Below are 57,671 nucleotides of genomic sequence, written 5' to 3'. Positions count from 1 at the left end.
CTGCTGCCGTGGCTTTTTCCAGCCTGATTGCCCTGACCCTGGCCCCGGTGCTCTGCTCCCAATGGCTCAGGCCTCACTCCCGCCAGGAAAACAAACGCCTGGTTCACCGCGGCCTGAGTCGGCTTGAAGGAGGCTATCAGCAGCTATTGCTCTGGGGACTCAAACACCGTTATCTGGCGGCTGTTCTACTCCTGATCGCTTTAGGAATAACCGGCTGGGGCTTTACCCAACTACCACGTAGTTTTGCTCCCCAGGAGGATACCGGCTCGGTCTTTGTCTTTGTCAAAGGTCAGGAAGGGGCCAGCGCCGAACGCATGCAGACCGCCATGACTGAAGTGGAGGCCGCTCTTCTACCCCTGCTGGAAGGCCCCAACCTGAACAACATCACCCTGCGCTCCCCTGGCTGGTCCACCCAGGGGGATAACTCGGGTTTTCTGATCCTTAATCTCCACCCCTGGGAGGAACGCCCGGATTCGGTCTTTACCGTCCTCCAGGAAATTCGCGAGCGAGTGGCCGGTATTCCCGATGTCGTCATCTTCCCAAGGGTTCGCTCTGCCCTCGGGGGCGGCGGTTCGGGAACCCCGGTGGAATTTGTGGTGGGGGGCAGTGATTACCAGGAGGTACTCGGCTGGGCTGAACAACTTCAAGCCGAAGCCGATGCCAATCCGGGATTGGTTGGCACCGAAATCGATTTTTCCCAAACCCAGCCCCAGCTGATCGCCCAACTGGATCGTGAGCGAGCGGCTAACCTGGGCGTTTCTGCCGCTGCGCTGGGCGAAATGATGGAGGTGATGCTGGGCGGCATCAATCTGACGCGCTTTGAAGAAAGAGGGCGGGAATATGATGTCTGGCTGGTCGGCCAGCCTTCGCAGCTGGAATCACCCGAAGATCTGGGCAGATTAAAGATCATGTCCGATCGCAACCAGCTGATTCGCCTGGACAACCTGGTGACCTTTAGTGAACAAGGCGAGGCGGCACGACTGCCCCACTATAATCGCCATCGTGCGATTACGCTGTCGGCTTCTTTGAGTGAAGACTATTCCCTGGGCGAAGCCCTGGCCTTTCTGGATCAGAAAGCAGCCGAGTTGTTACCGGAATATGCCGTGATTGATTACAAGGGGGAATCCCGTGAATATCGGGAAAGCGGCACAGCCATCGAGATTATTTTTCTACTCGCCCTGCTGGTGGTTTATCTGGTGCTGGCTGCCCAGTTTGAAAGTTTTATCCACCCCCTGGTGATTCTGCTGACCGTCCCCCTGGGACTGGCCGGTGCCATCCTGGGTTTGGCCGTCACTGGAGTGACCCTGAATCTCTATACCCAATTAGCCATGATTATGCTGATCGGGCTGGTGGCCAAAAATGGGATTTTGATCGTGGAGTTTGCCAATCAGTTACGCGATCAGGGACTGGGCTTTGCAGAAGCCCTGGTAGAGGCCGCTCTCAGGCGTTTGCGCCCTATCCTGATGACCTCACTCACTACCCTGATCGGTAGTCTACCGCTACTACTGGCATCGGGAGCAGGCTCTGAAAGCCGCCAGGCTATCGGTCTGGTGATTTTTTCCGGGGTGGCGCTGGCGACGTTACTAACGCTGATCGTTGTTCCTCTGACCTATAATCTGCTGGCCAGAAATACCGGCTCTCCCGAGCGGGTCAGCCGACTTTTGGAAGAACAACTGAAACAAGAGCCCCACCCTGCCGGGAAGCCTATCAACAACGCTGATAACTAAACGGCTGGACTTCATCCAGGCTGGCGGCTCCGGCAGCCAGCATCAGCAGCCGGTCAAACCCAAGTGCAATACCGCTGGTGGGGGGCAAACCGGCTTGCAAAGCAGCCAACAGCTGCCGGTCTTCGGTCACCTGGGGCTTGCCCAGTTGCCTGCGCTGTTCGTTATCCGCGGTAAAGCGCCGCGCTTGTTCCTCGTGGGCAGTCAGTTCCTGGTAAGCATTGGCCAGCTCGATGCCCTCTACGTAGAGTTCAAAACGCCGGGCTATCGGATAGCCTTCATCATCCTGGGTAACTTCAGCCAGGGCGGCCTGACTGGCAGGAAAATCGCGAACCAGGACCCGCCCCCGGGCCTTGAGTGCCGGTTCCACTTGATGACTGATAAGTAGATCCAGACAACCATCACGATCCAGGCTTTGCGCCTCTATTCCGGAACAGGCATGACTGGCCTGACGCAGTTCGTCCAAACTGGCCGCAAAGGGATGCAGATCAAGAACATCCAAAAAAGCTTGTTTATAACTGAGGGTGTGATAGGGCTCAGGGCCCAGGAGTTGATCAACCAGAGCGCAGGTTTCCTGGCAGAGTTCGTCCAGAGTCCAACCTGGCCGGTACCACTCCAGCATCCAGAATTCCGGATTATGTCGCCAACTGACCTCACCTTTTCGAAAACAGGGGCCCAGTTGATAAATAGGGCCACTTCCCGCAGCTAGCAGGCGTTTCATATAGAATTCAGGGGAGGTCTGTAGATAGAAGGGGATTCCGGTTTCCGGGCCCACACCCTCCAACTGCAGGGAATCCAGCCAGGGGTCGGTGGCTCCGGCTCGCCCGACCAAGGGGGTGGTGACTTCCATCACCCCTCGGCTGGCGAAAAAGTCGCGGGTTGCGGCAAGATAGCGGGCACGTAACTCCAGCCTGGCCAGATCCGTGCCCGGTTGCCAATCCATCGCGGGGCTCAACTCAGGCTCGACTGACGTATTCGCCTGTACGCGTATCGATCTTCAGCTTTTCGCCTTCATTGATAAACAGAGGAACCCTGACCACAGCACCCGTTGAAAGAGTTGCCGGCTTGGAGCCACCCTGAGCTGTATCACCCTTGAGACCCGGATCGGTTTCGGTCACTTCCAGTTCGATAAAGTTAGGTGGGGTCACACTGATGGGAGCGCCGTTGTAGAGGGTCACCGTGTAGACTTCCTGCTCTTTCAGCCACTTGTGAGTGTCGCCCAGAGCTTTTTCATCGGCACCCAGCTGCTCGAAGGAGCCGTCAGTCTTCATGAAGTGCCAGAATTCGCCATCGGAGTAGAGGAATTCCATGTCGATTTCCAGAACATCAGCCACTTCCACATTTTCACCGGACTTGAAGGTCTTTTCACCCACGCGGCCCGTCATCAGGTTGCGATATTTAACCCGAGTAAATGCCTGGCCCTTGCCAGGTTTGATATGCTCTACATCAATCATGGAGCAGGGGTCGCTATCCAGCATGACCTTCAGGCCACCCTTGAATTCGTTGGTTGCAACGTTCGCCATAGTTATCTTTCTCTGAAATTGTCGAAAAACTAAAAAAACCGGTCGCCAATGATACCCAAAACCCAGGCCAGTAACCACTTAGCTCTAGCGGAAAATCCGCCTTCTCCCCCTTTGTGGGTGACTGAATTGCGCCAGGCCATTCGCGATCCTCTGGAATTATGCCGGGAAGTTGGCCTGGACCCTCAGACACTGGACACCCCTGCCGAGGGCTTGCAGGCAGGCCATCAGCTTTTTCAGACACTGGTACCTCGCCCCTTTATCCAGCGTATGCAAAAGGGAGACCCGAAGGATCCTCTCCTGCTCCAGGTCCTACCCCAGTCCCGGGAAACCCAACATTGGCCGGGATTCACCCAGGACCCTCTGGAAGAGGCCTCGGCCAACCCCTTGCCGGGTCTGATCCATAAGTATTCTTCGCGAGTGCTGCTGACTCTAGCGGGTAGCTGTGCAGTGAATTGCCGCTATTGTTTTCGCCGCCATTTTCCTTATGCCGAGAATAGCCTCGGCCAGGAAGCCCTGGACAGGATTCTTGACTACCTGAACCGGGACTCTCGAATTAATGAAGTCATCCTCTCCGGTGGTGACCCTCTGGCGACTTCAGACAAGCGACTGGCCAGTGTTGTCAAAAAGCTGGAAAGCATCCCCCACCTGAAGCGCCTGAGAATCCATACTCGCCTGCCCGTTGTGCTGCCTTCACGGGTAGATACCCGCCTGCTGGACTGGCTGAGTAGCGGGCGTCTGGACAAGGTGATGGTGATTCACATCAATCATCCCAATGAAATAGATACATCTTTAGAGGCAGCTCTGGCAGACTTGCGGGGGATAGGTGTTACCCTGTTTAATCAAAGTGTCTTATTGCGGGGGGTCAATGATGATCCGGAAATTCTGGCCGAGCTTTCTGAAAAGCTGTTTAGTCTGAAGGTTTTACCCTATTATTTACATGCGTTTGATCCGGTTGAAGGGGCTGCACATTTTGCCCTGGAAGACACTGCGGCCCAACAGCTTTACCAGCAACTACTGGCACGTTTACCGGGCTATCTGGTTCCCCGCCTGGTCAGGGAGTTTCCAGATCGACCCAGTAAAACTCCCCTGGGATGGTCATTTTAAGAAGAGAAGAATATGAGTCTGCTGCCCCTGGATTTTCCTGAGCTAAGCCGCGATCAGCTCAGCTGCTGCGAACTCCGTCTGGAAGCATTAAAGACTTGGCTGGATCAACTCCCCCTGGCTCATCCGCAAGCCAGCTATCAATCGCTGTCTACTTTTCTGGATGAATTCAATCGCCTGAAGATGTCTGCTCCCAGACGCCTGGAATGGCTAACAAGTCTGGCCCCCTGGGTCGACAAAGTCTGTCAGCAACTGGAAATCACCCATCAGAACCAGGCTGCAGAAGCCGCCCAGGCGCTGCAAATACTGCTGGGGCAAGGCTATAAACGCAGTGTTAATGACCTTCTCCAAAGTCGCGAACAGCTTCCCTCCAGCATTCTCGGGCCGAGTCTGCTGGAAGCTCTCTATCAGGCGCTGCAACAGACCAGCGAACTGATTCTAAGAGCCTGCCGCCTGGGCACTTCAACACCGGATAAAACCTGGAAAGAACTCTACTTTCTATATCGCCTGGCCTGCCAAAGCCGCCTTCAGGAGCGGCCGGTCCGAGACAAGGCGCCCAGAAACTGTGAACAAGCTTACTTTCGCGCCCTTCTTCTGGGCCTGATTCAGGCGGAAGGTCTGCGCAGTGACGAACTGGCCCAACTCTACCCTCTCCTGGCTATTTGGGCTCCCCTGCTTAAAATCACTGCAGCCACCTCCCCTGAAGCCCAGTTCCAGGTTTTGGCCAGCCAACACTACCGCCCCCGTCCAGCCTGGTCTGATGCTCAGATTAACAGCGATCAGGACTTCGGTCTCAACGCCCAGCCCATCAGTGATCTGCTCAACCGGCAAATACAAAGCCAGTCGGCAGCACTGGGGAATCGTCTTCTGCAGCATCTGCAAACCCTGTTTAATACCGGTTCAGATCGCAATGCCCCACGCCTGGAGGCTTCGGGGAACATCTCCCTGGTTCTGGGCATGCGCAGCGTGCATTTTCATCTTAGTGGACGTAAGCCCTTTGAAGAATGGACAGCCGGCGGGAATAAAACTCGTAAACAAGAGGACAACCCGCCCAGCGATGATCCCTGGTCAGTTGCTCCCGATGCAGCAGAAAATGAAAGCTATGGCTACCTAAAGGTGGTAGAACTGGAAACCAGTAATCTCAGCACCTCGGTGGAAGACGAATTTAACAAGCGCTATCCCGTTTATACGCTGGAACTGGTCAACACCAGTGCTACCGGGTACTGCCTGTACTGGCCGGGAAAAGCCCCGGCACAACTGGCTACCGGTGAAATGATTGCTTTACAGGACAAGGCTGGAAGCCCCTGGCAACCCGCTGTTATCCGCTGGGTACGCCAAGCTGATGAAGGTCACCAGCTGGGGGTCGAGCTGCTTCCCAGCAGGATGCAGCCCTGTGCGATCAAACCCTTGATCAAGGTAGGAGAACCTTTGAGCTACCTGCCTGGATTTTTAATCCCCGAGCTCAGAATTCTCGGTACACCAGCCAGTGTCATCACGCCTCTCTTACCCTTTCGTGAAGGGCAAAAAGTGGAAATCTATTCTTCACAAACCACCCAGCGCGCCAGATTGGTGCAACTTCTAAGCACCCCGGGCGAATTCAATCAGTTTCAGTTGCAAAAACTGGGCGGTGAACTGGGATTGCACACCACTTGAACACTATCAATTAGTCAGCCTCAACCCAAATCAGCCCTTCTTCCACCTTGACCGGATAGGTTTCTATATCTGTATAGGCTGGTGGTGTCAGGGCTTTACCATTACGCAGGCAAAAACGTGCACCATGACGGGGACAAATCAGCAAGTCTGCTTCAATACAGCCCCCGTCAAAGCCACGGTGATCATGAGAGCACTCATTAATCACGGCATGCAGTTCACCCTCTGCTCGGGCAACCAGGATCTCCTCACCATCTTCAGTTTCTGCAATCCGGAATTGGCCCTCATCCAGCTCATCATCTCTACACACTTGAATCCACGGCATTTTTTTATCTCCTCAACAGAAAAAAAAGCGACAACAGCAGGGCTTGAAAAAGCTGTAAGCGTCACCATTGTGACATACTGCTGGCATGAAAGTGAAAACTTGGCATGACCCCTGCAGGTAGATTGGATGAGCTTTGACAGGAAGATATTATAGCCATATCAAGAAAGAATGATTACATTTATCATTTGCACTTGATAAGTAAACGGGTAAAATCTGCCAATCGCTGCGACTTGAAGTTTTTCTATAAGGCTAAGCTATAGCCAAATAAAAAAGCCACTTGCAGTAGCCAGTAAAAAAGCCCAATATATTTTCGAGTCAGCAAAAGAACTTATTGAATTTTTGCCACTAGGCAAGATAATCAACCCACTGAGCAAAATGAAACAGGAAGGAAAATCCATGAAAAAAACTCTCATTGCCGCTTCAATTGCAGCCCTGTCTGTAGGCACCGCTCAAGCTGCAGTTACTCTGAACGAAACAGAAACTGGTAGCTTCTCTACCTACGGTAAAGTAGTTCTGCAACTGCATAATGCAGACGGTGTTAACCAGATTCAGGACAACGGCTCCCGTTTCGGTTTCAGTGGTGAAAGCCAGATCAACGAAGACATTAACGCCTTTGCTAACGCAGAGTTCCGTTTTAACGCTGGCTACACTAACACCACTGCCCCTACTGTTCGTTACAGCTACGTAGGTGTTGAAGGTGGTTTCGGTAAAGTAACCGCTGGTAACTTTGATTCTGTTTACTACACCACTGTAGCCGGCACTGCCGACATCATGGAAATGAATGGCTACCGTTCTTTTGATGGTGAAATTACTACTTCTGCCGGTAGCGTAGAGTTCGGCAAAGGCGGCGGCTTCTCTCTGGCTTACGAAACCGTCGATATGAGTGGCTTCAAAGCTTTTGTTGGCCTGCGTCACTATGCTGAAGATACTAATGCAACTACTGGAACCAAATCTTACCCTTCTGCAGTTGATAATGGCGATGAGCTCTGGAACGTCCAACTAGGTGCTACCTATGCACTTTCCGATGCCCTATCTCTGGGTGTCGCTTTCGACCAAAACAATGAAGACATTTACGGCTTTGCTGTAGATCCAATCATGGCTGCAAGCGTGAACTACTCTGCTGATGCCGTTGGCGCCTTCGCGGTGGTCGAAACTGTTGAAGATGCAATGATCGTTAACCTGGGCGGTAGTTTCAACTATGGTGCCGGTGACGTCTACGGTCTGGTATCCTACGCTGACGACAGCAGCGAGACTGGCCTGGATCTGGCTGCTGGTGCCAACTACGGCCTGAGCGACAACTTCTACCTGTTTGGTGAGTATGCTCAAGGCAACGACACAGTATCCAATATTGGTGACTATTCTACTGTAACAGTAGGCGCCAACTACAACTGGTAAGCCTGAACTTTCAAGTTCAAGGTGATCTTAAACCCCGGCCCTTGGCCGGGGTTTTTTATTGCCTGCCCATTCCTTGATTACCTTGATCGCAATTTCATACGAACGTCATTTTTCTGCAGCCTGACTGTCATCTGGCCTTGCTAATTTGCTTCCTGAGTTGAGTGCAACACTTGGTCGTTCACTCTTTTTCACGATCTCCCCTAAGCAAGTAAAAAGGAAAATGATGATGAAAAAAACACTGATCGCCGCTGCAGTTATCACTACTCTGGGCGCAACCTCTGCCCAAGCAGCTACTATCGCTGAAACCGACAGCACCAAGGTTGATATGTATGGCCGTATCAACCTGATGCTGCAAAGCGATGATGGCACCAACGGCATTGAAGACAACGGCTCTCGTATCGGCTTCAAGGCCAGCGATCAGATCAGTGAAGATCTGGAAGCCTTTGCACGCGCTGAATTCCGCTTTAATGGTGATGAGCGTCAACGCCCCAGCAAGGGTAACGATGTATTTGATGACCTGCGCAATACCTATGCCGGCTTTGAAGGCAGCTTTGGTAAAGTAACTGTGGGTAACTTTGACTCCATCTACTACCAGGCCACTTCCAGCGTTCTGGATGTAATGGAGAACGCTGGTTACCGTGCGTTCAACTCCGGCTCCACCAACGCCCGTGGTGACACCCTTGCGTTTGAAACAGCGGACCTGGGTGGCATGCAGTTTGGTCTTTCTGCCAAGCATGCACCTGAAACAGCTACAGCGGACGAAGCCTGGGGTCTGCAAGCCTATGGCCAATTTTCTGCTGGTGAAAACCTGAGCCTGGCTCTAGCATTCGACCAGAATATTGAAGAACTGGATGGTGGTGCCGACAGCGATCCCATCATTGGCGCTCAAGCCACCTATTCCATGGATGCCCTGACTGCTTCTGCTCTGGTTGAAAGCTCTGGTGATTACCTGCACTTGGGTGCTTCTGCGGCCTATGGCTACGGCATGGGTGACATCTACGGCCTTGTCTCCATGGTCGATGACAGCAATGAGTCCGGTATGGATCTGGCTTTGGGTGCCAACTACAAGTTCTCCAGTTCTCTACGTACCTATGCTGAATTCGCCATGGGTAATGATAAGGAAGCCATGTCTCTCGGTGACAAGAGCATCACCACAGTAGGTCTGCGTTACGACTGGTAAGACCCCCAACCTGTTTCAAGGATCAAGGGTAAAACCTCAGCACCCTTGGCTGCTTAGCCAACACCCTGCAAGTTGAGGTTTTAAGCCTTTTGCCCCGATTCAATATCGGGGCTTTTTTTATACTCGCGGGAAACACGCAACAATTGCTCTGCCAGAGCCTGGGTTGCTGGACCGGCAGCACGTGGATCTGCGAGGATTAACTGCAAAGGAACCACCCGCCGCCCCTCAGACGGCAAGGGCAAGCATTTCAGCTCTCCAGTTTTCAATTCATCAGCAATCAAATGCCGGGGCAGCCAGGCAAAACCCAAGCCCTGCTTGAGCATTCGCAAAGATGTTTCCACATGACTAACCGTCCAACGCTGCTCAGCCTGCAACCAACCGGCATCCAAACGATGAGCCCTTGCTGAATCGCGGATAACCAATTGCCGATAGGGCTGTAGATCATCAGCCAATAGCCGTCTGTATTGATGCAGGGGATGCTGATAATGGGCGACACAAACAAAATCGGCTTCTAACAGGGGCTCTCCCAAAAACCCCTGAACCGGTAGACCGGAAATAAGCAGATCGATCTCACCGGCATAAAGCAATTCCACGCCGCCAGACAGAACCGTTTCCCGCAGTTCGATTCGCGTTTTTGGCCAGTTGAATGAAAAGTCGGCCAAAGCCAAGGCTAACAAGTGCGCAGGAAAAGCCTGATCAACAGCCAGGCGCACCTCCGGTTCAACACCTTGAGCCAGAAGTTCAGCCATTTCCTCCAGATTAACAGCCTCTTCCAGAAGCAGGCCTGCTCGCCGTAAAAGCGCCTGGGCTGCCTCAGTCGGCTGAATGCGCCGCCCTTCGGTCTTCAAGAGGGTTAAGCCCAGCTGATCTTCCAGTTTATGGACGGCATGGTGAATGCTTGAAGGGCTTTTATGCACCCGCTCGCTGGCCTGATGAAAACCGCCCGCTGCAACCACTGCTTCCAGCATGCGCCACTGCTCCAGAGTCACTTTCATGTTCGAATTCCTAAAATAAAAAGTCAGTATTTTTTAAATTTTATTTGTATTTATTAAATACTAAGCTGCTTCCATACCGTTGCAAGGACTACTTGCAAAACTTTTAATCACTCGGTGGATGCAAAAGCATCCGGGAGAAACAGGATGAGTCCTCTAAAACTACTCAAGAAAGCCTTGCCCGCACAAGATGGTGACGGCGTTAAAATCAAGCGTATCCACGATTTTCAGGGCGGGCTTGATCCCTTTTTGATGCTGGATGAACTGAAAGCTTCAGCCAAGGAGGATTACATTGGCGGCTTCCCCCCGCACCCTCACCGAGGCTTTGAGACCCTGACCTATATTCTGCATGGCGGTTTGACCCATGAAGACTCCATGGGTAATCGTGGCGAAGTCCATGCGGGTGATGCCCAGTGGATGAGTGCTGCCCATGGGGTTATTCATTCGGAAATGCCACTGACCGATAGTGATGGCCTGCATGGTTTCCAGATCTGGGTCAATCTACCCGCCAGGCGCAAGATGGATCAGCCGCAATACCGGGATTTACGCCACGAGGAAATGGGTCAAATTCACTGGGATGAAGGCCAGATGAAGGCCATCGCAGGCAACTGGAAAACTTCACAAGGCCAGGTGAAAGGCGGTCTGGAGCAAATCGGTGAAGAGGCAGCCCTGGCAGACGTTCATCTCAGTGCCGGTGCATCCCTGGAAATTCATTTACCGGAAAAACAGCAACTGGCTATCTATGTCTATTCAGGTAGTCTGGAAGAAAAGGTCAGCGAAGGCTATTTGGCGGCTCTGACACCTGACAGCCAAGGCAAGGTAACAGTAAGCGCGGTTGAAGACAGCCAGTTCTTACTGCTGACTGGGCCTGCCTTGAAGGAACCGATCGCCCACTACGGCCCTTTTGTCATGAATAGCGAAGCTGAAATCCATCAAGCTGTTCGCGACTATCAAACCGGCCAACTGGTTCAAGCACCGCTTCAACAAGGAGAGTAACCATGCAAACCCTTCAAGCTTTGGAAAACCGCTTTTCGGCGAATTACTATGATGCCAACAAGCCTCTAACTGAGCAGCAGATAGAGCAACTGGTGTACTACGCATCCCAGGCACCCAGTGCTTTTAACCTGCAGCATACCCGCTTTCTGGCTGTCACCGATACAGCAGCCAAGGAGCAGCTGCAGAAGTTGGCGTTCGGCCAGAAGAAAGTCTCCCAGGCTGCAGTAACTTTTATTCTGGTGGCTGATACCCTGGCCCATGAAAACTACGACGAGGTGACTCAACAGGCAGTAGAAGCCGGTCTTTACGATGAACAAACTGCAGCCGCCACCCTGGAAAAGGTACAAGGCAACTATGCTGGAAAAACTCAAGCCTGCCACGATGAAGCGCTACGCTCCGGCAGCCTGGCAGCCATGAACCTGATGACCGCAGCCACAGCCATGGGCCTGGTCAGTGGCCCCATGATTGGATTTGACCAACAAGCAGTCAAAAAAGCTTTTCAGCTGGAAGATCGTTACCTACCGGTGATGCTGATTACCGTAGGCTATGAAGGAGCTGGCAATCACCCCAAAAAGCCTCGCCTGCCCGTCCAACAACTACTGAGCCTGGATGCTCGACCAAAACAACCGGAAGCCTCTTGATACTCAACCTGGCGGCCTCTTTAAGAGGCCGTCCAGGATTTGCGAAGCCTTAACGGCTTGACTAGACTCCAGCGATGAAAAGGACATTTCATAATAAGACAAGGAGTCTTCCGCATGAAAATTCTGGTAACAGGCGGCAGTGGTTTTATCGGTTCGGCTTTCGTGCATTTCCTGATGCAAAAAACGAAACATCAGGTATTGAACCTGGATAAACTGACTTCAACCGCCAACCCTTTATCTCTGCAAGCCTTCCAGTACACTCAGCGCTACCGCCTGATAAAAACCGATTTGAGTGATCAGGATCCCATCCAGCAGGCTCTATCGCAATTCCAGCCAGACAGGGTCATCCATCTAGCCGCTCACCAGCCATCACGACCCACATCACGGCAAAGCTATGAAGATCAACAGCGCATCACCCTTAATCTGCTGGATAGTTGCCACCAGTATTGGCAGGAACTCCCCTTACAACAGCAACAGGATTTTCGCTGCCTGCAGATGTCCTACGATCAGGTCTTTGGTAACAACTTTCTCACCACCCAGGCACTGAATGAGAACAGTGAGATAGCTCCGGAATCTCTCTACTCGGCCAGTAAAGCAGCCATGGATGAACTGGCCAGAACCTACCATCGCCAAACAGGTTTCCCCTGCCTTCTGGCCAATGCCTCCAATATTTACGGCCCTCGACAACTGCTGGATGCACCCCTGCCGCAGCTTTTAATTCGCTGCCTGACTAATCAACCCATCCAGCTCAAACCTGGAAGCGAGCACAAAAAAAGCTGGCTCTTTGTCGAGGATCTTGCCGCAGCCCTCTTCCTGCTTGCAACCCAGGGAAGACCGGGAGAGAGCTACCATCTGAGCAGCCAGTGCCACCACAGCACCAGGGAGGCTGTAACCCTGCTGTGTCGATTGCTGGATGAAATCCAGCCTGCGGAAACCAGCTATCTGAATCAGATCGAATTTGATGAAGCAACTCTGGATGCACAGGAAGCCATCTATCTTTTTGATCCTCAAAAATTTGCTCAGGAGTTTCAATGGCTCCCTGACACCTCCTTAGAAACAGGAATGCGGACAACACTAAACTGGTATCTGGATCACCCCCAATGGGTCGAATACCTGCTTAGCAAAGAACATTTTAGCTCCAGAAAAAAGAAGAAAGAAATCAAGGGGGTATAGAGAAATCGGCCGTGATACAATAGGGTTGACCCTGGTGGCTATAATCAAAACCATCTAGTAATGCCCTATTCAGTCTGGTTGACTCCAGTAAGGACGTGATAAGTTAACCTAATCAATCACTTTTTATCCGGATTCCCAGATGTCACACGATGCTCTAGCACCCAAATATGTCAGAAAATTTCAATGCACTGGCAGCAAGTGCCCTGACAATTGCTGCCACAGCTGGAACGTAGGTGTCGATCCAGAAACGCTCCGAGGCTACCGCACGAACCCTGCCTTAATTGCAGTGATGCAGGATAAGCTAATCGATAATTATGATTTGAAGACCAAAGAGTCTAGCCCTGCTTATATTAAATTAAACCCTCAAACTGGCAAATGCTCGCTACAAGAAGAAAATGGACTTTGCTCCCTACAAAAGAGATTTGGTGAAGACGCCCTCTGTGCCACCTGCGATAACTATCCGCGGCACTACAAAATGCTTGGCAATGATATTACGGTCACCCTCACTGAATCCTGTCCTGAGGTTGCCAAATTACTAATTGATGATCCTGAGGCCATGGAACTCAGCTTTGCCCCGTTAGAGCTATCAAAAAAGCCCCATGCATCAATTATTGAAGAACAAGAAAACTATGCAGACCGCTATCAACTGCTTCAAGCACTGCTAACCTTATTACGACACCGCAATATAAGCCTTGAGATGCGGTTATTCATTGCAGGACTACTAGTACAAAGAGCTCAAACTCTGCTAGAAGGAGATGACAATGAAACCAGTATGCAAGACCTCTGTAACCTCTATTTTGAACTAACCAATCAGGGCTATTTTCAGCAACAAGCCAGGGAACTTCAAAAAACTAACGATGGAGCCTTAGGGCTTGTTATCCTGAATGTTCTTGTCCAAGAAAAGCCTAATCAGCATGCCTTCAAGGAAGAGCTTAAGAAAGCTCTGGATGGACTACAAATAACTGGAAAGCGTCCTGCTGGAGAAGAGCAACTGAACAAGCTCAAAGAGGCGTGGAAAAAGCACCTCAAGCCCTTTTATAAAAAGCAAAGTTATGCCCTGGAAAACCTTGTAGTGAATTGGCTCATTCGAGACATGTTTCCTATCCAGCGTCAAAATATCCAAGATGGCTGGGCCAGCATTTTTGTGCGCTATTTACTGTTACGCACTTTATCTTCCGGCATTGCTCTGCAACAAAAGTCATTTGAAAAACAGGATCTGATTCGCCTAACTTATCGCTTTGGTCGTGGAGTGACACACAGTTCGCTTATGGATAAGCTAATGCTGGAATTAGCTGGGAAAGACCTAAAATCCAACGTGGCTTTTGCGCGAGCCTTGCACCTTAACTAAAGAAAAGTGACCACTTGTCGATAACTTTTCTTGAAAACAATCAATCTCTTGAGGCCTCAGGAATAAACTCAGATCCTGGGGCGGTAGCGTGCCTAAATGATACCTTACGGTAAACAAGACATTCGACCAGCAGATCTAGATGCAGTGCTGGGGGTGCTGAAATCAGACTTTTTAACACAGGGTCCGCAAGTACCCTTATTTGAACAACGGGTAGCCAGCATCTGCAAAGTACCCCACGCTGTGGCAGTCAATAGCGCCACATCTGCCTTGCACTTGGCATGCCTAGCCCTTGATCTTAAAGCTGGCGACTGGCTTTGGACTAGCCCGATAACCTTTGTAGCTTCAGCCAATTGTGGTTTGTATTGTGGGGCTAAAGTTGACTTTGTCGATATTGACCCCAAAAGCTACAACCTTTGCCCCAAAAAACTGGAAGAAAAACTGATCCAGGCGGAAAGAAAAGGCACGTTACCCAAGATTGTTGTTGCAGTGCACTTGGCTGGCCAGCCCTGTGACATGCAAAAAATACATGCTCTATCTGAGCGTTACGGCTTCAAAATCATTGAAGATGCTTCCCATGCAATTGGCGCCACCTATCTTGGTCAACCGGTAGGCAATTGCCAATATAGTAATATCACCGTCTTCAGCTTCCATCCGGTTAAAATTATTACCACTGCTGAAGGTGGGCTGGCCACTACACGAAATACGGCCTTGGCAAAAAAAATGCAGCTACTTCGTAGCCATGGTATTACCCGCGAAAGTGAGCAAATGTCTCACCCACCTGATGGCCCTTGGTACTATCAGCAAATAGCTCTAGGGTTCAACTATAGAATGACCGAACTGCAAGCTGCTTTAGGTGTTTCGCAGCTAGATCGCCTTAACCACTATATTACTAAGCGCCGACAACTGGCTGAAACCTATAACCAAAGGCTGGAAGACTTTCCCGTAAAGCTACCCTTTCCAAGCAAAGAATCAGCCTGGCACCTTTACATCATTCGGCTTGAAACCGAAAGGCACCATATTAGTCACCGGCAAGTTTTTGAAAATCTTCGAGCTGCAAACATAGGCGTGAATCTACACTATATTCCCGTGCATACTCAGCCTTGGTATCAGCAACTAGGCTTCAAATATGGTGACTTTCCTGAAGCTGAACACTACTACCAGCAAGCAATCAGTCTTCCACTTCATCCTGGTTTACAGGAGGATGAAGTGGAACAAGTTATCCAAGTACTTGAAGAGTCACTGAGTGCAGTTTGAGTATTTGACCCCAAGGTAAAATGGAATGTTTGACAATAAAGCGATATTGATTACTGGTGGTACTGGCTCTTTTGGTCATCGTTACGTAAAGACTTTACTTGAAAGATACCAGCCCAGCCGTTTGATCATTTATTCTCGTGATGAGCTAAAACAGTATGAGATGCAACAAGTCTTCAACCAAAAATGCATGCGCTATTTTATTGGAGATGTCCGCGACCAAAATCGCTTGGTACAAGCCATGCGAGAGGTTGATTATGTCATTCACGCAGCTGCTCTCAAGCAGGTTCCTGCAGCTGAATACAACCCCATGGAATGTATTAAAACCAATATCCATGGGGCTGAAAACGTAATCCATGCTGCTTTGGAAAACAACATTGATAAGGTGATTGCTCTTTCAACGGACAAAGCCGCTAATCCAGTTAACCTCTATGGAGCCACTAAACTAGCATCTGATAAACTCTTTGTTGCTGCCAACAATATGGCTGGAAGGCGACGGACGCAATTCTCAGTTGTTCGCTACGGCAATGTAGTTGGCTCCAGGGGGTCAGTGGTTCCTTTCTTCAAAAAACTGATCGATGATGGAGCTTCCGAGTTACCCATTACTGATCCGCGCATGACGCGCTTCTGGATTACACTTCAACAAGGTGTGGATTTCGTGCTGAAAAACTTTCAGCGTATGCACGGTGGTGAGATTTTTGTCCCCAAGATCCCTTCAGTCTGCATTACTGATCTAGCCAAGGCTATGGCTCCACATCTCGCTCATAAGATTATTGGTATCCGCCCAGGGGAAAAGCTACATGAAGTTATGTGTCCAGCTGATGACTCTCACCTGACACTGGAATTTAAAGATCACTATGTGATACGTCCAACTATTCGCTACAACAGCCGAAGCAACAATTATTCACCCAATGAACTCAATGAAAAAAGCACACCAGTTGAACAGGGCTTTGAATACAATTCGGGCACTAACCCTGACTTTCTGAGCATTGAAGCGATTAAATCTTTCAACCAGTTGGCAGAAACACCTTGAGAATCGCCATTATTCCTGCCCGAGGGGGTAGCCAGCGTATTCCACGAAAGAATATTAAACCTTTTTGCGGCCAGCCTATGCTCGCATGGTCAATACAGGCTGCTAAGAATAGTAACTGCTTCGATCAAATATTTGTGAGCACGGATGACGAAGAAATTGCTAGTGTTGCGCAACAAAAGGGAGCAACTCTTCCGTTTATTCGTCCAGCAGAATTGTCTGACAATCACACTGGAACTGGCCCAGTTGTAAAACATGCTATAAGGCATCTTGAAGAATCAGGTCTGTCAATCGACCAAATCTGCTGTATTTATGCAACAGCCCCTTTTGTACAAGCAGAAGATCTTCAAAATGCATTAGACATTTTGGAAAAAACTAATGCGTCCTATGTTTTTTCAGCCACCAGTTTTCCCTTTCCGATACAGCGAGCCATTAGAAAAACAAATGACGGTGGATGTGCTCCAATATTTCCCGAACACATCAGTAAACGTTCTCAGGATCTTGAAGAAGCTTTCCACGATGCAGGGCAATTTTACTGGGGAAAAAAAGATGCTTGGCTGAGTAGTGAAAGTGTTTTCAGTCCAGAATCACGAATGTATTTACTACCCCGTTGGCGTGTTCAGGATATTGATACGCTGGAAGACTGGGAAAGAGCCGAGCGCTTATTCACTGCATTCCACTCAAACTGAATGAAAGTATATATTCGCACCGATGCCTCAGCCCTGATTGGCTCTGGCCATGTCATGCGCTGTCTGACTCTGGCAAGAGCCCTACATCAACAAGGCGCTAGCATAAGCTTTATCTGTCGGCTACACCTCGGCAATCTGATTGAAGTGATTCAGCAACAAGGATTCAAAGTTCTACCACTTCCAGAGTTAAAAGACACTTCTGAAATGAAAGGATACGCTGAGTGGCTAGGTTGCACTGAAGAGCAGGATGCATCGGATACGATAAGCCTTCTTAATCAGCATGAAATTCCAGCCGACCTGCTGGTAGTTGACCACTACGGACTAGGCCGAACTTTCACACAAAAGCTGAAGCCTTTTTTCCGGCATCGCATGGTGATTGATGACCTGGCAAATCGCAGCCATGATTGTGAAACGCTTCTGGATCAAAACTTACTACCAAATTTTCTAAGACGATACCAAGGCCTCGTCAACCCGGGATGCAAATGCTTGCTTGGCCCTGAATATGCTCTATTACGCGAAGAGTTCTACCAAACACAAAGAGAACTTAGCCCAGAACGCCTGCTAGTTTTTTTTGGTGGCAGCGATCCCTGGCATCTCACTTTAAAAACCGTAAAAGCCTTACAAGATCTACACCACAATAGTCAGATTTCTCCCAGCGCAGATATCGTTATCGGACAGAACAATCCAGATAAACCAGCACTGGTAGGGGCAATATCCAAACTCCCCAATGCAAAATTACATATTCAGACTCAACGTATGGCGGAATTAATGAGTAAAGCCAAACTTATGCTGGGAGGTGGCGGTACTACTCATTGGGAGCGCTGTATTCTGGGTTTACCTGGGTTAATCGTAACTGTTGCAGAAAACCAGCGCCCAACAACTGAATATCTCGCTGAACAAGGTGCTTGTATCTGGCTTGGTGATGCTGATCAAATAACCACTTCACAACTTGCCCTGGCTTTGAGTAGAACCTTGAACAACCCTCTTTTGTTAGGGCAGATAAGCCATAATGCAAGCCAGGTTGTTCCTCGAAGTGGAGGAGTCCACGCAGTTGTCCAACACCTAAAGACTCAATTAGAGAAATATCTCGCATGAACCAAAGTCCTGATAAACCTAATACGATTCAACTGGGCAATACAGTCATTGGCTCAGACAACATGCCTTTTATTATTGCCGAGCTTTCCGGCAATCATGACCAGTCTCTGGATAAAGCTTTACAAATGGTTGATGCAGCGGCCCACGCAGGGGCGGATGCTATTAAGTTGCAGACCTACACAGCTAATACCATGACCCTTGATGTTCATGAGGGTGATTTTTTTATAGACGATCCAAACAACTTGTGGAAAGGCTATTCTCTGCATCAGCTCTATCAAAAAGCGATGACTCCGTGGGAATGGCATCAGCCTCTTTTTGAGCGTGCGCAGCAGCTTGGTATGCTGGCATTCAGTACTCCATTTGACTCCACCGCTCTAGACTATTTGGAAGAGCTAAATTCCCCCTGTTATAAAATAGCTTCCTTTGAAAATACGGACCATGCTTTGCTAGCTGCGGTTGCTAAAACGGGTAAGCCAGTCATCATGTCTACGGGGATGGCAACACTGAGTGAACTAGCTGAGTCTGTTGAGGTACTGCGCGAAAATGGCTGTGAAGAACTGATTCTTCTTAAGTGCACTAGTAACTATCCTGCCCGCCCAGTTGATGCGAATTTAAATACATTACCTCATCTTGCGCAATTATTTGGTTGCCAAGTCGGCTTATCTGATCACACCACAGGAATAGGTGTTGCTGTCGCAGGTGCTGCTTTGGGAGCAACGGTTATCGAAAAGCATTTTGTTTTAGACCGTAGTGAAGGGGGCGTTGATGCTGATTTCTCGATGGAACCAAATGAGCTTCGCCAACTGGTGGAAGAGTGCCGTCGTGCCAAGGATGCATTAGGGAAAGTTTACTACGGACCCACTGAACGGGAAATTGCTTCCCGAAAACATCGTCGCTCTCTTTATATTGCAGAAGACCTAGAACCAGGTGACCAACTTACAGAAAATAATCTTCGTTCTGTGCGGCCCGGGTCAGGGCTCCCACCCAAATATCTAAAGCAGTTTCTAGGCAAATATATTAAGAAAAAGATCAATAAAGGCACGCCTTTAAGCTGGGAGCACTTTGAATAAAATGAATAGCATGTGGCACCAGAAATCAAAATCTCTAGGGAACGTTCGTATTTCACCACTCAGCATTGAGGACTTAGAGATGGTAAGGCGCTGGCGTAATAGCCCGCAGATTTCACAGTTCATGCTAAATCAACATGAAATCAGCCCAGAAGAACAAATTAGCTGGTTCAATAAAATAAAGAATGATGAAAAGCAGGCACAGTTTGTTCTATATTACAAAGAACAGCCAATCGGGGCAGGAAACCTAAAAAATTCAGGCAATAAACTCTATAACGCAAAAACTGCTGAAAGTGGATATTACATAGCATCAGAAAAGTACCGAGGAACTTTTGTCGCTTTTCTGCCTGCTCTTTTAATGCATGAATATGCTTTCACTGAATTAAAAATAAAAAAACTAATTGCCAATGTAAAGATTGATAATAGTGCTGCTATCCGGTTCAATGAAACTTTGGGATATATAAAATCTGACTTTGAAAACAGCAACTCAAATAATCTGGTTTCCATGCAGCTCAGTCCAGAAAGTCATCAAAAATCTTTTGAAAAACTTCATAATTTTTCTTTGCGTTAACATAGATAACAGGAATCAATGTGACAAATACTGAGAAACTACAGCAAACCTTTGCTACTGCCCTCGCCATTGATATTAATAGAATAACTGATGAGTTAGCATACAATAGCATCAAAGAATGGGATTCTACTGCACATATGATTCTGGTTGCAGAGCTGGAAGCAACATTTGATATTCTTTTAGATACTGACGACATTATTGATATGAGTTCCGTTGCTGAAAGTAAACGAATTCTAGCTAAATATGACCTCCGATTTGACTAATATGTCCACTGCCACTAAGCCGCTAGCTCTGATTACAGGTGCGAGTCGTGGAATTGGCGCCGCAACTGCAAAACAACTTGCAAAACAGGGATACGATCTTTGGTTGGTTGCCAGAAATCCTGATTTACTTGCGGATCAAGCTGAAGAATGTCGCCAACACGGTTCATCTGTCACGACAAAAACTTTGGATCTAACTGACAGTCAGTCGCTGAAAGTGCTATTCCAAGAATTGCAAAAAGAAAAGCGCTTACACCACTTGGTTCATTGTGCTGGATTTATGCTGGACAAGCCATTAATGATGACAAGCCTGTCAGAATTACAGCACCTTTACACTATTCACTTGCAGGCCACTTTCCAACTATGTCAACTTGCCAGCCGCCTGATGACTCGACAGAGATTTGGTAATCTTGTACTACTTTCATCAAAAGTGGCATCAGCTGGTTCAGCAGGTCAGAGCGCTTATTCAAGTGTAAAAGCTTCTCTGACTGGACTCACTCTGTCACTTGCGAAAGAACTTGGACCAGTCGGTATTCGCGTCAATGCAGTTGCTCCAGGTTTAATCGAAACCAACTTGACTGAGCATTATTCAGAAGAGAAAAAAGCTGAATTAATCGAAAAAATTGCTTTGAAACGAATTGGTCAACCCGAAGATGTCGCACAAATTATCGGTTTCTTGTGTTCACCAGCAGCAAGCTATATGACTGGTCAAATTTTAGGAGTTGATGGAGGCTTTTCATTGTGAGACCAAGTCCCCAGCCAAATTATACAGCAGGGTTTGCCGATAAGATTTTTCAGCATGGTGAAAAGATTGCTTTGATTTTTGGGGACGAAAAAATCAGCTATGCACAACTTGATGATAGAATACAAAATCGAAAAAGTACCTGGGAGCAACTAGGGCTAGTTTCAAATCACCTTGCGGCTATACATATAACACCCCACCCGGATGCCATTATCAGCTATTTGGCAGCTCTGCAAGCAGGAATTCCCCTGTTGGTATTGGATCCGGGTATACCTGATGAGACCCAGCTATCATTGATAGAGCAGCTCGGAGCTGGCTGGCTGCTGAGAGCAGATCAATCACCCAAAAAAATGAAAGTAGCGTCAACAAGCTGTCGTGATGATCTGGCGTTACTTCTCAGTACTTCTGGTAGCAGTGGCTCTCCAAAATCCGTCATGTTGAGTTATCAGAATATCTACAGCAACGCAGAATCAATAGCAGAATATTTACAAATTCAATCAACTGATGTGGCCATTACTAGCTTACCATTGCACTACTGTTATGGTCTCTCAGTTGTAAACAGTCAACTACAGACTGGGGCAGCCATCGTACTCACTGAAGAGCCCCTAATGAGTAAAAACTTCTGGAATGAAGTTAAGGCTCATGAGGTAACCAGCCTCTCAGGGGTTCCTTTCCATTATCAGATGCTCAAACGCCTTCGCCTCGAATCAATGGACTTGCCTTCAATACGCTATCTGACGCAGGCTGGAGGCCGGCTTCCCGATGACGATATCCTTAGATTTGAGGAACTGTGCCAGGATAAAGGCTGGAGCTTTTATGTTATGTACGGCCAGACCGAAGCCAGCCCTCGTATTGCCTACCTTCCCCCAGAAGCCTTACCGCAAGCAGTTGGCTGCATTGGTAAAGCCATACCGGGGGGACGCTTGATAATTCGTGATTTAGAAACAAGATCCGTGATTAATACGGTCGAAGAAACAGGTGAGCTCTGCTATCTAGGACCCAATGTCATGCTGGGTTATGCTCAGAAGCCGGCAGACCTTCAAAGCAATACATTTCTGAATGAGTTGGCAACGGGTGATTTGGCAGAATGGACAGTAGAAGGCTGGGTACGAATAACAGGTCGTAGTAGCAGGCTGCTAAAAATACAGGGCAAACGCTGGCAACTCGATCAGTTGGAATTCCGACTCAAAAAAATATTCTCTGATTTGTTAGCTGTAACGGGTAGGGATGATCAGCTAGTGGTTGTACTAGCAGCTGATGAGCAACAGGAAGCAATGCATACTTACCTTCACCGGGAGCTCAGTATTCATCCAACACTCTTTAGAATCTTGATTCATCAAGAGTTACCCTGTTTATCCACTGGCAAGCCTAACTACCAGTTGTTAATTGAAGAGGCAGAAAAAAGATGATTTTAACTCAGCTTCTTCAAGGTGAACCTTACAACCTTCAGAAACAAGAAAAACAACCCATTCTCCTTGAAGGGTTGAATGAGCTGAATGCATGGCACCACCAAAATTGCACGGAATACAGTAACTTGCTTGATGCCATAGGCATGGAACCGCCTTGGTACACAAAAAGTGTAACTGAAACACCTTACCTCACAGTGCCACTTTTTAAGCAGTTAGAGCTGAAAAGTATTTCTGAAGAGGATGTATTCAAAGTCCTGCATTCATCTGGCACAACAGGTCAAACTCCTTCACGCATTTTTCTTGATCGGGATACTGCTGCTCTTCAAAGCAAAACCCTGGTGCGCATCATGCAGCATTGGCTAGGAAAACCAAGAAGGCCGATGCTAATACTGGATCACCCAGGAGTTATAAAAGACCGCCAAGCCTTCACAGCCAGAGGAGCAGGAATTCAGGGCATATCCTTCATGGGCCGCAACCATTGTTATGCCCTCCATGAAGACATGTCTTTGAATCTAGAGGCCATTATTAAGTTTGAGCAAGCACACAGTCATGAGCCCGTTCTAATGTTTGGGTTTACTTTTATGGTTTGGGTCTATTTTCTCCAAGCCTTACAGAAAGAAGGTATTAAGCTCAATTTTCCTAAGGGTTTTTTACTTCACAGTGGAGGCTGGAAGAAATTACAAGATCAATCTGTGGATAATTCTACCTTTAAACAAGAAGCACAGCAGTTACTGGGATTAAATGCAGTTCATAACTTCTACGGTATGGTCGAACAGATTGGCAGTATTTTTGTTGAGTGTGAGGAGGGTCATTTGCATACACCTGCTTATGCAGATGTTCTAGTACGTGAACCCGGAAGCTGGAAAGTTTTGAATACAGGACAAACAGGTCTCTTACAACTGGTATCTCTCATTCCCAAAAGTTATCCAGGACACTCACTTCTTACTGAGGATCTCGGAAAGATACTAGGAGAAGATAGCTGCCCATGTGGTCGTGCTGGCAAATACTTTCTTGTTGAAGGACGAATGAAACGTACTGAGGTTCGTGGTTGTTCAGATACCTACAATGTACCAACATAAGTTAAGAGAATTAATGTGAACTGGGAACTCCTTAACCCTCCTTCGACTGCCCCCCAACTACAGCACTGTTTCCACCCCGATGTGCTGGAGTACTGTCAGTCTCTGTCAACGCATATACTTCGTGATCCAGAAAGCCGTAATTTTCCAGACTTAATAGGCTTGGGTGCATGGCTAAGAAAAGGGAATATCGAAAAAATTCAAAAAAGGTATTCTCATTGTCGACTTAAGCCCCTGGGTCATGTGTTTCATTCCGCTCCTGCTAACGTAGATAGTTTATTTGTCTATTCTGCAGTAATCAGTCTGATTTGTGGCAATATAAACCTGATTCGCTTATCCAACCGTGCTGGTGGCAGTAGTAGAGTATTTATAAAACACCTGCAAAAAATAGGAAAGGAATACCCTGAAATCAACGCAAGATTTCAGCTTGTAAGGTGTGAACATAATAATGAAAAGTTGAATGAATGGATTTCCAAAGCTGATGGACGTGTATTATGGGGTTCTAACGAAGGCATACAAGCTATGCGAGCTAAAGAGTTCCCTGCACATGGAAGAGAAATTACATTTGCACACAAATTCTCAATGGCCATGATAAATGCTGAGACTTTGATTAAAACTGATCAGGAAGAAATTAAAGTTTTAGCCAAAAACTTTATTAAAGATAACCTTAGCTTTTCTCAGCAAGCCTGTTCTTCGGCTAAACTCATTTTTTGGATTGGACAAAAAAGTAAAATAGCTAAAGCAAAGAATGTGTTTTGGAATGAAGTAAACAGTAACCTAAAAAAAGGAATTTTAGAGAATGAAGAACATTACAAGGCGCTCAACTTCAGTCAAAAAATAACATTATCAGAAAATGAAATAAAGAAAAATCTAAAGCTATATGATTCTCTTATTACCCTCGATCTTTCGACCCTTAGTAGTAAACAAGAACTAGACCATCCAGGTTGTGGTGTATTTTTTCAAATTGATGCCAACAGCCTACACGAACTTACTTTCCCTTTCAAATCACAACATCAAACCCTATCGTATTGGGGCTTTGACTCTCAAGAGATTAAGGATTGGAATAAAAATGTTTTGCAAGGGATAGACAGAGCTGTCGAGATTGGAAAAGCATTGGATTTTACCCCAGTTTGGGATGGAGTAGATCTAGTTAAAGCATTATCAAGAGAGTTAGAAAGTAATGAACTTCATTGAACAAAGTAGACTGGTTTACGAAAAAATTGTTAAAGAAAGTCTAAATGGCTATAAAGGTAAATTTTATGTATTTGGCGCTGAGTGCCCTGCCAAAATTATCAATAGATTGAATACTACTAACTGTCTTGGTTTTACTGTTAGCGAGCCAGAAGAAACGGAAATTGATGGTAAACCCGTTCTCTCAACCTCTTCTGATGAGGTGCAATCAGCAGATGCTATTGTACTTAGCTCTCTATCAAACCAGGAGGGACAAAAGAAATTCCTAGAGTCTGAGGGGTTCAAAGGTTCAATAATTGGCATAGGTAACCACCCATACTTATCTACCTGTATGACCTATGATCCATGTGATGAAAATATATTTCAGAAAATAAAGAATAGGCATAAAGATGAACCTGCAGTTATCATCGGAAACGGGCCATCTCTAAACAACTACAACTTACACACAATTAAAAGAAAAATCATAAAGTTTGCATGCAATGGAATATTTGACATATCTAATATACAGTTTGATTATTACTTTGCTTTAGATGACCTGGCTGCAAAATTATGGGGAAAAAAAATAAAAACAAGCAATGCAGAAAAGTATTTCCCAGCCAACCTAGATAGTAAAAAATGGACAAAAAAAGTAGACACTAATTTATCTCTTTATCCATCTTGTTATAGAAAGAAGAGCAATTCAACCTATTTTGATTTGGAGAATAATGGTATAGAAACAAGTCACACTGTAGCTCTACCAATGATTCAATTTGCAGTTCATATGGGGTGCAATCCCATCTATCTTGTCGGAATTGATCTTGACTATAGCAAAGAAAAAAAATATGCAACGGATGATTATGCAAAAGATAACACAAAGATCATAACCAAAGAATTTTCCAACCGATTGAAAATTGAAACAAACCTAGGTCTAAAAAGGGTTATCAAGGAAGCAGAAGATATTGGAACTAAGATTATTGTTTCGCCATCACAAAATGAATTAATTGAATAGATTAAACAAATGATTCCTCCAAAAAAAATACTTATCACCGGAGCGGATGGCTTTATTGGTTCCCACTTAACTGAACTATTGGTTCGCAACGGATATCATGTCAAGGCTCTCTGTCAATATAACTCTTTCAACTCTTGGGGCTGGCTTGAAAACCTCGAAAGTCTTGAACAGGTTGAGGTATTAACGGGTGATATACGTGACCCTCATTACTGCAAGTTAATCACCAAGAGTGTTGATGTGATCTTTCACTTGGCTGCATTGATAGCTATCCCCTACTCTTATCAAGCACCGGATAGCTATGTTGATACCAACATAAAAGGTACCTTGAATATTTGTCAGGCAGCTCTGGAAAATGGTATCAAGCGAGTGATTCATACCTCTACCAGTGAAGTCTATGGTACTGCTCAATATGTACCCATTAATGAAAATCATCCTTTGCAGCCGCAATCTCCTTACAGTGCTTCCAAAATTGCTGCGGATGCCATGGCGATGAGTTTTTTCAACTCCTTCAACCTGCCACTTACAATTGCACGGCCTTTCAATACCTATGGTCCCCGCCAATCTGCTCGTGCAGTGATTCCAACCATCATCACACAAATTGCTGCCGGCCATAAAAGCATTCAACTTGGAGATGTAACACCGACACGGGATTTCAACTATGTCGAAGACACCTGTCGTGGGTTTCTCGCTTTAGCTGAATGTGATTCAACGATTGGTGAAACTGTAAATATCGCTTCCAACTATGAGATTTCTGTTGGGGATACACTCAATCTTATTCGAGAGTTAATGGGAAGTGATGTCGAGTTTCTTACCGATGAGCAGCGACTACGGCCCGATCGATCTGAGGTTTTTCGTCTATGGGGCTGTAACAAAAAACTCCAAAGCCTGACTGGTTTTAAGCCACAGACGGGTATTCGTGATGGCCTGCAGAAAACCATTGACTGGTTTACTCAACCAGAGAACCTGCGTCATTATAAGGCTGGTCTTTATAATGTCTGATGTCTGGCAGCAGCTTGTTGAGCTGGTACGAGATTATTACCACACAAAAGATTTCATCCCTCTTCATGCACCTGTCTTCAATGGCAAGGAACAAGACTACGTAGCTCAGACCATTGACTCCACTTTTGTTTCCAGTGTCGGCACCTTTGTTGATCGGTTTGAGGATGACATAGCAACCTATGCAGGTTCCCCTAAAGCCGTAGCAACAGTAAACGGCACGGCGGCGCTTCATATTGCATTGAAGCTGGCAGGCGTGGAAACAGGCGACCTGGTGATCACCCAGCCTTTAACCTTTGTGGCGACTTGTAATGCGATTGCTTACTGCGGAGCCGAACCAGTTTTTGTGGATGTCGATCTCGGTACGCTCGGATTGTCAGCACAGGCCATGGAGCAATGGTTGAGTAACCATGCAAAACTGGGTGCAGATGCCGTCTGTCGAACCAAAAAAGACGGTAAGGTCATACGTGCTTGTGTTCCTATGCATACCTTCGGCCACCCTGCGGAGCTTGATGGGTTATGTAAGGTCTCCCAACGCTGGAACATTGCCTTGGTGGAGGATGCTGCTGAGTCACTGGGCAGTTTCTATAAAGGTCAACATACAGGTACTTTTGGTGTCTCGGGTACGCTCAGCTTTAACGGGAACAAGATAATCACCACTGGCGGCGGCGGCATGATTCTGGCGAATGAAGCAACGGCTGCAAGAGCCAAGCACCTCACTACCACAGCCAAAAAGGCTCATACCTATGAGTACATTCACGACGAGCTGGGATACAACTACCGAATGCCTAATCTGAACGCGGCCTTGGGCTGTGCGCAGCTGGAACAGTTGGAGGCATTTATTAGTGCCAAGCGTGCGCTTGCTGATAACTATAAATCCTTCTTTCAGGGCTCCTCCATGCAATTTATAACTGAGCCACCTGAGTGTCGTTCCAACTACTGGCTGAATGGTGTGATCTGTGAAGACAAAAAACAGCGAGATGAGCTTTTGGAGAGCACCAATAGCAGAGGTGTGATGACCCGCCCCATTTGGGCCTTGATGAATCATTTACCTATGTACCAGAACTGCCGCCGTGGTGATCTGGCTAATGCCAAGTGGTTGGAAGAGCGGGTTGTGAATTTGCCTAGTAGTTTTAAATAAGAATAGCGCTCTAAGCGGGCTAATTTAATTAATGGAAATGAATATGTTTTCCGAACCAAATGATTTTAAAATTTCGCAGGAAAAATTAAAAAATTTCGAGAAATACGTTCCGAGGCAGGCATTATCGCGATTTATGGCTCGATATGAACTCTTTAAATTACAATTGAATATTAAAGGCTGTATTGTTGAATGTGGCGTACACCATGGTGGCGGTCTAATGGGGTGGGCGAAAATGTCGTCGGCACTTGAGCCCTACTCGTTAGATCGTCGGGTGTTTGGGTTTGATACTTTTGAAGGGTTTCCTTCTGTAAGTGATAAAGATACTGGTGAAGTTAATAAAAACAGCAGACTGGGTGGGCTTTGCACTTCTTATGATGTGCACGGCGAGTTGTTGTCGTTAATTAATGAATATGATGAAAATCGTTTTTTGAATGAGTTTCAGAAAATCTTTTTGGTTAAGGGAGATGCGTGCAAGACTATTCCTGTTTTTGTAGAAGAAAACCCTTACCTTTTGATTAGCCTATTATTTCTAGACTTCGATCTATATGAGCCAACTAAGGTTGCTCTGGAAAATCTTTTGCCGCGAATGCCTAAAGGTGCGGTTCTTGCTTTTGACGAGCTTAACAACCCTTGGTGGCCGGGAGAAACTCAAGCTGCCCTCGAATCGATTGATATAAATAAAAAAGAAATAAAGAGATTCAGCTTTGATCCCAGTATCAGCTATATTGTATTGTAAATTTTTATTGCAAGGGCGATAATATGACTGAAGATAATTTAAAGGATGAGTGGGAACGATCATACTCCAATGCTGATAACTTCGTTTTCTATCCGCATGAGGAAATAATCAGGTTTGTTTCCAAATATATTCGGAAGCGTGTTGGCTTAGAGCAATTCAAGGATGCCGCAGCTGATGCAAAATCTGCTCGCGTATTAGATCTTGGGTGTGGGATCGGTCGCCATGTGATGTATTGTCATGACATGGGGCTGGACGCCTATGGTGTAGACCTGTCCGAAACCGCCATAGCTACCTTCAAAGAATGGGCAGTAATGCGAGGTATCGAGGGGATAGAATCACATGTGGTAGCCGGAGACGCCCGTGATCTACCTTGGGCGGATGATTATTTTCAGTTTGCTGTCAGCCATGGCGTACTTGATAGTATGAAGTTCGAAATTGCCCGCAGTACAACAGTTGAGCTTGCGAGAGTGATGGCTCCGAGAGGTTTGCTCTACTGCGACTTGATATCCGGGGACGATAGTCAGCATGCCCGCGAATTCAGCGGCGAGGAAATTGTTGAGGGACCGCATGAGACTGACACTGTCCAGCTGTATTTTAACTGGGCCTCAATCCGGTCTTTGTTTCAGGATCTATTCGAGATAGTTGAGTGTAATTTGATTCGTCGCGAAGATGTTATTAAATCAGGATATATCTCTCGGTATCATTTAGTGCTGCGAAGAGTTTAATGCTATTTAATTAAAGGAAGTTTAATAAATGCCTGATAAAAAATATAGAATCCTGACAGAGGCATCAGGCAGTCTAACAGTTGGCTATCTGATAGGTAATATTCAGGCTGGGGGGCATGAATGTGTCGCTAGTGACATAGATGAGAAATGTGTAGGAAGAGTGCTGGCGGATGATTTTGTGTTAATGCCGTCAGCCAGTGATCCTGATCTTTGGCAGTATATAGATAATGTTTTAACAGAGATGTCGATAGACATAGTGATTCCCTCCCTGGATGAAACGCTTCAGGCTTGGGCTCAACGCAAACACTATTATGCGCAGCGCGGGACCGCTGTTATTGTTTCAGACCCTGATGCTATTGCTATATGTCAAGATAAATGGCGCACATTTCAGTTTTTTACGGAACATGGCATCCCATCGCCCGAAACCAGCTTGATGCAGGAGTACCCAGTGGTTAAACCTCGCGTCGGTCGGGGTGGTGTTGGCGTTCAGGTCACTCAGCAAAAAGTAGACATGAACGGCATGATCTCCCAAGAATTGTTGTCAGGAACAGAATATACCATCGATGTTTTCTGTAGTGCTGAATCACAGCCTGAGTATATTGTTCCGCGTCGTCGTATCACTGTGAGGGATGGTAAGTCAACGGCAGGAGTAGTAGAAAAACATAGCGGTATTGAAGAGTGGGTGAGGATGATCTGTAAGCGCTTACATTTTATCGGCCCCGTAAACATGCAATGTTTTGTGCTGCCTGACGGCTCAATAAAATTTGTTGAAATTAATCCTCGTATAGCAGGAGGAATGGCATTGGGTTTTGCCGCTACAGAAAACTGGATCAACTTGATCGTCCACAACATCATTAATGGTGAGTCTATAGCACCCAAACCAGTCAAAGATGGCCTGCAAATGAGAAGGTACTATGCTGAAGTCTTTGTATCCTCAGATTGATTGGGATTCCGTGGATTTTGTTGGCTTTGATATGGATGGCACCTTATATGATGAGGCTGACTTTATTGCGCAGGTGTATTTGCCGATAGCGAAGACTCTGGCTGCAGCGACCCGAAATAAGCCAGAAGAGCTTTATTTTTGGATGTTGAAACGTTGGCTCGTGAAAGGAAGTTCCTACCCGAAAATCTTTTCCGAAGCTATCGGTGATAGCGGTTTTCGGGGGAAGGAAGTTGACGTCCTAGTTAAACAGTGTTTGCAGATTTTTCGCTACTATGAACCGCGGCTGTCGCTTTCGGCACGCACTCGGACCATTCTGGATGAGCTGCATACCCGGTATCCTTTATTTATGATTACTGATGGCTCTGTAGAGCTTCAGAAACGCAAATATACTTCTTTGGGACTATCTAAATGGTTTAAGGAGGCCGATGTAGCGATATCTGGCTCCTATGGGGCCGATTTCTGCAAGCCAAGTATAAAAATGTTAAACAATATCCGAGCGTTAGAAGGGGAATACTTGCCGAATCGAGTTGTTTTTTTTGGAGATCGAAGGGTTGATAGCCAATTCGCAGTTAACGCCGGGTTTCAGTTTGTCCAGGTTGCGAATATGCATCCTGTTAATAGAGGTCTGACTCCATGAGAACCGTTTTAGGTGTTACTGGTATCCGGTCCGAATACGACATCATGTCTTCAGTATTCCGTACTATTAAGGAACATCCGGAGCTTAAACTTCAATTGGCCGTGACCGGCGCCCACCTCAGTGACGCCTATGGACGCACCTTAGAGGATATTCGCAACGATGGTTTTGAGATTGTTGATGAGATCGAAAGTTTAATTAATGGTGATCAAGCATCGGCACGTGTCAAAGGATTAGGGATACAGCTGCAAGGCTTGGTGCAGACGGTGTTGCGGATTAAGCCTGACTGGTTGCTGGTGCTTGGTGATCGCGAGGAATCGATTGCGACTGCTCTGGTTGGAGCTTATATGAACATTCCAGTGGCCCATGTGGCAGGCGGTGACAGAGTTGTAGGTAATGTTGACGACCAGGTTCGTCATGCTGTAACCAAGCTTGCTCACATTCATTTCACTACTAACCGCGAAAGTACAGGTCGCATCCTGCGTCTGGGTGAGCAGGAATTTCGTGTGTTCGATGTGGGAAATCCTGGTCTCGACCGACTACTGCAAGTTCCAGAGTTAGATATCGAAACTATTGGCAATCGCCTTGGCTTTTCAGTTCCCGCCGGTAAACCGATGGTGATGCTCATTCAGCACGTTATCTCAACTGAAATTGATGATGCCTACCGCCAGATGCGGATAACACTGGAAGCAGTTGCGGAACTGGGCTTGCCTACGATCCTCAGTTACCCCAACTCCGATGCCGGTGGCCAGCAGATGATTCGAGCCATCCGGGAGTTTGAACAGTTACCTGAAATCTATGCATTCAAGAACATTCCGCGGTTGGAATTCGTAAACCTGATGCGAAAGTCTGCATGCCTTTTGGGTAACTCCAGCGCTGGAATCCTAGAAGCTCCGCTATTAAAGCTACCTGTTGTTAATGTTGGCAACCGGCAAAAAGGCCGACTTCATGCCGAGAATGTTCAGTTTGTTCTGCATGACAAAGATCAGATTAAAAAAGCCGTCACAAAAGCATGTTTTGACCCAGATTACCGATCCTATGTGAGTGCTTGCGCCAATCCTTACGGGGATGGGCAGTCTTCTTTACGTATTGCAGATACGCTCGCCTACACTCCTATTGATGAAAAGCTTCTTATCAAGGATATTACCTATTAAAGATTTCCATAAATTTCATTTAGTTTCGGCTCGGCTTTGAGCTGCTAAGGACATAAGCAATTGATGCAGAATACAAATCGGTGTCTTGTCATCGCCCCCCACCCAGACGATGAAACCCTGGGCTGTGGCGGCACTATCTTGAAGTTAAAGGCGCAGGGTACAGTGGTTCACTGGCTTATTGTGACAACCATCGACGGCGTTTCTGGTTTCCCTCAGGAACGAGTGCACGCCCGTGCCAGAGAAATTGATGCAGTTAAAGAGGCTTATGGGTTTAATGACGTTCATCACTGTTCATTGCCCTCTGCTGCCTTGGATACCCTTGGGAAAGGTGAGCTAATCGGAGCAGTGGGTAATATCATTAAAAATATAAAACCAGAGAGGGTTTATATTCCTTACAGAAATGATGCCCATAGCGATCATGCCGCTGTATTTGATGCAGCAGTAGCAGCCACTAAAACTTTTCGATCTCCGTTCGTGAAAGCGATATACGCGTATGAGACTTTGTCTGAAACAGATTTCGGCTTACGACCAGATGATTTGGGGTTTCGCCCCAATCTTTATGAAGACATTAGCGGCTATCTGGACAAGAAAATTGAGATAATGTCCCTGTTTGATGGAGAGATGGGAAAATTTCCTTTCCCTCGCAGTGAGGAATGCCTTAGGGCACTTGCAACTCTACGAGGCGCGCAAGCAAATTGCCAAGCTGCTGAAGCTTTTATGATACTCAAGGAAATACGTTAAGCCATGTCTGTTATGATAATAGCTGAAGCTGGTGTCAACCATAATGGTGATCGTGATCTTGCATTTCAGTTAGTGGATGCTGCCGCCGAATCCGGTGCTGATGCGGTCAAGTTTCAGACCTTTAATGCAGAACGCCTAGCAGCAGTAACGGCACCAAAAGCTCAGTATCAGAAAAATACGACGGATGAAGCTGAGTCTCAGCTTGCCATGCTAAAAAAGCTGGAGCTACCTGAAAGCTGGCACGAAGACTTACAGGATCATGCTCAGCAGAAGGGTATAGCCTTTATTTCGACTGCTTTTGATCGCCAAAGCCTCAGCTTCCTGCAAACCTTGAATTTACCCTTTTACAAGATCCCTTCTGGTGAAATCACTAATGCACCCTTGCTTTGGGATTTTGCTGCTACGGGCAAGCCCTGTATCTTATCGACAGGCATGGCAACGCTAAGTGAAGTTGAACAGGCTCTAGCAATTCTGGCGCACGGATACTCCTTTAAACAGGAACCTAAGAGCTTAAATGAAACCTGGGAGTTCTGGAGCCAACCGCAAGCTTATGAAGCAATCAAAAACAAGGTTACACTGCTGCACTGCACCTCCTGCTATCCAACTCCTCTGGATCAAGTCAATCTAAAAGCTATGGACACACTGGCAACTGCTTTTCAGTTACCTGTAGGTTACTCTGACCATACTCAGGGGTTATTGGTATCTGTAGCAGCAGTAGCTCGTGGAGCCAAAGTTATTGAGAAACACTTTACCCTGGATCGTGAGTTAGCAGGTCCCGATCATAAAGCCTCATTAGAACCTGATGAACTAAAGGAACTCGTTCAGCAAGTGCGATCAGTCGAGCAACTTATCGGAACAGGCCACAAGGCTCCCCACCCTGGCGAATGGGATACACGCAAAGTGGCACGTCAGAACCTGTTAGTTTCTCAGGCTGTACAGCAGGGTAAGACACTGAATAAATCAGCTCTCACCACAGCTAGAACTGGCCAGGGCATCAGTGCGATTTATTACTGGGACTATCTAGGAACACCTGCGAGAAAAGACTATAAACCTGGCGAAGCATTATGAGTCTGCCAGTCATTCTGCTGGGTGCAGGCGGACATGCCAAAGTGGTTCTGAATCTCTTGCAGTTAATTAAATCTCCTCTGTCAGGTGTCATTGACCCCAAGCTGAAGCACAAAGGAATAAAAGAATGGCGAGGATTACCCGTGCTGGGTGAAGACTCAGATGTGTACAAGTATCCACCCAATAAAGTCCTGCTAGCTAATGGTTTAGGCAGTTTGCCAGGGAAAAACCTTCGCCAAACCCTTTTCAAACAGTTCAAAAAATCGGGCTATACTTTTATCACTCTGGTGCATCCTACAGCCATCATTGCAGATGGGGTTGAACTGGCCGAAGGCGTACAAGTCATGGCAGGGTGTATTCTGCAAACGGATGTTCTAATTGATGAAAACACGCTGATCAATACAGGCACTCAACTGGACCATGATTGCAAGGTAGGTAAACATTGCCACTTGGCACCAGCCGTTGTCTTGTCTGGCAACGTTAATGTTGGGAATTATTGTCATTTAGGGCCCGCAAGTTGTGTAGTCCAAGGCTGTCATCTAGGACAAGGAGCCGTTCTGGGAGCTGGCTCTACACTGCTTTATGACTTACCAGAAGGCCACAAATATTTGGCGGCTAAACCCCAGCAAGCCACCAAGCATTCACAGTGAATTAAAGATGAAAAATTGGCAAGACACTCTTGTTCAACCAACGATTTCTCTGGAAGGAGCCATTGAGAAGTTGGATTTATCAGCACAGCAGATTCTTCTTGTAACCGACGAAGACAAAAAGCTTATAGGTACAGTAACAGATGGAGATGTACGCAGAGCACTACTAAAGCGCCTGGATTTAGCCACACCCGTCGTTCAAATAATGAACAAACAGCCCAAAGTCGCTACTGCTGACTGGAGTAAAGCTCGTTTACTGTCCTTTATGGAACAGCAGCAACTCTTACAATTGCCAGTTGTAGATACTGATCAACAAGTAACTGGCCTTGAGACACTTCATGGATTACTTCAAAAACCCAGGCAGGATAACCCCGTCTTTTTAATGGCTGGTGGTTTTGGAAAACGCCTGCACCCCTTGACCAAAACTTGTCCAAAGCCGTTACTCAAAGTAGGTGATAAGCCGATTCTTGAGCTGATTCTGGAAAGCTTTGTCAGTTCCGGTTTTCATCGCTTTTATATCTCCACCCACTATATGCCTGAAAAAATTCGTGAGCATTTTGGCGATGGCAACCGCTGGGGCGTTAGTATCACCTATATTCATGAAGATAGACCACTGGGAACTGCTGGCGCCTTGGGCCTTCTTCCTAAAGATGAGATTGATCAACCCTTATTCATGATGAATGGCGACCTTTTGACCACCTTGAACTATCTTTCTTTGCTTGGTTTTCATGAGGAACATGGGGGCAGCGCAACCCTTTGTGTCAGGGAGTATGAACATCAGATACCCTATGGCGTCATTGAATCCAGAGATCATCAGGCTCTTGCCATTAAGGAGAAGCCCACTCAAACCTTTAATGTTAATGCTGGCATCTATCTGCTATCACCTAAATTGGTTAAACAAGTGCCAGCCAACCACCCTCTAGATATGCCGGAACTACTGCAGCAGGAAATTAATAATGGCAAGGTAGTCAACCTTTATACTCTAACTGATTACTGGCTCGATATTGGCAGGATGGATGATTTCAATCGAGCACAAACTGATGCCAGCGAGTTATTCAATGATTGAGTACACGCATAAAGTCCTGGCTGTAATTCCAGCAAGAGCTGGTAGCAAGCGTTTACCAGGCAAGAATACCAAGTTGCTGGCAGGCAAACCCTTGGTGCAGTGGACTCTTGACCTAGCATTAGAGTCACCGGAAATTGACTTGGTAGCAGTCACCAGTGATGATCCACAAATTCTAAACCTAGCTTCAAACCAAAAGGATTGCTATTGCCTAGAAAGGCCGGCGGAACTTTCAAGTGATACAGCGACGACTTTTGCTGTACTTAAACACACACTCGAAGAGTTAAATCATAAAGGAATTCACCCAGAACTAACTCTTTTGCTTCAGCCCACCTCACCACTTAGAAACCAGCAAGATATTCAGAAAGGCTTTAATCTATTTCGCGATAAAAAAGCCAATAGTGTGATTAGTGTTTGTCCAGTAGAGCACTCTCCCCTTTGGTGTAATACGCTTGATGATAGCGTGAGTATGGATAGATTCTTGTCCCCAGATATATTGAACAAGCGTAGCCAGGATCTACCACAGCACTATCGCCTTAATGGAGCATTTTATCTTGCGAAATCCAACTTACTGCTGAAAAATCAAGGTTTTTTTATGGTCAAGTCTCACGCTTTAGTGATGCCTACTGAAAGATCTATAGATATTGATACATTATATGACTATGAAATAGCAGAATTTTTGATGAAGAGGTACTTCAAATTAAGCACACAGGCAGATTCAAGCAAATAATTTAAAATGAGAGCAGCAGTAAATTTCAAGTAGTTCATCTATATCATCAGAAAGCAAACGATACCAAGCAATCAATTTTAATCACCACACAATACAATCAATTAAATATAATTTAAAAAAGCCTGAAGGACTTGAAATGCGAATACTTCTAGTTGCCTACGATAATGAATCCTACATCCATTGATTTCCTCAAGGGCTTGCTTATATAGCTTCAGTCTTTCGTGAAAAAGGAGCAGACGTAGAGGTATATCATCAGGATGTACACCATTATCCAGGTCAACATTTAACAGAATACCTGGATAATAATGAATTTGATGCAGTATGCGTTAGTGTTATTGGTGGGTATTACCAATACTATAAGCTTCTAAAGATATCAGAGGCAATCAACAACTCTAAAAAAAGACCTGCATATATTCTTGGCGCTCACGGACCCGCACCAGAACCAGATTATTTTATGCGTAAAACAGGTGCTGATGTTATTGTAATTGGTGAAGGTGAAAATACGGCGGCAGAATTGTGTGATGTTCTTTCGGGCATCAAGAATTATTCTGATGTAGCGGGAATTGCATACCGTGAAAATGATAAAACTATCATGACTAGGCCACGTGAGCTGATACAGGATATCGAAAAAATACCGATGCCTGCGTATGACCTATTTAATATTGAGCATTATAGAGCATTGCGAATGCCTCACGCTTCCAGTACAGATTTTATTATGCCTGTTCTTTCTGGTCGCGGTTGCCCTTTTAAGTGTAATTTTTGTTATCGGATGGATAAAGGTTTTCGCGCACGTTCACCTGAGTCAATAATTGAAGAAATACGTTTTCTTCAAGAAAATTACGGAATAACCTATATTGCCTTTTCTGATGAACTGCTGATGTCATCGGTACAAAGAACTGAAGAGATTTGCAATGCATTAATAAAGGCAAATGTGAAAATTAAGTGGGAATGTCAAGGAAGATTAAACTATGCCAAGCCTGGCCTTCTTAAATTAATGAAGATGTCTGGTTGTGTTTTCATTAATTATGGAATCGAAGCTTTTGACAATCAAATTCTTCGAAATATGAAAAAAGGGCTTACAACCAAGCAAATTGTTGAGGGTATCGAGGCAACACTCGATGCAGGTATAAGTCCCGGATACAATATTATTTTTGGTAATATTGGAGAAAATTTTGAAACACTTAAAAAGGGTGTAGACTTCTTGCTTAAATAAGATGATGGCTCACAGATGAGAACCATTCGTCCTGTAACTCCTTATCCGGGAAGCCCCCTCTATTACCATGCTATAGAAAAAGGTCTACTTGGTGGTGTTGAAGATTTTTATGAAGTAAAACACGTAAACTCTGATCTTCTCGCTGTAAATTTTACCGAATTATCAGATGATGAGTACTACAAGGCACTACACTGGGCCAACAAACAATTACTTGAACGATATTTCGAGAAGAAAAAGATAAGTGTTCAGAATCAGTTAGATGATCTTTATGGAAATAAAAACACGAATTTTCGTGGCTTCAGACAAACCTGAGAAGTACACTGAATATTTTGCAATAGACAACAGAGATACTTATGGAAAAACCTGCAAACACATACAGCCCTATTGTCGTTAAAAATAGACTAAATTCCTGGATCAATTATTATAAAAAAAACAATACTAACTGCAGTCATGCTGAAGCGATATTTCAAATAAAAAATTCACTACAACAAAAAGAATCAGAAGTTTGCAAAGGTATAAATAAAACTCTAGAACTAACCTTGTTGACCAAACAGTGGTTCGAGTCTGAAAAAAATGCCAGAAAGCTAGAATACAAAGGAATAAATTTAGGCTGTTGCATAAATATGCGCGTTGCCAATGTATTCTCTAACTATCTAAGCAATAAAAAGGATTAGTATGTCTAAGCCAAAGGCTCTATTGCTCAACACGCTTTCAAAAGAATCAACTGCAGCACTTAACGTAATACGCTATTTGCCAGACTATACTATTCTGGTCCCAACATCTTTAATGACCGCTCCAACGCATGTTGAAAAGAACTATAAGATAGTGACACTGGAAAGTCTTTTACCTGATGGCCATCAGCATGACTATAAAATGCCCAACCCAGGAGATATCAGTCTTGATGGCTATCCTGATCATCTTCGAAAATCAGTTGAACAACTTTTTTTAGGCCGTGCAGGTATTGCTGCCACTTTAGTAGATGCCCTTGATATTGCTTTAGAAAAATATGAGATTAAAGCATTCATTACAAGTAACGAAACTTTTATACATGAGCGTGTTTTAGGTGGCTGGGCAAAATCTCGTAAGGTCCCCGGAATTCATGTTAATCACGGGTTTCTAATGAGTCCACAAGTTAGTGCTTATCAGCACACTGATTGTGAATATTTTTTCTCAGCCTCAGCTTACGATACGGAAAGTTACCTTGCCACATCCACCCATCCAGATGACTGCACACCTATAGAGACAGGACTTATCCACCTTGATAAATATCGCTTACTTCTAGAAGAACCTGCTCGTGAGGTTCTTTTTAGTGCTCTTAATCTCGATCCTAAACTAAGATTAGTTACTTTTTTCCCAACTATAGCAAACACGAGTCATTTAAAACTAAAGGATGATATTCACAGAAGAAGCCTTGAACGTTCGATATTGTTTGCCAAAGCTACCCTTGATAAGCATCCTGACGTAGCTTTTGTTTTCAAAGACAGACCAAGTAATGAAAAGTTTATTAAAGAGGAAGTCTTGCGACTGGCTAAAAAAATTGGTGTAGATTTTTCAAGATTTAGATATGTGTTTGATTATGCAGAACCTTACATAATAAACTCTGAAATAACAATTTCTTGTGCCTCAACAGTCACGATTGAATCCTTGGTGTGTGGTCGGCCACATCTAGTGTTTCTTGAAGCCACAGGCCCAGTAAAACTTTATCCTGAATATCATATACCCTTGCTTGATGCTGAAGAAATGGAAGAGAAACTTGATTTTCTTCTATCAAACCCTGATGAGCTTCAACTTTTCACTCTACAACAAATTGAAAATTCTTTTGATCTTGTAGGTCATTCTGGAGATGGGTATTCTAATATTCGTGCAAGCCTAGAAATCCTTAGAATAATTTACGAACCAGAGGCTCGACAAAGACTGCAACAAGATTTTGAGCTTCACCTAGAATGGCTTCAAGCAAATAACCGTATATCAGTCGATAACCTAGATGATCCACTCTCAGAATATTGGGCACTTGTCTCTTTATCCTCCGAACTTGACAGTCGTTTCAAAAAATCTGAATCTGCTTATCAAAAATGGCTACGTAAAACCCATATCAAAGAACTAGACGGTCAGTTAATGGGTGAGCGCTTGCAAGGTTGGCGTAAACAACCTACTTTCCATCTGGTTTTCTGTGTCGACCAAACCCTTTTCACTGCTTTGGCGCAAAGTCTGGAAAGTCTTGATCACCAGATGTATAAGAACTTCGGTGTATCTGTGTTGAGTACTGTTGACTGCCCAGATTCAGAACTGTTTGCGAACCTTAACTTACAATGGCTAGTTTCAGATAATCCTTTTAACGAATTGACTGCAGTCGTTAATGATGTAGAGTCTGACTGGGTTATCCTGTTTCAGCCTGGTGATATTCTGCACCCTACCGCTCTGTTCCACTATGCAGATTATTCTAACCAAAATCCGGATTGGATGTTGATGTACTGTGATGAAGATCATCTAGACTCCAAGGACGATTCATCCGATACGGATCTTGATGAGCTAAAACGTATTCGTCCCATCTTCAAGCCGGATTTCAATATTGATCTTTTACGCTCCGTCTCCTATCTTGGACGTAGCACTGCCTTAAGGCGGGATGCAATCCTTGCACTGGAAGGGTTGTCAAACGTTCCTTTTCAGCAAACGGATCAATTTGCTTTTCAGCTTGCTGAACAAATGGACCGCCCACTTATTGGCCATCTTCCTTTCGTTCTCAATCATCGTTCTGACGCATTAGACTCATTTTTGCAAGATGATGAACATGAAAAAGTCTCTGCCTTATTAAGGCTTGAGCACCTTCACCGATGCGGTTTTCCAAATGCTGCAATTCAGCCTGGCCTCTACTCTTCCACGTTCATCAATCGCTACAATGACACTGTACTTTCATCCCAAGAATCTGTCGATTTATTGATGCTTTTTCCTGCACTTGATGAAGAACAGATCTATGAATCTGTAACATCACTCTTCAGGATTGATGCAGGTTCTTTTTTTCAGCTACACATTTTCATTCGAGATCCGGATACGGTGAGATCTTGGCTAAATTCTGTTTGGCCGGGTGAAACCTTTCCAGCTAACTTGCATTTTCATCCCATACCGTGCGGAAGTAATTTAAGCCAAGTTATCAATCGCATGGTCGAGTCAGTAACCTCTAGGTTTTTTGCCTTAGTCTCTTACGATTGCCATTTTGTCCAGCCAGGTTGGCTAGAAAAAATGCTTGATCCTATGAGTCGCCCCGAAATTGGAATTGTTGGACCTCGACTCGTGACACCTAAAGGACGAATCTTCAGTGCCGGTCAGATTTTCGGGTTACAAAACCAGCCAGTTGGTGATTTTTTAAAGGGTTTCTATCTTGAGCAGGAAAACCAGGATATGACAAGGGCATGGTGTGATCAGAATTTCAACGCCCTTAATCCTACTTTTTTGCTAATGGCCAGGGATTTATGGCATGAAATGGAAGGAATAGATGAAGATTTTACCAGTTTACTAGGGCTGACTGATTTGCAACTTCGCATGCGTCAGGCTGGTTACTTACATTTGTGGTCATCTCAGACTACGATCGCTGTCCGGGGTGCCAGTTATTCATATCACCACCAATTTATGGAGAAGGATGAAGATCTGCTCTATGGTCGTTGGCTTAACGTGATGCAACGGGATTCAGCATTCAATCCCAACTTGTCTTTATCGTCATCGGGCACAGAACCCGATACCGAGTTTTCCGGCAATTGGCATCCCGATGTTGCTCAACGACCAAGATTTTTTTGCGCTGCCTTGAGTGTGGACCCTCTGGAATTCAACCACATCAATGAGCACCCTTTATTTTCATGGTTGAGAGATCTCCAAAAAAATGAATATATTGAGTACGCTAGCAATTCCATTTTTGTCGCTGACGAGAAACAAGAATTGCATCCTAGCGTTTTGAGTTTAAGTCGCATTGATCCCGATTTTATCATTTACATTGGTCACCCACGGGGTGAGACTTTGTTTAAGCAGTTGCGTAATTTTTCTTCCTCTAGTCAGTTAGCCACCGTTCGTACCACCGCAGATCTAAAAGCTTGGCTCTCCTGCTTTCAGTATCTTGATGGAGTTTTGTTTGCCTCCCCTTTTGATAGTTGGAGCTCCGTTGCTAAATTTTTTGAAGTTGAGATTCCTAACCTTTATGTCATGCCGGAAATTCTCTACCCCGATTCGACGGGCTGGCTGAAGCTTTCTAGCTTAAAGCCCCGCCAAATGGCAGTTTCAGGCTAAAGATTTTTTTCAAAAAAAAATCTAAAGTTCCAAAGGATGCTACCGATAAAGTGAATGTCCCCGGACATTTTACCTACTGAAGGAGTACTACAATGTCTCTAGTAATCAACACCAACATTTCAGCCTTGAACGGCGCACGCAACCTGTCCAACACTCAGGATGCTCAGGCTCAAACTTTCAACCGTCTGTCTACTGGTCTTCGCATCAACTCCGCAAAAGATGATGCAGCAGGCCTCTATTTGGCACAAAGCCAGACTAAAGATATCAGAGGTCTGGAAATGGCGACTCGTAATGCTGGTGATGGCATTTCGATGGCGCAAACTGCTGAAGGTGCCCTGGATCAGATTCAAACCAACCTACAGCGTATTAACGAACTGGCCATCCAGTCAGCTAACGGTACCTACGACACAGCTGCTCGTAACGGTCTTCAAAAAGAGGTTGACCAGCTTACTCAGGAAATCGCTCGTATTACCGAAACTACTGAGTTTAACGGCCAAAAGCTGCTTAGCTCTGCCGCTGAAAGTCTGACTATGCAGGTTGGTAACCAAAATGGTACTGGCTATCGTGTAGATGCAGGTTTGTCTGGTGGCTTGGTTGCCGCAGTTAAAGCTGGTGATGTTGCCAATGCTGGTGATGCTCTTAGTGCCATCCAAGGTAAAGGGCTTGACGGCACCAAGGCAATTGATATCTCTTCTCAAACTGCTGCTCAGAGTGCAATTGCGAAAACTCGTTCTGCAATCGATGGTATCTCTGCCGAACGCGCTACCTTTGGTGCTGTTATGAATCGTTTCGAAGCGGTTATTTCTGGCAACCAAACTTACTCTGAGAACTTGCAGGCAGCACGTAGCCGTGTTCAGGATGCTGACTTTGCTGAAGAGACTTCTAAACTGGCTAAACAGCAGGTACTCCAGCAAGCAGGCGTCGCCGCTCTGGGTCAGGCTAACGCCTCAACTCAGGTTGTACTGGGTCTGCTGTAAGCTATATGCTTTCGCAAACCTTTGTCTGATGCCGGGCTTTTCCCGGCATTTCAGACTACTTACGAACCCCAGCTATTTTTAACTGGGGTTCTTTTTTTAGGTTCATCGCACTCTATCTGAAAAAGGCTGCTTCTATTTGCAGAAAAAAATCTGCGTTGTCCTAGTGGCTATAGCTTCGCCTGGCGGACTTTACTAATTGCCCGGTTATAAATGGGGGAAATAACCCTAATCTTTCTTCTTCGTCTACCTCTTATCTGCTTAGGAAAAAAGTAAATCTAGCAGTCTTTATTAACAATTTTTCTAAAGTTGCCCTTCAGTCTGCCGATAACTAAGATTAAGTAAATGTACAAGGGTGAGGTGAGCCTTATGGCCTCAGAAGTTTTGATAAATTCCGTGCCAGCCACAGCCACAATTTCAGATCATCTTCTCCCTGACAACTTGTCTGCTAAAAACGTGAGCAGTTTAGCGAGCCACGATTCTGCTGAGAAGCCTTTGTTGGCTAATTCTGCCTTACACTCCAAGCTGCCAGTCAGCGAAGAAAAGCAGAAAAGTGAAGATGAACTTTCTCCTGAAGAACTCAGTCAACTCATTGATGAGATCAACTTGGCATTTTATTTGCAGAACAGATCACTAAAGTTTCAAATTCATAATGAGACAGAAGATTTCGTGGTCAAAGTCATCAATACGAAAACAGATGAGGTTATCCGCCAGTATCCTTCAGAAGAGATTTTGGCTCTTCGAAGTCGTTTAATCGAAGGCGATACTGAGTCCTTTTCAACCCAGGTTTACTAAGTTTCTTACGTGAGGTAAGCATTATGTCAGGCATTAGTTTTAACGGTTTAGGCTCAGGCATTCCTGTCCAGCAGATCGTCGAAGCCACGATTGAGGCTGAATCCGTCCCGCTTAAATACATGCAGCGAGATAAGGAATTCTATAGCTCTCAAATTAGTGCACTGGGGCAAATCAGCAGTCGACTCAGTAGTCTGAGCGATGCAATGAACGATTTGCGCGGTCTGGATAAATTCCAGCAGTTGGCTGCAAAATCCAGTAAAGAAGACCTTTTTACTGCTACCGCTGATCACCTGGCTGGTGCCACTTCTGGTAATTACAGTATTGATGTCTTGGCCGAAGCGCGTAACTACAAAATAGTCTCAGACTCACAAAGCACCACAGCAACTTTTACTGGTACTCTTGAGATTACTGATGCTGATAGCACCACTTTTAGTTTTGATGCTACCGGTATGACTCTAGATCAATTGCGTAAAGCAATTAATGATGAAGCAGGCCTTGATGGGAAGATATCTGCAACAATCGTCAATGAAGGCAACGATCAGGCACGCTTGGTACTTAAATCAGATATTTCTGGCGAAGATGGCCGTTTTACCGCGGATTTCTCTGGTGTAGACATTGCGCGAGACGAAGAGCTCTCATCATACAGCCAAACTTATAGAGATTCTTTACCTCCTCCCCAGAGAGCTGATTACGACGCCCTCTTTACCGATGCGGATAAGAACCTTGATGCTCATATCCAGGTCGATGGTATCGATGCCTACAGCTCTACGAATACTTTTACTAATGTTATCACTGGGGTTGATATTGAACTGACTCAGGGTGCCAGCACGCTGGATAACACCTCCTCAACCCTGGATGTTAGCCGTGATGACCAAGCTATCAAGGATAATATTGATGCCTTTGTCAAAGCCTATAATGATGTTGTCATCCATTTGAATGAAGCCAAAAAAGGTTCTCTCTATGGAGATAGCACCATTCGCTCCATTCAGAATGAATTGCGCGAAGTACTGAATACCCCGACCGAGGGTACTGATGCTGCTGATACTCAGGACAATCTGCTGGCAATGATTGGTATCGAGACTTACGTTGATAAATCTTACGATCCTGAAGAAGGTGGCAACTCACGTAACGGTACTCTGGAAATTGATTCAGCCAAGCTGACTGAAGCACTGGACAACAACTTTGATGAAGTTGCCCGTATTATTGGAGCGTCCAGTGATCTTGATGCCAGCCAGCCTGATGGCTATGCCCAGCGTTTTGCTGATATGGCAGATCGCCTAGTCAGTGGCGGTGTCCGAGATGGCGAAGCTTATAAAGGATTATTGCAAATCCGTAAAGACGGTTTAAATAGTCAGGTGGATCGCCTGGATGATCGTATGGAAGCCACCAATCGGCGGCTTGATCTGCTCGAAGAACGCCTCTATAGCCAATTCAATGCTATTGAGGGTATGGTTGCCAACTATCAATCCACGGGTAACTATATCGCCCAACAGATGGCTAGCCTTCCAGGCTATGGCTAAACTTCCCACTTGGCGAAGCTTGAGTACAAGGGTATCCTTTTGGATGCCCTTTTTTTGTCCTATCAATGGAGTAACTGCAAATGGTCTATAAAAAGCAACTACGTGGTGCTGCCCAATATGCACAAGGGACCAGTCGCGAAGCTGAGGTTATGGAAGCTAGTCCCTATCGACTTATCCAAATTCTTATGGAAGCGTTAATGGGCCGTTTGGCTGCAACCAAAGGTGCAATTGAACGTAAAGATGCTCTTGCTAAGACCCAAGCTGGCAACCGAGCACATTCTATTATAACAGAGCTAAGAACATCTCTAGATTATGAAAAGGGCGAAGAAGTCGCTATAACTCTGAATAGCCTCTACGATTACATGGGCAGGCGATTGGTTCAGGGTATGGCTGCTGAAAATCCTGCCATGATTGAAGAAGTCATTAATCTAATGAAACCCGTGAAAGAAGGCTGGGATGGCATCAAGGATGAAGCTGAAAGAATCTTAACCGTAGATAAATAACGTTTGGCATGTAGTTTGCTCTATTAATAATCAGTACCCTGGCAATAGCCAGTTAGGGGTCAAAACGGCAAGAAGTTGCCGAAATTAACGGCAAATTCTTGCCAAGACTGTTACTGAAAAGGAGCACGATTATGGGTCTGGTTCTTAACACTAACATGGCGGCCATGAACGCCTCTCGTAACCTTAATAGCACTCAGGATGCACAGGCTACTACCTTTCAACGCCTATCAACTGGTCTTAGGGTTAATTCTGCAAAAGATGATGCTGCTGGCCTCTATCTGGCGCAATCGCAAACCAAGGATATCCGTGGTCTGTCCATGGCTACACGCAATGCTGGTGATGGCATTTCCATGGCTCAAACAGCCGAAGGTGCCCTGGATCAGATTACCAGTAACTTGCAGCGTATTAACGAACTAGCTATTCAATCTGCTAACGGCACCTATGATACTGGAGCCAGAAATGGTTTGCAGAAAGAGGTGGATCAGCTAACTATGGAGATTTCTCGTATCATCGAGACAACCGAATTCAATGGAAAAAATCTCCTCAATTCAGCAGCAACCCAGCTAACCCTGCAAATAGGTTTTACAAACGAGTCTGCTTCACAAATTGAAGCTGGAATACTATCCGGTGGCCTCGCTAGTATGACAGGCCCCGGTGCCACGGGCATTCAAAATATCATTAATCGTGGGTTCGGCTCAGGTGGTGCCATCAGTATTGCTACTCAAGCTTCTGCACAGGCTGCCATTACAACTACGCGGGATTCAATTGATAAGATTTCAGAACTACGCGCTACCTTTGGTGCTGTCATGAACCGGTTTGAAGCCGTAATATCTGGTAACAATATCTACGAAGAAAATTTGACTGCTGCACGTAGCCGCATTCAGGATGCTGACTTCGCTGAAGAAACTTCCAACCTGGCTAAGCAGCAAGTGCTTCAGCAAGCTGGCATTGCTTCACTTTCCCAAGCAAACCAATCCAGCCAGGCAATTCTGGGCCTGCTGTAATCGTCAAATAAACGACCTAGCGGCTCCATTGTGGGGCCGCTTTGTTTTTTACAGGTCTTCCGCTAAACTCTGTTGTTGATAATTAGTCAAGGAACAGCACTCATGGCAAGGCGTTTAACTCCCTATCAGATGAAAAAATCAGCTCAAGCCTGGGCTGATCAGGTCAATAACAACCGCCACCTGGAAGTGGAAGTGCAAGAGGCAGATGCTCATAAGCGCACATCCATGCTTTATAAAGCGCTTCTTTCTCATCTACAGGATTCTATTAGTGCCTTGAGTCGTAATGACCAGGTTTCTGCAGGGAAATGGCTGAATAAATCACAAAGTTGCCTGAATGAACTCAGGGTAACCCTTCGTCACGATATTGAACCCGAAATCTCGAGGAATCTTGATAGTCTTTACGAGTATTGTGGTCGCTTGCTGGCAAAAGCCAAGGCTACGCGCAACCCTGAGCCTGTAGAAGAGGCGGTCAAACTCTTGACGCCTATCCAGGAGGCCTGGGATCAGGTTCATTCAGAGGCCATGAAGTTCCGTGAAGATCTTGCTGAATTCCAGAAGAATCAAGCTGCTAAATCCCAGCAGGGAAGCCATGAGTAAACCCTCATCAGGAAACATTGACGAACTCTCCCAGGCAGAAGCCTTGAAACAAAGTCTCAAGGCCACTCGCCGACTGATCATTGAGTTTGACAAGATCACCCGCGAAGAAACAGAACAGGACACAGCCAAGCTGGAGAAACTCACCGCCATCCGTGAGCAGCTGATCTATCAGGTTTTTTCCAAAGACTGGTCAGAAAAGCAAGTCCAGCAACACTTAACCGAACTTAAACAACTGGAACAACTAGATCAACAGTTGCGGGACCTCGGCCAAATACTCCGCGATCAGCTTCACAACCAACGCTCAGCCAATCAACTCAATCGCAAAGCCGTCAATGCCTATGGCTCGGCCAAGGGTCAATTCCAACGCTGAACCACCACTGTTTGTTCATACAGCATCTGTTATAATCCCCTCTTTACGTTTAACCTCTTAGCCAAGGATTCCCATGCTTCCTTCTATTGCCAAGCGTCTGGCTGATGAACTCCAGGTGCGTGAAACTCAGGTTACTGCAACCGTCAATCTTTTGGATGAAGGGGCTAGTGTTCCCTTTATTTCCCGTTATCGTAAAGAAGTCACCGGCGGATTGGATGACAGCCAGCTGCGTAATCTGGATGAACGCCTGCGCTACCTGCGAGAGTTGGAAGAAAGACGTGAAGCTGTTCTCAGCTCCATTGATGAACAAGGCAAGCTTACCGAAGCACTTAAAAACGACCTGTTACAGGCTGAGACCAAGCAGCGCCTTGAAGACCTCTATCTTCCCTACAAACCCAAGCGCCGTACCAAGGCACAAATTGCCCGCGAAGCCGGCTTAGAGCCCCTTGCCGAGGCATTACTACAAGACCCCAGCCTGGATCCACAAGCCCAAGCCAGCACCTATTTAAATCCCGAAGCAGGCTTTGACACAGAAAAAGCTGTACTGGATGGTGCCAAACAAATCCTGATGGAAGGCTTTTCGGAGAACCCAGAGCTTTCCGGGCGTCTACGTGACCAACTCTGGAATGAAGGCCTGCTATCCAGTCGCGTTTTACCCGGACAGGAAACTGCAGGCAATAAGTTCAGCGACTACTTTGAGCATGACGAATCCTTGAAAAAAACGCCGTCGCACCGTGCTCTGGCCATGTTCAGAGGACGTAATGAAGGCTTCCTGTCTTTGAATATCAAACTGCCCAACGAAGAAGAACTCAAGGCCCACCCTGCTGAAGCGGTTATTGCCGAAGAGTACAAGATTCAAGATCAGGGACGTCCGGCTGACAAGTGGCTAAGCGAAGTGGTTCGCTGGACCTGGAAAATCAAACTCTATACCCGCCTGGAAACCGAGCTGCTGACCCGCTTGCGCGAACAAGCCGAGGAAGCAGCCATCAAGGTTTTTGCTGAAAACCTGAAGGATTTGCTGTTGGCCGCACCGGCAGGTCCTCGCCCCACCCTGGCCCTGGACCCGGGCTTAAGAACAGGCGTTAAAGTCGCTGTGGTGGATTCTACCGGCAAACTGGTCGATCATGACACCATTTATCCGCATGCACCTCAGAACAAATGGACAGCGGCTCTGGCTGTTCTGGCCGGACTCTGCAAAAAACACCAGGTAGAGCTGATTGCCGTTGGTAACGGCACTGCCAGCCGAGAAACCGATAAACTGGCAGGTGAGCTTATTAAAGGCTTGGCCAAAGAAACCCAGCTAAAAATCAGCAAGGTGATGGTCAATGAGGCCGGAGCCTCCATCTATTCCGCCTCGGAATTTGCTGCCCGGGAATTTCCCAACCTGGATGTCACCCACCGCAGCGCCGTCTCCATTGGCCGTCGCCTGCAGGACCCTTTGGCCGAACTGGTCAAGATCGAGCCCAAATCTATCGGCGTGGGCCAATACCAGCACGATGTTTCCCAAGTTCAGCTGGCCCGTACGCTGGATGCAGTCGTTGAAGACTGCGTTAATGCTGTGGGTGTTGATCTCAATATGGCCTCTGCCCCGCTACTGGCTCGTGCGTCCGGCCTTAACACCAGTTTGGCAGAAAATATTGTTGCCTGGCGGGATGCCGAAGGTGCGTTTACCGAGCGTAAGCAACTCCTCAAGGTCAAGCGTCTGGGTCCCAAGGCCTATGAACAGTGTGCCGGCTTTCTGCGCATTATGGGGGGGGGAAACCCGTTAGATGCCTCTGCAGTCCACCCTGAAGCCTATCCTCTGGTCGAGAAGATTGCCCGCACCCAGGATCGTGATGTCGCCAGTCTTATTGGTGACAGCCGCTTTTTGAACAGTCTCAATCCATCCGATTACACTGATGATCAATTCGGTCTGCCCACCGTCAAGGATATTATCAAGGAACTGGATAAACCAGGCCGTGACCCCCGTCCTGAATTCAAGGCTGCCGAATTTCTGGAAGGGGTGGAAGAAATGAAAGACCTCAAACCCGGCATGATTCTGGAAGGTGCGGTCACCAATGTTGCCAACTTCGGGGCCTTTGTCGATATCGGTGTTCACCAGGATGGCCTGGTTCACATCTCGGCCTTGTCTGATACCTTCGTCAAGGACCCCAGAGAAGTCGTTAAAGCCGGTGACATCATCAAGGTCAAGGTCATGGATGTCGATCTGGAGCGCAAGCGTATTGCCCTCTCCTGCCGCATGAGCGATCAACCTGGCGAACAAGCAACGGGCACTAGTGGTCAGAAAAAAAGCGGTGGGCAAGCACGTTCCAGCCAGAAGCACCATCAAAGCCAGGGCAAAATGCAGGGCAACACCCTGGGCGATCTGCTCATGGCTGCCCAGAAAAAGAAACAAAAAAGCTGAGCTACGCGAAGATAAAAGCATTACAGGGAGGTAATGCTGAACACCTGTTTCTTTTTGCCCGAGGCCAACCCAAGGCTACAAGAATAACAGGAAGGAAGACGCCAAAAAGGCGAAAAAAGATAATATTGATAGAGAAATGGTGGGCCCAGCAGGACTTGAACCTGCGACCAATCGATTATGAGTCGACTGCTCTAACCAACTGAGCTATGGGCCCCGAAACAGACTCTAAAAACGAGCCAGAATCATACCAGAAAGCCTTGTCGGATCAAGGCTTTCTGGTTGCTTGTTGCTACTCGTCCAGGAAGGAACGCAGGGAGTCACAACGGGAAGGGTGGCGCAGCTTACGCAGGGCCTTGGCTTCAATCTGACGTATCCGCTCGCGGGTTACGTCAAACTGCTTGCCGACTTCCTCCAGCGTATGGTCGGTATTCATATCAATACCAAAACGCATGCGCAGAACCTTGGATTCGCGGGCAGTCAGACCGGAAAGGACACCACGGGTCGCTTCTACCAGACCTTCACCAGTTGCCGAATCCACGGGCGACTCCAGATTGGTATCTTCGATAAAGTCACCCAGATGGGAGTCTTCATCATCACCAATTGGCGTTTCCATGGAGATGGGTTCCTTGGCAATCTTGAGTACCTTACGAACCTTGTCTTCCGGCATTTCCAGGCGTTCACCCAGCTCTTCAGGCGAAGGCTCGCGCCCCATTTCCTGCAGCATCTGGCGCTGTACCCGGTTGATCTTGTTGATCGTTTCAATCATATGAACCGGAATACGGATGGTTCTGGCCTGGTCCGCGATGGAACGGGTAATGGCCTGACGAATCCACCAGGTAGCATAGGTCGAGAATTTGTAACCGCGACGGAATTCAAACTTGTCGACCGCCTTCATCAAACCGATGTTGCCTTCCTGAATCAGATCCAGGAATTGCAGACCCCGGTTGGTGTACTTCTTGGCAATCGAAATCACCAGACGCAGGTTAGCCTCGACCATTTCTTTCTTGGCTCGACGGCTTTTGGCCTCGCCAATGGAAAGACGACGGTTGATTTCTTTCAGATCAGAAACCGGCAGATCAAAGCTTTCTTCGTAGGAACGAATACGCTTTTGAGCACGCTGAATATCCAGACGATAAGGACGCAGTTTCTTGGCGATGGTATCGTCTTTTTCCAGAATGCCTTCAATCCAGGCCGGATCAGCTTCCTGACCGGGGAAACTGGCAATAAAGTCAGCACGGGGCATCTTGGCTTTGCCCACACACAGCTTCATGATGCTGCGCTCCTGATTGCGAATATCCGCAACCGTATCACGAACATGGCTCACCAGGCGCTCATAGTGCTTGTTGGACAGCTTGAAAGGTGCAAAGAGGTCACCCAGGTGACTCAACTCTTTTTGCGCCTCTGCACTCTTGAAGCCCTGCTTTTCGATGATCTTGTTGGTTTTATCCAACTGTTCACGCAAGGCTGTAAAGCGAATCCGAGCCTCTTCAGGATCCGGCCCGCTGACCGCTGCCTCGTCATCATCATCGTCAGATGAATCCGAATCATCGTCATCATCATCTTTCTTGGCTTCAGGCTTGGGTGCAGGTGGTGCAACCGGTTTGGCTGGCGGAATCGCTTCTTCTACCGGGTCGATAAAACCGGCAAAAACATCCGTCAAACGACCCGTCTCGGCTTCAATCACCTGATCATAGGAATCAATAATGCTTTGTACGGTACCGGGCAGGTATGCCAGCGCATGCATGACCTCACGAATCCCTTCTTCGATTCGTTTGGCGATCACGATTTCACCTTCACGGGTCAGCAGCTCAACCGTCCCCATTTCGCGCATATACATGCGTACAGGATCGGTAGTGCGACCGGCATCACTTTCTACGGCTGCCAGGGCGGCCACGGCTTCTTCTGCTACTGCCTCGTCGGTGGAATCACCGTCGGTCATTAGCAGGGTTTCCATGTCCGGGGCTTCCTCACTGACAGGAATGCCCATATCGTTAATCATGCGAATAATGTCTTCTACCTGATCCGGATCGGAAATCTCTTCAGGCAGATGGTCATTGACTTCCGCGTAGGTCAGGTAACCCTGCTCTTTACCGCGGGCGATCAATTCTTTCAGTCGAGATTGCTGCTGCGCGTTCCCGGACATAGAACCCCTATCTCAGCTATGCAAGAAACGTTGATGAGTTGACAGACGTGCTAGCCTGCCCATTGATAAGCGCGGAATACTAACACGCACAGAATATAAAGTCCATTTACCCATGACTCGGCGGCAACTGCTGCATTAACTGCATCAGCTCACGATTTTCTTCCTCAGAAAGCAGGCGAGTAGCTGCTGCTTCCAGCAAAGCCTGGTAGCGTTGCTGACTGTCCTTTTCACCCGTCAAAGAGCGCAGACGACTGCAAATGGCTTCAACTTCCAGCGCAGCCGCTTGTTTATCCAACTCTAGCGCTCTTTGGTAACTCACCCTCAGGGCTTCACCTTCTCGGGTGGCTGTCCAATAGGCTAGCAACACCTGGGGCGTTATGCTTGGATTTTTACGTAAATAATTAATAATCGGCAAGAATACATCCAGATCGGCCGCCTCCATTTGAGCAAAATCCAGATCCTCGGGTACCTGCTGAATGAGCTCGGGATAGCGGGCCAAAAGGCGAAACAGCTTTTCAACCAGGGTGGTGAGCTGCTGGCCCGAAGGCCGCCCCTGCTGAGGCGCTGAATGCCTTGCCGGAGCCGTTGTAGCCTGGACAGGGTCGGATTTGACGGGCAAAAGACTGGATGCTTCCAGGCCAGTCATTTGACTTAAACTGGCTAGCAAGCGTTTTTGCAAAAGACCGCCAGGCAAAGCCTGAAGTTTAGGCCGTGCTCTTTCGGCCAGGCGGATTTGTCCATCCAACTGCTTAAGATCCAACCCTGTGCTTAAATGTCGCACCAAAAACTCGGCCAGAGGCAAGGCCTGGTTCACCCGTTGCTCAAACAACCCCGCCCCTTCTTTACGCACCAGGGTATCCGGATCTTCACCCTGAGGCAGAAACAGAAAACGCGCCTGACGACCATCCACCATCTGCGGCAAAACATTATCCAGGGCTCTTTCTGCGGCCTGTTGACCCGCCGCATCGCCATCAAAACAGAAGACCACCTCATTCACCAGACGAAAAATACGTCGTAGATGCTCAGGTGTGGTCGCTGTACCCAAAGTGGCAACCGCACCCTGCACCCCCTGCTGGGCCAAGGCCACCACATCCATATAGCCTTCCACGACCAGCAGTTTCTCCAGGCGACCCGGCTGCTTGCGAGCTTCATAGAGGCCATAGAGCTCCTGCCCCTTGTGGAAAAGCGGTGTTTCCGGTGAATTCAGATACTTGGGTTTGCTGTCATCCAGCACCCGGCCACCAAAGCCAATCACCTGCCCGTGAACATTGCGTATGGGAAAGATCACGCGGTTACGAAAACGGTCATAAACCCGGCCGGTTTCTTCTTTCTGTGCCAGCAACCCCAATTCCAATTGCTGGGCCTCGGTAATACCCGCTTGAGTCAGTTGATCCTTAAGTGCACTCCATTGATCAGGAGCCACCCCCAGTCCAAAGGTTTGCAGAATGGCTTCGCTCAGGCCGCGCTTTTCTTTCAGATAAGTCAACCCCTCGAGGCCTTCAGGCTTATTCAGCTGCTGTTGAAAGAACTCCTGTGCCAACTGCATGGCCCGATACTGCTGTACCTGCTTTTCCTTTTGCCGTCTGGCTTCCTGCTGTTGTGCCGAGGTTTGCATCCCCTCTTCACGGGGCACATCCAAACCCTGCATACGTGCCAGGGCCTCAACCGCCTCGACAAAATCCAGATGATCATGCTCCATGATAAAGCTCAGGGCATTGCCCGAGGCTCCGCAGCCAAAACAATAGTAGAACTGCTTATCCGGACTGACGCTGAAAGAAGGAGACTTTTCATTATGGAAAGGACATAGACCCCAGTAATCCTTACCCTTTTTCTTCAGGGTAAGACGACTGGAAACCACCTCCACCAGATCACTTCTGGCAGCCAGGTCATCGATAAACTGTCTGGGAATCCGTCCGGCCATAGAAAAATCAACTCGCAATAAAAAGCGGATCTTAAACCTGGGTCTAAGATCCGCTCTAGGCGTTGCCTTGCGTCAAGACAACTTCAGCACACCTGCATTGCAGGGCGTCTATTAATACAGACGCTCGAAACGACGCTGTTCGCGCTGAAGTTTTTTCTGATGACGTTTGACAGCAGCAGCTTTTTTGCGCTTGCGCTCAGCCGTGGGCTTTTCATAAAACTCGCGACGACGCACATCAGCCAGTACACCGGCTTTTTCGCAAGAACGCTTGAAGCGGCGCAGTGCTACATCAAACGGCTCATTGTCTTTGACTTTAACAGCAGGCATTAAATCACCGTCCTTAATAAGGTAGGGTTGAAATTTTCAGTGTATTGCTGCTAACAGTGTTGACAGCAAGCCCTATAGTGTATCCCCAGAACAGGAGGAGTGCAAATACTTAGGTGCTTCCTTTATACTGGCGCCCGTCCGAATATTCACTGCTCGCGACGATCGGCTTACCCTGTCGAGAGCTGCCGCTACCACTTAATGATGACTACTGTGGAATATCCAAATGCTGGTTCTGGGAATTGAAAGCTCCTGTGATGAAACAGGCTTGGCTCTTTATGACACTGATAAGGGGCTACTCGCCGATGCGCTTTTCAGTCAGGTAGAGCTACACGAAGTCTATGGCGGTGTTGTACCCGAACTGGCCTCTCGTGATCATCTACGTCGCCTGACCCCCCTGGTTCGCCAGGTGATGAAGCAGGCTGAAAAATCCCTGCAAGACCTGGATGCCATCGCCTATACCGCCGGGCCCGGCTTGATCGGCGCCCTCCTCACCGGGGCCAGCCTGGCACGTGCATTGGCTTTCGCTCTGGAAATCCCGGCGCTGGGTGTGCATCACATGGAAGGACATCTGCTTGCTCCCTTGCTGGAAGCTCAGCCTCCCGGCTTTCCCTTTGTGGCCCTACTGGTTTCAGGCGGCCATACCCAACTGATTCAGGTAAAGGCTCTGGGCGACTACCAGCTACTGGGTGAGTCCGTGGATGATGCAGCGGGCGAGGCTTTCGACAAAACAGCCAAACTACTGGATTTGGGTTACCCCGGTGGTCCACGCCTGGCCAAGCTGGCTGAGGCAGGAAGACCAGACCGCTTTGACTTCCCACGCCCCATGACTAACCGCCCTGGACTGGATTTCAGCTTTAGCGGCCTTAAAACCCACACCCTAACCTGTGTACGCCAACTACAAAGCCAAGCAGAACTAAGCGAGCAGGATCGTGCCGATATCGCCTGGGCCTTCCAGGACGCGGTCGTAGATACCCTGACCATCAAGTGCAAACGGGCTCTGAAACAAACCGGCTATAAAAGGCTGGTCATCGCAGGCGGAGTCAGTGCCAATCTGGCCCTACGCGAGCGCCTGGAAAAAACCCTTAAGGGGCAGGGCGCTGAAGTTTTTTATCCCGCCCTCCAGTACTGTACTGACAATGGGGCCATGATTGCTCTGGCCGGTGCCCTGCGATTGCAAGCCGGACAACAGGATAGCGAACAACTGCCACCGCTCAGACCCCGCTGGCCCCTGGTGGAACTCCCTCCTCTCAAGGCCACCACTCAGCCAGGAGAAAACGAACATGCATGACAAGATCTTTATTCGCGGCCTGTCTTTTCTGGCCAGCATCGGTGTTTTCGATTGGGAAAAGCAGCAGCTGCAAAAGCTTGAGCTTGACCTGGAGCTGGCAACGGATATCCGTGCTGCGGCACAAGACGAAGACCTGAACAAAACGCTTGATTATGCCAGTATCAGTGAACGCCTGATGCAACTGGCACAAAGCCAGCATCACGATCTTCTGGAGACCCTGGCCGAAAAAATGACCCAGATGCTTTTGAGCGAGTTCAACACCAGCAGTGTAACCCTGACCCTGGCTAAACCCGGAGCAGTGGCCTCAGCCCAGAGTGTTGGCGTCACCCTGATCCGGCCCTATCCTCAGATGGAGCAACAATGAGTTCTAGCGATGTTTTTGTTTGGGTCAGCCTGGGCAGTAACCATGATCGGGATCATCAGATCGCTCGGGCACTGGATGAACTCTATCAGCGTTTTGGAGAGCTGGTCATCAGTCGTATCTATGAAACCCAACCCGTGGGACTCAAAGTCAAACACTGTGCGCCCTTCTACAATCTGATTGCCGGTTTCTTTACCAGCCTACCGCCCGGAGAACTCAATCGTCACCTTAAGGAAATCGAAGGGGACACCAAATACCTGTGCCCTGAAGACAAGAGTATTTATGCCCGCGCCCTGGACCTGGACCTGGTGGCTCACGGTGACAAAGAAGGGCAGTTTGAAGGAGTACAGCTCCCTTATAAGCAGCTGCTCAAACACGATTTTGTTCTCCGCCCTCTGGCTGAACTCGCTCCCCACGAACAAGCTCCCGGCCAGGAGCTCAGCTGGAGCCAGTTGTGGCAAAAGCACGCTCATCCAGAACAGAAGATGCAAGCGGTCGATTTTACCTGGCGCGGACGTCAAATTTCTTCAGCAATCAACTGAAGACGTTCCTGGCGCAAGGCCTCGCCCACTTGCGGACCTCGCAACCCCTGTTCAACCAGATGACGAGCACTGACACGGCGACACTGAGACAAGAGTCGCTGCAATAATGCTTCCTGCCGGGTCGCCTCCAGGAAACCAAAAATACGCAGACACAGGCTGGCCTGCTCTGGCTGTCGCCAGGCATCCAGAGTTTCCAGCAACTGCAGCAGAGCTTCAGGTTCACGCTCTTGTAAACCGGAATGCCCCCAGGCTCGGTTAATCAACTGGAGTAGTTGCTGGCAGGAACGCGGTAAAGGCAAGCGCTGAATAAAACTTTGCAAGTCCTTTGCAGGCATCCTAGCGAAAGCCATGGCTAAAATGGCTTCGGGAGTAAAACCCTGCTCAGCAGCTGCTTGCAAAGTTGCAGAAAGATCCGGCCGCTGCTGCCAGTAAACAGCCACTTCCGGCCAGAGTGCTTGCAGCGCGCCCACTTGATTTAAAAGCTCAAAGAAAATACCCGGCCGAGGACAGGCCAGGGCTTTTTGCATTTCCAGCCAGACACGCTCCGGGGTCAACCAAGCCATCTCCCCTTCACTAACCAGCTGTTTCATCAATCCCAGGGTCTGGGTTTCAACTTCAAAACCCAGATGAGCAAAACGGGCTGCAAAGCGAGCAGTACGCAGCACTCGCAGAGGGTCTTCAGCAAAAGCCGGGGAAACAGCGCGAAGTCGCTTCGCTGTTATATCCGCCTGCCCGTCAAAGGGATCGATAAGTTGCCCCTGGCTGTCTTCAGCAATAGCATTCAGGGTTAAATCCCGCCGCAAGAGATCTTCTTCCAAGGTCACCGTTGGGTCGGCACAGATTTCGAAACCCTTGTACCCCCTGCCCTGCTTACGCTCTGTTCGGGCCAGCGCATACTCTTCATGGGTCTGCGGATGCAGGAATACGGGAAAATCTCGACCTACCGGCTTAAAACCCTGAGCCAACATTTCATCAGGGGTCGAGCCCACAACCACCCAGTCTTTATCCTTGACAGGAAGACCCAGCAAGCGATCTCTAACCGCACCCCCTACCAAATAAATTTGCATAAAAAAACCAAAAAACTAAAACTTTCCCGTTTAGAGCCGAAAGTATATTAAAATGAAACCAAGACCTATCTCAGAGCTTCAGTAAAGGCTTGCCTTTTAGTGCCTACAAGTCTATCCAAACGCTGCTTGGCTCACTAGAATAATCTTAAATTTAAAGGATCCAGGAGAGATTATGTTAAAACGTACACTGTATTTTGGCTGCCTGTCTTTGGCTTTCAGCCTGACCCTTGGCTGTGCTTCTTCAGGCGACCAACCTCAAGACGAGCAAAGCGCACAACAGTCCGGGCAAAACACCCAGCAGCAACAGCAGCAATCTTCATCCATGCTCACCAATGGTTTTGATCCCGTTGTCCTTAGAGTAGAGGGCTATGGCGCAGC

57 protein-coding genes, 1 tRNA gene and 1 pseudogene (2 of these 59 cut by a window edge) are annotated in these 57,671 nt (G+C 47.2%); 50 read left to right on the top strand and 9 right to left on the bottom strand.

All coding sequences use genetic code 11. The features are described 5' to 3' along the window. Positions 1 to 1,727, top strand: partial view of an efflux RND transporter permease subunit gene (locus DFK18_RS10280; protein ID WP_114418171.1) — the 3' portion only. It extends 1,399 nt beyond the left edge of the window; only the last 1,727 of its 3,126 coding nucleotides appear in the window; its start codon lies beyond the left edge, outside the window; it ends in the stop codon at positions 1,725 to 1,727. Here DFK18_RS10280 and epmA read toward each other — a convergent pair. After that, on the bottom strand, positions 1,708 to 2,667 hold the full coding sequence (epmA, locus tag DFK18_RS10275; protein WP_114418170.1) for an EF-P lysine aminoacylase EpmA: 960 nt from the start codon (positions 2,665 to 2,667) through the stop codon (positions 1,708 to 1,710). The two genes, DFK18_RS10280 and epmA, sit on opposite strands and share 20 nt — an antisense overlap. A 13-nt stretch (positions 2,668 to 2,680) precedes the next feature. After that, a complete protein-coding gene (efp, locus tag DFK18_RS10270) occupies positions 2,681 to 3,247 on the bottom strand; it encodes an elongation factor P (RefSeq protein ID WP_114418169.1) in 567 nt (188 codons plus the stop codon). 48 nt (positions 3,248 to 3,295) lie between these two features. Here efp and epmB point away from each other — a divergent pair, with 48 nt between their 5' ends. Both epmB and DFK18_RS10260 read left to right on the top strand, forming a co-directional pair. Next, a complete protein-coding gene (gene epmB, locus DFK18_RS10265) occupies positions 3,296 to 4,351 on the top strand; it encodes an EF-P beta-lysylation protein EpmB (RefSeq protein ID WP_114418168.1) in 1,056 nt (351 codons plus the stop codon). 12 nt (positions 4,352 to 4,363) lie between these two features. Beyond that, positions 4,364 to 6,001, top strand: coding sequence for a hypothetical protein (locus DFK18_RS10260; RefSeq protein WP_114418167.1), 1,638 nt, complete (start codon positions 4,364 to 4,366; stop codon positions 5,999 to 6,001). 10 nt (positions 6,002 to 6,011) lie between these two features. Here DFK18_RS10260 and DFK18_RS10255 read toward each other — a convergent pair whose 3' ends face one another. After that, a complete protein-coding gene (locus tag DFK18_RS10255) occupies positions 6,012 to 6,323 on the bottom strand; it encodes a Rieske (2Fe-2S) protein (protein ID WP_114418166.1) in 312 nt (103 codons plus the stop codon). 396 nt (positions 6,324 to 6,719) lie between these two features. Here DFK18_RS10255 and DFK18_RS10250 point away from each other — a divergent pair, with 396 nt between their 5' ends. Continuing rightward, positions 6,720 to 7,718 (top strand): porin, encoded by a 999-nt coding sequence (locus DFK18_RS10250; protein ID WP_162299759.1) that lies wholly within the window; start codon positions 6,720 to 6,722, stop codon positions 7,716 to 7,718. Positions 7,719 to 7,944: 226 nt separating this feature from the next. After that, positions 7,945 to 8,898 (top strand): porin, encoded by a 954-nt coding sequence (locus DFK18_RS10245; protein ID WP_162299758.1) that lies wholly within the window; start codon positions 7,945 to 7,947, stop codon positions 8,896 to 8,898. 80 nt (positions 8,899 to 8,978) lie between these two features. Here the strand turns inward: DFK18_RS10245 and DFK18_RS10240 are convergent, their stop codons facing one another. Further along, complete coding sequence (locus DFK18_RS10240) at positions 8,979 to 9,893, bottom strand: LysR family transcriptional regulator (protein ID WP_114418163.1); 915 nt, start codon at positions 9,891 to 9,893, stop codon at positions 8,979 to 8,981. Positions 9,894 to 10,037: 144 nt separating this feature from the next. Here DFK18_RS10240 and DFK18_RS10235 point away from each other — a divergent pair, with 144 nt between their 5' ends. The 41 genes and pseudogenes from DFK18_RS10235 to DFK18_RS10045 all read left to right on the top strand — a co-directional run bounded on the left by DFK18_RS10235 (position 10,038) and on the right by DFK18_RS10045 (position 49,644). Then, positions 10,038 to 10,886, top strand: coding sequence for a pirin family protein (locus DFK18_RS10235; protein ID WP_114418162.1), 849 nt, complete (start codon positions 10,038 to 10,040; stop codon positions 10,884 to 10,886). Between the two features lie 2 nt (positions 10,887 to 10,888). Then, on the top strand, positions 10,889 to 11,527 hold the full coding sequence (locus tag DFK18_RS10230; protein ID WP_114418161.1) for a nitroreductase family protein: 639 nt from the start codon (positions 10,889 to 10,891) through the stop codon (positions 11,525 to 11,527). 114 nt (positions 11,528 to 11,641) lie between these two features. Further along, positions 11,642 to 12,700: a GDP-mannose 4,6-dehydratase gene (locus DFK18_RS10225; protein ID WP_114418160.1), complete on the top strand. Its 1,059-nt coding sequence runs from the start codon at positions 11,642 to 11,644 to the stop codon at positions 12,698 to 12,700. 139 nt (positions 12,701 to 12,839) lie between these two features. After that, complete coding sequence (gene fliB / locus DFK18_RS10220; protein WP_162299757.1) at positions 12,840 to 14,048, top strand: flagellin lysine-N-methylase; 1,209 nt, start codon at positions 12,840 to 12,842, stop codon at positions 14,046 to 14,048. Positions 14,049 to 14,144: 96 nt separating this feature from the next. Continuing rightward, positions 14,145 to 15,302 carry a UDP-4-amino-4,6-dideoxy-N-acetyl-beta-L-altrosamine transaminase gene (gene pseC / locus DFK18_RS10215; RefSeq protein ID WP_114418158.1) on the top strand — a complete coding sequence of 386 codons (1,158 nt, stop codon included), beginning with the start codon at positions 14,145 to 14,147 and terminating at the stop codon, positions 15,300 to 15,302. Positions 15,303 to 15,327: 25 nt separating this feature from the next. Next, a complete protein-coding gene (gene pseB / locus DFK18_RS10210) occupies positions 15,328 to 16,332 on the top strand; it encodes a UDP-N-acetylglucosamine 4,6-dehydratase (inverting) (RefSeq protein WP_114418157.1) in 1,005 nt (334 codons plus the stop codon). Then, complete coding sequence (gene pseF / locus DFK18_RS10205; protein ID WP_114418156.1) at positions 16,329 to 17,018, top strand: pseudaminic acid cytidylyltransferase; 690 nt, start codon at positions 16,329 to 16,331, stop codon at positions 17,016 to 17,018. Before pseB ends, pseF begins: the two co-directional genes overlap by 4 nt. Next, complete coding sequence (pseG, locus tag DFK18_RS10200; RefSeq protein ID WP_114418155.1) at positions 17,019 to 18,113, top strand: UDP-2,4-diacetamido-2,4,6-trideoxy-beta-L-altropyranose hydrolase; 1,095 nt, start codon at positions 17,019 to 17,021, stop codon at positions 18,111 to 18,113. After that, complete coding sequence (pseI, locus tag DFK18_RS10195; protein ID WP_114418154.1) at positions 18,110 to 19,183, top strand: pseudaminic acid synthase; 1,074 nt, start codon at positions 18,110 to 18,112, stop codon at positions 19,181 to 19,183. Before pseG ends, pseI begins: the two co-directional genes overlap by 4 nt. Position 19,184: 1 nt before the next feature. Beyond that, positions 19,185 to 19,751: a GNAT family N-acetyltransferase gene (locus DFK18_RS10190; RefSeq protein ID WP_114418153.1), complete on the top strand. Its 567-nt coding sequence runs from the start codon at positions 19,185 to 19,187 to the stop codon at positions 19,749 to 19,751. Between the two features lie 20 nt (positions 19,752 to 19,771). Then, entirely contained in the window at positions 19,772 to 20,014 is a 243-nt protein-coding gene (locus DFK18_RS10185) for an acyl carrier protein (protein ID WP_218563941.1), read from the top strand. A 1-nt stretch (position 20,015) separates the two neighbouring features. Beyond that, positions 20,016 to 20,756, top strand: coding sequence for an SDR family NAD(P)-dependent oxidoreductase (locus DFK18_RS10180; RefSeq protein ID WP_114418151.1), 741 nt, complete (start codon positions 20,016 to 20,018; stop codon positions 20,754 to 20,756). After that, positions 20,753 to 22,162 carry an AMP-binding protein gene (locus DFK18_RS10175; RefSeq protein ID WP_114418150.1) on the top strand — a complete coding sequence of 470 codons (1,410 nt, stop codon included), beginning with the start codon at positions 20,753 to 20,755 and terminating at the stop codon, positions 22,160 to 22,162. Before DFK18_RS10180 ends, DFK18_RS10175 begins: the two co-directional genes overlap by 4 nt. After that, positions 22,159 to 23,241 carry a LuxE/PaaK family acyltransferase gene (locus DFK18_RS10170; protein WP_114418149.1) on the top strand — a complete coding sequence of 361 codons (1,083 nt, stop codon included), beginning with the start codon at positions 22,159 to 22,161 and terminating at the stop codon, positions 23,239 to 23,241. Before DFK18_RS10175 ends, DFK18_RS10170 begins: the two co-directional genes overlap by 4 nt. Positions 23,242 to 23,256: 15 nt before the next feature. Further along, a complete protein-coding gene (locus DFK18_RS10165; protein ID WP_162299755.1) occupies positions 23,257 to 24,432 on the top strand; it encodes an acyl-CoA reductase in 1,176 nt (391 codons plus the stop codon). Next, positions 24,419 to 25,417 carry a 6-hydroxymethylpterin diphosphokinase MptE-like protein gene (locus tag DFK18_RS10160; protein WP_114418147.1) on the top strand — a complete coding sequence of 333 codons (999 nt, stop codon included), beginning with the start codon at positions 24,419 to 24,421 and terminating at the stop codon, positions 25,415 to 25,417. The genes DFK18_RS10165 and DFK18_RS10160 overlap by 14 nt, the downstream gene beginning before the upstream one ends. Positions 25,418 to 25,426: 9 nt before the next feature. Beyond that, positions 25,427 to 26,416, top strand: a complete 990-nt coding sequence (locus DFK18_RS10155; RefSeq protein WP_114418146.1) for an NAD-dependent 4,6-dehydratase LegB — start codon at positions 25,427 to 25,429, stop codon at positions 26,414 to 26,416. Then, positions 26,409 to 27,554, top strand: a complete 1,146-nt coding sequence (locus tag DFK18_RS10150) for a LegC family aminotransferase (protein WP_114418145.1) — start codon at positions 26,409 to 26,411, stop codon at positions 27,552 to 27,554. Before DFK18_RS10155 ends, DFK18_RS10150 begins: the two co-directional genes overlap by 8 nt. A gap of 43 nt (positions 27,555 to 27,597) precedes the next feature. Continuing rightward, entirely contained in the window at positions 27,598 to 28,290 is a 693-nt protein-coding gene (locus tag DFK18_RS10145) for a TylF/MycF/NovP-related O-methyltransferase (RefSeq protein WP_114418144.1), read from the top strand. Positions 28,291 to 28,313: 23 nt separating this feature from the next. Further along, positions 28,314 to 29,015, top strand: coding sequence for a class I SAM-dependent methyltransferase (locus DFK18_RS10140; protein WP_114418143.1), 702 nt, complete (start codon positions 28,314 to 28,316; stop codon positions 29,013 to 29,015). Positions 29,016 to 29,043: 28 nt separating this feature from the next. After that, entirely contained in the window at positions 29,044 to 29,958 is a 915-nt protein-coding gene (locus tag DFK18_RS10135) for an ATP-grasp domain-containing protein (protein ID WP_114418142.1), read from the top strand. After that, positions 29,930 to 30,595 carry an HAD family hydrolase gene (locus DFK18_RS10130; protein WP_114418141.1) on the top strand — a complete coding sequence of 222 codons (666 nt, stop codon included), beginning with the start codon at positions 29,930 to 29,932 and terminating at the stop codon, positions 30,593 to 30,595. Before DFK18_RS10135 ends, DFK18_RS10130 begins: the two co-directional genes overlap by 29 nt. After that, complete coding sequence (gene neuC / locus DFK18_RS10125; protein ID WP_114418140.1) at positions 30,592 to 31,746, top strand: UDP-N-acetylglucosamine 2-epimerase; 1,155 nt, start codon at positions 30,592 to 30,594, stop codon at positions 31,744 to 31,746. The genes DFK18_RS10130 and neuC overlap by 4 nt, the downstream gene beginning before the upstream one ends. Positions 31,747 to 31,809: 63 nt before the next feature. Then, entirely contained in the window at positions 31,810 to 32,487 is a 678-nt protein-coding gene (locus DFK18_RS10120; protein ID WP_114418139.1) for a PIG-L deacetylase family protein, read from the top strand. Between the two features lie 3 nt (positions 32,488 to 32,490). Further along, positions 32,491 to 33,555 carry an N-acetylneuraminate synthase gene (gene neuB, locus DFK18_RS10115; protein WP_114418138.1) on the top strand — a complete coding sequence of 355 codons (1,065 nt, stop codon included), beginning with the start codon at positions 32,491 to 32,493 and terminating at the stop codon, positions 33,553 to 33,555. Continuing rightward, positions 33,552 to 34,202, top strand: a complete 651-nt coding sequence (locus DFK18_RS10110; RefSeq protein ID WP_114418137.1) for an acetyltransferase — start codon at positions 33,552 to 33,554, stop codon at positions 34,200 to 34,202. Before neuB ends, DFK18_RS10110 begins: the two co-directional genes overlap by 4 nt. Before the next feature lie 7 nt (positions 34,203 to 34,209). Next, on the top strand, positions 34,210 to 35,265 hold the full coding sequence (locus tag DFK18_RS10105; RefSeq protein ID WP_114418136.1) for a nucleotidyltransferase family protein: 1,056 nt from the start codon (positions 34,210 to 34,212) through the stop codon (positions 35,263 to 35,265). Continuing rightward, the gene (locus DFK18_RS10100; protein WP_114418196.1) at positions 35,258 to 35,992 is read left to right on the top strand and encodes an acylneuraminate cytidylyltransferase family protein; all 735 of its coding nucleotides are present in this window, start codon (positions 35,258 to 35,260) and stop codon (positions 35,990 to 35,992) included. The genes DFK18_RS10105 and DFK18_RS10100 overlap by 8 nt, the downstream gene beginning before the upstream one ends. Positions 35,993 to 36,191: 199 nt before the next feature. Next, positions 36,192 to 36,497 (top strand): annotated as a pseudogene (locus DFK18_RS14765) (cobalamin-dependent protein); the annotation flags it as partial. 87 nt (positions 36,498 to 36,584) lie between these two features. Next, positions 36,585 to 37,205, top strand: coding sequence for a B12-binding domain-containing radical SAM protein (locus DFK18_RS14760; protein ID WP_342769759.1), 621 nt, complete (start codon positions 36,585 to 36,587; stop codon positions 37,203 to 37,205). A 15-nt stretch (positions 37,206 to 37,220) separates the two neighbouring features. Beyond that, entirely contained in the window at positions 37,221 to 37,517 is a 297-nt protein-coding gene (locus DFK18_RS14575; RefSeq protein ID WP_218563938.1) for a hypothetical protein, read from the top strand. Between the two features lie 41 nt (positions 37,518 to 37,558). After that, positions 37,559 to 37,879, top strand: a complete 321-nt coding sequence (locus tag DFK18_RS10090) for a hypothetical protein (RefSeq protein ID WP_114418135.1) — start codon at positions 37,559 to 37,561, stop codon at positions 37,877 to 37,879. A 1-nt stretch (position 37,880) separates the two neighbouring features. Then, entirely contained in the window at positions 37,881 to 41,477 is a 3,597-nt protein-coding gene (locus DFK18_RS10085) for a glycosyltransferase family protein (protein ID WP_114418134.1), read from the top strand. A gap of 92 nt (positions 41,478 to 41,569) precedes the next feature. Next, a complete protein-coding gene (locus DFK18_RS10080; protein WP_114418133.1) occupies positions 41,570 to 42,454 on the top strand; it encodes a flagellin N-terminal helical domain-containing protein in 885 nt (294 codons plus the stop codon). A 366-nt stretch (positions 42,455 to 42,820) separates the two neighbouring features. After that, positions 42,821 to 43,246 (top strand): flagellar protein FlaG, encoded by a 426-nt coding sequence (locus DFK18_RS10075; protein WP_162299754.1) that lies wholly within the window; start codon positions 42,821 to 42,823, stop codon positions 43,244 to 43,246. A 23-nt stretch (positions 43,247 to 43,269) separates the two neighbouring features. Then, positions 43,270 to 44,766 (top strand): flagellar filament capping protein FliD, encoded by a 1,497-nt coding sequence (gene fliD, locus DFK18_RS10070; RefSeq protein WP_114418131.1) that lies wholly within the window; start codon positions 43,270 to 43,272, stop codon positions 44,764 to 44,766. 80 nt (positions 44,767 to 44,846) lie between these two features. Continuing rightward, on the top strand, positions 44,847 to 45,269 hold the full coding sequence (fliS, locus tag DFK18_RS10065; protein WP_114418130.1) for a flagellar export chaperone FliS: 423 nt from the start codon (positions 44,847 to 44,849) through the stop codon (positions 45,267 to 45,269). 131 nt (positions 45,270 to 45,400) lie between these two features. Next, positions 45,401 to 46,273, top strand: coding sequence for a flagellin N-terminal helical domain-containing protein (locus DFK18_RS10060; RefSeq protein ID WP_114418129.1), 873 nt, complete (start codon positions 45,401 to 45,403; stop codon positions 46,271 to 46,273). 102 nt (positions 46,274 to 46,375) lie between these two features. Continuing rightward, positions 46,376 to 46,870: a flagellar export chaperone FliS gene (fliS, locus tag DFK18_RS10055; RefSeq protein WP_114418128.1), complete on the top strand. Its 495-nt coding sequence runs from the start codon at positions 46,376 to 46,378 to the stop codon at positions 46,868 to 46,870. Further along, positions 46,863 to 47,240 (top strand): hypothetical protein, encoded by a 378-nt coding sequence (locus DFK18_RS10050; RefSeq protein WP_114418127.1) that lies wholly within the window; start codon positions 46,863 to 46,865, stop codon positions 47,238 to 47,240. The genes fliS (DFK18_RS10055) and DFK18_RS10050 overlap by 8 nt, the downstream gene beginning before the upstream one ends. Positions 47,241 to 47,313: 73 nt before the next feature. After that, a complete protein-coding gene (locus tag DFK18_RS10045) occupies positions 47,314 to 49,644 on the top strand; it encodes a Tex family protein (protein WP_114418126.1) in 2,331 nt (776 codons plus the stop codon). Between the two features lie 137 nt (positions 49,645 to 49,781). Here DFK18_RS10045 and DFK18_RS10040 read toward each other — a convergent pair. From DFK18_RS10040 to rpsU, 4 genes are all read right to left on the bottom strand, one after another. After that, positions 49,782 to 49,858, bottom strand: a tRNA-Ile gene (locus tag DFK18_RS10040). A 75-nt stretch (positions 49,859 to 49,933) separates the two neighbouring features. After that, the gene (rpoD, locus tag DFK18_RS10035) at positions 49,934 to 51,787 is read right to left on the bottom strand and encodes an RNA polymerase sigma factor RpoD (RefSeq protein WP_114418125.1); all 1,854 of its coding nucleotides are present in this window, start codon (positions 51,785 to 51,787) and stop codon (positions 49,934 to 49,936) included. Positions 51,788 to 51,893: 106 nt separating this feature from the next. Then, entirely contained in the window at positions 51,894 to 53,708 is a 1,815-nt protein-coding gene (dnaG, locus tag DFK18_RS10030; RefSeq protein WP_114418124.1) for a DNA primase, read from the bottom strand. A 111-nt stretch (positions 53,709 to 53,819) separates the two neighbouring features. Further along, the gene (gene rpsU, locus DFK18_RS10025) at positions 53,820 to 54,035 is read right to left on the bottom strand and encodes a 30S ribosomal protein S21 (RefSeq protein ID WP_072325212.1); all 216 of its coding nucleotides are present in this window, start codon (positions 54,033 to 54,035) and stop codon (positions 53,820 to 53,822) included. Positions 54,036 to 54,258: 223 nt separating this feature from the next. Here rpsU and tsaD point away from each other — a divergent pair, with 223 nt between their 5' ends. The 3 genes from tsaD to folK are packed head-to-tail and all read left to right on the top strand — an operon-like array spanning position 54,259 to position 56,226. Continuing rightward, a complete protein-coding gene (gene tsaD, locus DFK18_RS10020; protein ID WP_114418123.1) occupies positions 54,259 to 55,323 on the top strand; it encodes a tRNA (adenosine(37)-N6)-threonylcarbamoyltransferase complex transferase subunit TsaD in 1,065 nt (354 codons plus the stop codon). Continuing rightward, positions 55,316 to 55,687 (top strand): dihydroneopterin aldolase, encoded by a 372-nt coding sequence (gene folB, locus DFK18_RS10015; protein ID WP_114418122.1) that lies wholly within the window; start codon positions 55,316 to 55,318, stop codon positions 55,685 to 55,687. Before tsaD ends, folB begins: the two co-directional genes overlap by 8 nt. Further along, positions 55,684 to 56,226, top strand: a complete 543-nt coding sequence (gene folK, locus DFK18_RS10010; protein WP_114418121.1) for a 2-amino-4-hydroxy-6-hydroxymethyldihydropteridine diphosphokinase — start codon at positions 55,684 to 55,686, stop codon at positions 56,224 to 56,226. The genes folB and folK overlap by 4 nt, the downstream gene beginning before the upstream one ends. Here folK and DFK18_RS10005 read toward each other — a convergent pair. Beyond that, positions 56,202 to 57,293 carry a tRNA nucleotidyltransferase/poly(A) polymerase-related protein gene (locus DFK18_RS10005; protein WP_114418120.1) on the bottom strand — a complete coding sequence of 364 codons (1,092 nt, stop codon included), beginning with the start codon at positions 57,291 to 57,293 and terminating at the stop codon, positions 56,202 to 56,204. The genes folK and DFK18_RS10005 overlap by 25 nt on opposite strands. A 172-nt stretch (positions 57,294 to 57,465) precedes the next feature. Here DFK18_RS10005 and DFK18_RS10000 point away from each other — a divergent pair, with 172 nt between their 5' ends. Continuing rightward, a protein-coding gene (locus DFK18_RS10000; RefSeq protein WP_114418119.1) for an LPP20 family lipoprotein crosses the window boundary here: on the top strand, positions 57,466 to 57,671 show its 5' end (the start). 403 nt of this gene lie beyond the right edge of the window; 206 of the gene's 609 nt are visible here — the first part of the coding sequence; the start codon lies at positions 57,466 to 57,468; its stop codon lies off the right edge, out of view.

The organism is Marinospirillum perlucidum, from assembly GCF_003336805.1.
In the GTDB taxonomy this organism is placed as follows: domain Bacteria; phylum Pseudomonadota; class Gammaproteobacteria; order Pseudomonadales; family Halomonadaceae; genus Marinospirillum; species Marinospirillum perlucidum.
Note: the sequence above shows the minus strand (reverse complement) of the source record. Positions and strands in the feature narration are given on the sequence as shown.

Coding starts and splice junctions, on each gene's coding strand:
- DFK18_RS10045 (WP_114418126.1), top strand. CDS start 47,314: ATGCTTCCTTCTATTGCCAAGCGTCTGGCTGATGAACTCCAGGTGCGT.
- efp (WP_114418169.1), bottom strand. CDS start 3,247: ATGGCGAACGTTGCAACCAACGAATTCAAGGGTGGCCTGAAGGTCATG.
- DFK18_RS10140 (WP_114418143.1), top strand. CDS start 28,314: ATGACTGAAGATAATTTAAAGGATGAGTGGGAACGATCATACTCCAAT.
- pseC (WP_114418158.1), top strand. CDS start 14,145: ATGATACCTTACGGTAAACAAGACATTCGACCAGCAGATCTAGATGCA.
- pseG (WP_114418155.1), top strand. CDS start 17,019: ATGAAAGTATATATTCGCACCGATGCCTCAGCCCTGATTGGCTCTGGC.
- DFK18_RS10170 (WP_114418149.1), top strand. CDS start 22,159: ATGATTTTAACTCAGCTTCTTCAAGGTGAACCTTACAACCTTCAGAAA.
- tsaD (WP_114418123.1), top strand. CDS start 54,259: ATGCTGGTTCTGGGAATTGAAAGCTCCTGTGATGAAACAGGCTTGGCT.
- DFK18_RS10090 (WP_114418135.1), top strand. CDS start 37,559: ATGGAAAAACCTGCAAACACATACAGCCCTATTGTCGTTAAAAATAGA.
- dnaG (WP_114418124.1), bottom strand. CDS start 53,708: ATGGCCGGACGGATTCCCAGACAGTTTATCGATGACCTGGCTGCCAGA.
- DFK18_RS14575 (WP_218563938.1), top strand. CDS start 37,221: ATGAGAACCATTCGTCCTGTAACTCCTTATCCGGGAAGCCCCCTCTAT.
- fliS (WP_114418130.1), top strand. CDS start 44,847: ATGGTCTATAAAAAGCAACTACGTGGTGCTGCCCAATATGCACAAGGG.
- epmA (WP_114418170.1), bottom strand. CDS start 2,667: ATGGATTGGCAACCGGGCACGGATCTGGCCAGGCTGGAGTTACGTGCC.
- pseB (WP_114418157.1), top strand. CDS start 15,328: ATGTTTGACAATAAAGCGATATTGATTACTGGTGGTACTGGCTCTTTT.
- DFK18_RS10105 (WP_114418136.1), top strand. CDS start 34,210: ATGAAAAATTGGCAAGACACTCTTGTTCAACCAACGATTTCTCTGGAA.
- neuC (WP_114418140.1), top strand. CDS start 30,592: ATGAGAACCGTTTTAGGTGTTACTGGTATCCGGTCCGAATACGACATC.
- DFK18_RS10005 (WP_114418120.1), bottom strand. CDS start 57,293: ATGCAAATTTATTTGGTAGGGGGTGCGGTTAGAGATCGCTTGCTGGGT.
- DFK18_RS10150 (WP_114418145.1), top strand. CDS start 26,409: ATGTCTGATGTCTGGCAGCAGCTTGTTGAGCTGGTACGAGATTATTAC.
- DFK18_RS10080 (WP_114418133.1), top strand. CDS start 41,570: ATGTCTCTAGTAATCAACACCAACATTTCAGCCTTGAACGGCGCACGC.
- DFK18_RS10190 (WP_114418153.1), top strand. CDS start 19,185: ATGAATAGCATGTGGCACCAGAAATCAAAATCTCTAGGGAACGTTCGT.
- DFK18_RS10050 (WP_114418127.1), top strand. CDS start 46,863: ATGAGTAAACCCTCATCAGGAAACATTGACGAACTCTCCCAGGCAGAA.
- DFK18_RS10135 (WP_114418142.1), top strand. CDS start 29,044: ATGCCTGATAAAAAATATAGAATCCTGACAGAGGCATCAGGCAGTCTA.
- folB (WP_114418122.1), top strand. CDS start 55,316: ATGCATGACAAGATCTTTATTCGCGGCCTGTCTTTTCTGGCCAGCATC.
- rpsU (WP_072325212.1), bottom strand. CDS start 54,035: ATGCCTGCTGTTAAAGTCAAAGACAATGAGCCGTTTGATGTAGCACTG.
- DFK18_RS10100 (WP_114418196.1), top strand. CDS start 35,258: ATGATTGAGTACACGCATAAAGTCCTGGCTGTAATTCCAGCAAGAGCT.
- fliS (WP_114418128.1), top strand. CDS start 46,376: ATGGCAAGGCGTTTAACTCCCTATCAGATGAAAAAATCAGCTCAAGCC.
- DFK18_RS10130 (WP_114418141.1), top strand. CDS start 29,930: ATGCTGAAGTCTTTGTATCCTCAGATTGATTGGGATTCCGTGGATTTT.
- fliB (WP_162299757.1), top strand. CDS start 12,840: ATGTCACACGATGCTCTAGCACCCAAATATGTCAGAAAATTTCAATGC.
- DFK18_RS10180 (WP_114418151.1), top strand. CDS start 20,016: ATGTCCACTGCCACTAAGCCGCTAGCTCTGATTACAGGTGCGAGTCGT.
- DFK18_RS10255 (WP_114418166.1), bottom strand. CDS start 6,323: ATGCCGTGGATTCAAGTGTGTAGAGATGATGAGCTGGATGAGGGCCAA.
- DFK18_RS10230 (WP_114418161.1), top strand. CDS start 10,889: ATGCAAACCCTTCAAGCTTTGGAAAACCGCTTTTCGGCGAATTACTAT.
- DFK18_RS10250 (WP_162299759.1), top strand. CDS start 6,720: ATGAAAAAAACTCTCATTGCCGCTTCAATTGCAGCCCTGTCTGTAGGC.
- DFK18_RS10155 (WP_114418146.1), top strand. CDS start 25,427: ATGATTCCTCCAAAAAAAATACTTATCACCGGAGCGGATGGCTTTATT.
- DFK18_RS10240 (WP_114418163.1), bottom strand. CDS start 9,893: ATGAAAGTGACTCTGGAGCAGTGGCGCATGCTGGAAGCAGTGGTTGCA.
- DFK18_RS10075 (WP_162299754.1), top strand. CDS start 42,821: ATGGCCTCAGAAGTTTTGATAAATTCCGTGCCAGCCACAGCCACAATT.
- folK (WP_114418121.1), top strand. CDS start 55,684: ATGAGTTCTAGCGATGTTTTTGTTTGGGTCAGCCTGGGCAGTAACCAT.
- DFK18_RS10235 (WP_114418162.1), top strand. CDS start 10,038: ATGAGTCCTCTAAAACTACTCAAGAAAGCCTTGCCCGCACAAGATGGT.
- DFK18_RS10085 (WP_114418134.1), top strand. CDS start 37,881: ATGTCTAAGCCAAAGGCTCTATTGCTCAACACGCTTTCAAAAGAATCA.
- DFK18_RS10260 (WP_114418167.1), top strand. CDS start 4,364: ATGAGTCTGCTGCCCCTGGATTTTCCTGAGCTAAGCCGCGATCAGCTC.
- rpoD (WP_114418125.1), bottom strand. CDS start 51,787: ATGTCCGGGAACGCGCAGCAGCAATCTCGACTGAAAGAATTGATCGCC.
- DFK18_RS10245 (WP_162299758.1), top strand. CDS start 7,945: ATGAAAAAAACACTGATCGCCGCTGCAGTTATCACTACTCTGGGCGCA.
- pseI (WP_114418154.1), top strand. CDS start 18,110: ATGAACCAAAGTCCTGATAAACCTAATACGATTCAACTGGGCAATACA.
- DFK18_RS10060 (WP_114418129.1), top strand. CDS start 45,401: ATGGGTCTGGTTCTTAACACTAACATGGCGGCCATGAACGCCTCTCGT.
- epmB (WP_114418168.1), top strand. CDS start 3,296: ATGATACCCAAAACCCAGGCCAGTAACCACTTAGCTCTAGCGGAAAAT.
- DFK18_RS10120 (WP_114418139.1), top strand. CDS start 31,810: ATGCAGAATACAAATCGGTGTCTTGTCATCGCCCCCCACCCAGACGAT.
- DFK18_RS10160 (WP_114418147.1), top strand. CDS start 24,419: ATGAACTTCATTGAACAAAGTAGACTGGTTTACGAAAAAATTGTTAAA.
- DFK18_RS10145 (WP_114418144.1), top strand. CDS start 27,598: ATGTTTTCCGAACCAAATGATTTTAAAATTTCGCAGGAAAAATTAAAA.
- DFK18_RS10110 (WP_114418137.1), top strand. CDS start 33,552: ATGAGTCTGCCAGTCATTCTGCTGGGTGCAGGCGGACATGCCAAAGTG.
- neuB (WP_114418138.1), top strand. CDS start 32,491: ATGTCTGTTATGATAATAGCTGAAGCTGGTGTCAACCATAATGGTGAT.
- DFK18_RS14760 (WP_342769759.1), top strand. CDS start 36,585: ATGACTAGGCCACGTGAGCTGATACAGGATATCGAAAAAATACCGATG.
- fliD (WP_114418131.1), top strand. CDS start 43,270: ATGTCAGGCATTAGTTTTAACGGTTTAGGCTCAGGCATTCCTGTCCAG.
- DFK18_RS10225 (WP_114418160.1), top strand. CDS start 11,642: ATGAAAATTCTGGTAACAGGCGGCAGTGGTTTTATCGGTTCGGCTTTC.